Below are 57,503 nucleotides of genomic sequence, written 5' to 3'. Positions count from 1 at the left end.
CCCGACCCCGCGCCACCCGCCCGGGACCTCGACCAGGTCGAACGCCGGGTGATCGCCGACTGCACCGACCTGCGTACCGGCGAACCGCTGCCCGGCGCCTGCGCGATCTGGCGGGACGGGCAGTGGTGGTACAGCAGCCTGCGGCTCGCCGGCCAGACCGAACGGCTTGTCGAACGGGACACCGGCCAACTGCTGCGACGCCGCACCGACGTGTTGCGGCGCGGCTGGGAACCACCGGACCCGGCCTGGCTCGGCGACCCGATCGGCCACACCCCGTGCCCGGCCTGCGACCCGGCGAGCGGACTGCGGCCCTGCCTCTGCACCGTCGGCGCCCCCGCGGCCGACCCCGACTGTGCCAGATGCGGCGGTACCGGACTGCGCGCCGGCGTCTCGACCTGCCACACCTGCCTGGAGAGCCACCGCATCTACCAGGGTCTGGTCGTCACCATCACCGACCTCGACCACCGCGTCGTACACCTCAACTGGCGGGCCGGCGACGCCGCGCCCGCGCCGCTGGTCGCGACCCAGCCCGGCGGCAAACCGGTGGTCCAGCTACCCGAGCGCTTCCGGCTCGGCGCCCACGCCACAACCCTCGGCGTACGCCCGGACGACCTCACCGAGGCCGACGGCGGCTGGTCGGTCGGCCAGGGCCTGCGCGACGGGTACGTGACCCTGCACGTCACCGACGTCGACCCGCTGACCCAGCACCTCGCCCACGTCGGCCGGGGGCGACCCGGCGGCCGGCTGATCGTGCTGGCCGCCCCACCCGAGGTGCCGCCGCTGGCCCAGGTGATCCGGCTCGTCCTCGGCCTCGGCCTGACGGTCGACGTCTCGGTCTGCGACAACCGGCACCACGCCGGCGACCCCCTGCGAGTCCGGGGTGTCTCCTGGTACGTCGACATCAACACCGGAACTCCGGTGTGGACGGCTGACGAGGTGACGCCGACGGATCGGCCCACCCTGACCGGGGCGATCGCCTACGCCCTCGACTACCTGGAGAGCGTGCTGGCCGAGGCGGTGCCGGACGATCCCACCCAACCGATCGGGGTGCCGCAGGCGCCGCCCTCGGCACCGGCCGCCGACCCGGAACCGATGCTGCGTCGGCTCGGCGCCGAGCACCCCGGACAGTGGGTGACCACCCGCTTCTGGGCCACCGGCTGCCGGGTCGACCTTCGTGAGCGGGGAAACCTCCGCCATCTGGTCACCGCCACCGACCTGCCCGGTGCGCTCGACGTACTCGGACTGGCACCGCACTGACCGTGGGCCCGGCATCCCGCGCGCCAGGTCGGTGCCGAAACCCCCCCGCTGCCGGCCGTGCGGCGGGCCGCGACCCTGGCGCGGTCGGCGGCCCTGGAAGGCCGAGCCGGTGGAAGAGTCGACATGGACCGAAATCCTGGCGATGGTGGCGGCGGCGCCGTACCCGGTCAAGGTGCTGGCGGCCGACCCCGAGCGGTCCGTGGCCTGCCTGGGCGCGCTGGGGATCACCACCAGGTCGTGGCTCGGCGCGGTGGTCGCCAACCGTGGCGGGCTGCTGGTCGACCACGGCTGGCTCCGGGTGCTCGGCGGCGGGCACGACGGGTTGCCGGACGTGGCCGCCGCCCTGGACCAGGGAGGGCAAGGACCTCTCGGCGGTGTCCCGTAAGCCGATCCCGCTCGCCGAGCTGGTCTCGGTGCACCAGGACACGGCACGGCAGCTCGGCTTCCACTGAGGACCAACGCCACCGGTCGGCCCGGGAAACTGCCGGTGAACCTGCCTCGACAACCAAGATCGAAGTGGCTTAGCGTCGCCGTGGGCATCCCCGGCCCGGCCGGGGGCGGATCGCCGCCGGGTCGGCGGCACCCCGGCGTACGCGCTGCCCGGCCACTTGGCACATCGTGGAAGAGGCTCGATGAACTTTTCTGGTTGGCGTCGCGTACGGCGGGCGGTGACCCTGCTCGCCGCGGGCGTCCTCGTCACCGGTTCCGCGGCGACCGCGGCGCCGCACGCCGCCGCCCTCGCCGCCCTCGTCCTCTCCGGCAACCCGGGACTGACCAACGCCGAGCTGCGGACGGCGATGACCCGTACCGCCCTCGACCTCGGACCGGCCGGGCCCGACGCCCGCTCCGGACACGGTGTCATCCGGGCCGACCTGCTGCTGAAGCAGACCGGGGCGACGCCGCAGCCGCTGGTGCGGACCGGCGAGCCGACCGTCACCCCGACCCGGGGCGACGGTGACCAGTACCTGGAGGCGGGGGAGCGGGCCACGGTGTCGCTGCCGGCGGTCAACGTCGGCGACGCCAGGGCCACCGGCGTCAGCGTCACGCTGAGCAGCGACGACCCCCGGGTGACGGTGACCGCGTCCCGCCCGTACGGCGCGATCGCGGCCGGCGCCGGCAAGTCGAAGGACTTCACCGTGACCCTGGCGAAGGACTACCCGGTGGGTCGACCGGTGATGCTCAACGCCAAGGTCACCTTCGCCGGTGCGCTGTCGCCGACGACCGGGCGGCCGTCGGTGGCGACCGGCCAGCCGTCGGACTCGGCCCGGACCTTCAGCTACGACGGCCCGGCGTTGCCGATTCCGGACGGCAGCCAGGAGGGGGTCTCGGCCACGGTCGACGTCTCCGATGTCGGGTTCGCCGCCGGCATGACCTTCTCGGTCGACGGTACGGAGTGCTCCGCCGACCCGGAGTCGACGACCGCCGGGATCAGCCACGGCTACGTCTACGACCTGTTCGGCAGCCTCACCGCGCCGGACGGTGCGACCGCCCTGCTCTTCCTGGGCATCGGCGGCTCCGGGAAGAACCTGTGCCAGGTGGTCTTCGACGACAATGCGGGCACCCGAATCACCTCGGCCACCTTCAGCCAGGCGCCGTTCACCGGCAGCTGGCGGCCGATCGAGCCGCTCGCCCCGCTGCTGGCGTCCCCGGCCGACGGCAGGTGGACGTTCTTCGTGTCGGGCGCGATCCCCGGCGGCTCGGGGACCCTGCGGTCGTTCTCGCTGCACTTCACCCGGTACGTGTCCTGACCTGGTGATCCGTGTCGCCCCGGGCTCGGGCACCCGCCCCGGGGCGACACGGGCGCCGCGACCGTGCCGAAAGCACCCGTTCGGTTCCCGGTCACGTTTTGTTGATCATGGCGTCCCGGGCCTGCTCTACCGTCCGGCGCATGACTGTCACACCTGCACCAGCAACCCGCGGTCGCCTGGCCGGCCGGTTCGGCACCCGGACCCGGGTCGCCGCCGCGCTGGCCGCGCTCGCGGTGCCGGCCACCGCGCTGGTCGTCGGCAGCGCGCCGCCGGCGGACGCGGAGCCCAGCGACGTGGTGGTCGCCGAGGACTTCTCGGCCGGACGGCTGCCCACCGGCTGGCGGGTCGTCGACGGCACCTGGAAGGTCGAGAACGGACGGCTGTACGGCACGTCGGCCAGCTCCAGCGCCAACAACAAGCTGACCTTCGGCGGGCACCTCGACGACTTCCGGTTCGAGGCCACCGTCCGCTTCGAGTCCGTCCAGGCGGCGACCCGCTGGGCAGCGCTCGGCCTCGACGTCCCGGCCGACGGCGCGACACCGTGGTGGATCGCCACCATGCGCAGCGGCAGCACCGCCAGCAACGGCCTGGAGTTCGCCCAGCGCACCACCGCCAACGCCTGGAACGTGACCAACACCGGCTCGGCCCCGTACGCGGCGGACACCGGGCGGGACATCAGGGTCGCCGTCGAGGTGCACGGCAACCAGGCCCGGTGGTTCTTCGACGGGACCGAACGGCTGCGCACCAGCAGCCTGCAGCGGTCGACCGACGGCGGCCTCGGCCTCTTCGTCAACGGCGCGACCGTCTCCTTCGACGACGTCACCGTCACCGAACTGCCGCCGAACGGCTACCTGCGTCCGCAGGGCAGCCCGTTCACCGTCATCGCCCACCGGGGCGCCTCGTCGGCCGCCCCCGAGAACACCCTGGTCTCCCAGGAGATCGCCCGCCGGGCCGGCGCCGACTGGATCGAGAACGACGTCCAGCCCAGTAAGGACGGCGTGCCGTTCATCCTGCACGACGGCACCGTCGACCGGACCACCGACGGGACCGGCAACATCCGGGACCTGACCTCGGCGCAGCTCATGGCCCTCGACGCCGGGTCGTGGTTCGCCCCGCAGTACACCGGCGCGCGGATCCCCACCCTCGCCGAGCAGTTGGCCGACCTGCGTACCCGGGGCGGCAACCTGCTGCTGGAGATCAAGGGCCGGCACACCCGCGACGAGGTGGCGAGGATCGTCCAGGTGATCCGGGACGAGCGGATGACCGACCGGGTCTTCGTGCAGAGCTTCGAGGTGGACGCCCTGCGGTTCACCCGCGAACTGGCTCCGGAGCTGCCGCTCGGTCTGCTGCGCAGCAGCCTCGACGCCGACCCGGTGGCGCTGGCGAAGGAGTTGGGGCTGACCGCGTACAACCCGAACGGCGACGCCCTGCTCGCCCGCCCGTCGGTGATCGACGACCTGCACCGGGCCGGCGTCGCGGTGATGGCCTGGACCATGGACTCGGCCGGCCAGTGGCAGCGGCTCGAGGAGGCCGGCGCGGACGCCATCATCACCAACCGCCCGGCCGAACTGGCCGGCTGGAACGCCGCCCTGCTGCAGCGCCCGCAGCCCGCCGCGGCCACCGTCACCATCACCTCGCCAGCCCCGGACGCCCGCCTCGACCGGGCCCAGTCGCCGGTGCTCGCGGTCGCCAGCACCGGGGCGGAGAGTGTCACCCTCACCCTGGACGGCGCTCCGGTCACCGTGGGACAGCGGCTTCACCTGGCCACCCTCGGCGCCGGCCCGCACACCCTGGTCGCCACCGCGACCGGCCCGACCGGCACCGTCTCGACGACCGGCACCTTCACCGTCACCGCGAGCCAGGCCGGGCTCGGCTACCTCGTGCTCACCTCGGGCGCCGACCCGAAGGCGGTCGCCTGGATGACGAAGAAGCTCGGCGACGGCAGGTACGCCGAGCTGGCGACGTACGCCGACCGGGAGGCCGGGAAGCAGATCCCGGCCGAGGTGGCCCGGGTCATCGCGGCCGACGCCCGTACCCTCGCCCGGAAGTAGCCGCCACCGGCATTCGGCGCGGCAACCCGGGTGACCCCGTCGACCGTACGGCCGGCGGGGTCACCCGGCGTAGGCGACCTGGACCAGCGTGGGTGGCTGGGTCCGCCGGACCAGCCGCCCCCGACCGGGCGGTTGCCGGGAGAAGCGGGCCCCGGGCCAGATCGCGCCCTCCTCCCGGTCACCGGAGAGGAGCAGGCCGGCGCAGCCGAGTTCCCGCATCCGGTTCGGCACCGGTTCGTAGACCGCCCGGCCGGCGCCGCCGCTGTGCCGGGCCACCACCAGGTGCAGGCCGAGGTCGTGGGAGTGCGGCAGGAGTTCCCGCAGCGGGCTGAGCGGCGACGACACGATGCTGCCGAGCGCGTCGTAGTCGTCGCAGAGCACGACGAGTTCCGGTCCCTGCCACCAGGAGCGGTCGCGCAACTGTTCGGCGGTGACGTCCTTGGACGGTAGCCGGTTCTCCATCGCGCCGGCGATGCTCCGCATCAGGCTCTCGGCACTGCCGGCGGTACCGGCGTAGTCCAGGAGGTAGGGCTCCGGCACCACGTCGCGCAGCGAGCGGCGCGGGTCGACCACCGCGAAGCGCACCTGCTTGTGGTGGTACTGCGCGGTCAGGTCCCGGACCAGGAGCCGCAGCAGCGACGTCTTGCCGCTGCCCTGCTCGCCGAAGGCCAGCAGGTGCTGGTCGGCGCCGAACAGGTCGAGCAGCACCGGGTCGAGGTCGGTCTCCTCCAACCCGAGCCGGATCCGGCCACCGGTGGGGGCGGAAGTCGCCAGTTCCGCGTAGTCGACCATCGTGGGCAGCATCCGGACGACCGGTACCCGTGGACCGGGCCAGGCCGTGGCCACCTGGTCGACCAGCTGCGCCAGGCCGCGTTCCGAGGTGTGGATGTCGCCGCTGTCGTGGAGCTGGGGAAGCGCGACCTGCGCGGTCAAGCCCTCGTCGACCAGAGCACGGCCTGGGATGTCGTACGGCAGGTTCGCGTTCGCCCGCCGGTCGATCGTCGACTCGGCCGGATCACCGAGCCGGAACTCAATTGCCGAGTTGACCACCGCCCGCAGCCTCGACCGCAGCTCCGCCCAGCGTCCGGCGGTCACCACCACGTGTACGCCGTAGCCCGACCCCTCGGCGGCGACCTCCTGCACCACGTCGGTGAGGTCCTCGTAGTCCCTGCTCAGGGTCGGATAGTCGTAGACGACCAGGACGATGTCGGCGGCCGGCAGGTCGGGCAGCATGCCCTCCCGGTGCAGCCGGCGCAGCTCGTCGACCGAGGTGACGCCCTTGTCCGCGAGGAGACGTCGCCGTCGCTCCAGCAGCGTGCTGACGTACCGCACCACCCGGCGTACCCGGTCCGGCTCGGAGCGTCCGGCCACCGCACCGACGTGCGGCAGCCCGGCCAGGACCTGCAGCGCGTTGCGGCTGCCGAGGTCGACGCAGTAGAAGGCGAGCTCCCCTGGGGTGTGGGTCAGCGCCGCCCCGATGAGCAACGTTCGCAGCAACCGGACCTTGCCGGTACCGGGACCGCCAAGCACGGCGAGGTGCCCGTCGTCCGCCGCGAGATCCACGACAAACGGTGCCTGGCGGTGCCCCTCGGGGTCGTCCAGCAGTCCGACCGGCACCCGCAGCAGGCCGCGCCGTTCGGGCTCGGCGACGGTGAGGCCACGCCCGGGCTCGACCCCCAGCGGCCCGACCACCACGCCCAACGGCAGCGCCCGGGGCAGCGGCGGCAGCCAGATCTGGTACGCCGTACCGAGCCCGCGCATCCGGGCGACCAGCATGTCGAGCAGCGACATCCGGCTCTGCTCCGGTGCCGGCTGTTCCGCCAGGGCACCGTCCCAGCCGGGCCGGGACAACCACCCCGGCCGGTACGGGCCGGAAACGTAGGCTGCGCGGAAGCGCTGGAAGACCGTGGTGTCGACCTTCAGATACCCGAAGCCGGGCAACCGCGGCAGGTGGTAGGCGTCCGGCACCCCGAGCACGGCCCGGCTCTCCTCCTCGCTGAAGGTGCGCAGCCCCAGCCGGTACGACAGGTACGCCTCTAGGCCGTGCAGCCGGCCCTCCTGGAGCCGCTGGGAGGCGAGCAGCAGGTGGACGCCGAGCGCCCGGCCGAGCCGGCCGATCCGGACGAGCAGCTCCAGGAAGGACGGCTCGGCGGTGACCAGTTCGGTGAACTCGTCGATCACCACCACCAGGTGCGGAAGCGGCGACTGGTCGGAGTACCGGACGGCGTTGTACTCGGAGATGCTCGCCCACTGGCCGGCATCCCGGAGCAGGTCCTGACGCCGTCGCAGCTCGCCCTGGAGTGCGTGCTGAAGCCGGTCGACCAGGCCGTTCTCGTCGTCGAGGTTCGAGATCACCGCAGCGGTGTGCGGCAGGCCGTCCAGTCCGGCGAAGGTGGCGCCGCCCCGGTAATCGACCAGCAGAAAGGTCAGCAGTTCGGGCGGGTGGGCCATCGCGAGACTGAGCACCACGGTGCGCAGCAGCTCGGACTTGCCGGAGCCGGTGGCACCGACACAGAGCCCGTGCGGCCCCATCCCGAGCTGCGCGGCCTCCTTCAGGTCGAGGTCCACGGGGCGGCCGTCGTCACCGACGCCGATCGGCACCTTGAGCAGTTGGTTGCGGTAAGAGCTGGATGCCCAGTATTCGCGTGGGTCGAAGTCGTCGGGGTGGCGCAGACCGAACAGGGCGGTCAGCGAGACGACGGCCCGGGCCTCGTCGACGGTGGCGGGATCGTCGTCCGGGGCCGGCGGCTCGACCAGGTGGACCAGGGAGTCGAGGACCGCCCGCGCCGTGTCGGCGGCGGGGCCCGTGCTCCGCGCCGACCGGACCAGGGCCTTCGCGATCGCCGCCAGATCGCTGCCCGGCAGCAGGGCGAGTTCGCCGAGCCGGCGGACCACGGCGACGTCGTCGGGGCGGTCGGCCAGTTCGGCGAGCGCGGTCCGTTGCCAGCTGCCGAGGCTGTCCTCCGCCGTCGACTGGTCGCGCAACCGGGCCTGCATCGCCACGAACCACTCCCGGGTCAGCGGGTTCGGCCCGCCGCCGACGACCGCCCGGGCCCGGTCGAGCCAGTCGGCCGCCGCGCCCGGGGCGAGGTGGCTGAGCGCGGTCAGCCGCTGGGCGTGGTCCAGTTCGGGCAGTGCCTGCCAGGCCGGGGTCTGCTCGGAGTACCGCTCCAGCAGCAACGCGACCCGGGCCACCCGGTCGGGGCCGAACCGGGCCACCAGGCTGGCCAGCAGCGCGGGACGCAGCAGCGGATCGACCTCGTAGAGACCCTCGCCCAGTTCCCGACACAGCGGCGAGAGCAGGAGCGCGGCCTCGGCCTCGTACGGCAGCACGATCGGCGGGTCGAGGAAGAAGTTGACCCGTAGCAGGTTGAGGAATCCGGCGTCCACGGCGACCGGTACCGCCGCGTGACAGGCGAGTTCCAGGGAGCCGGGCGGCAGGTGCCGCCGGGCCGCTGCCAGCCGGTCGGCCACCGGTGAGCCACGGGTCCAGTCGGTCACAACGCCCGTTCCAGGGTCGCGGGGCGGCCGCGCAGCACGTCGACCGCCCGGTACATGCCGTCGCGGGTCAGTGGGAACATCGGCACGTGCCGGGCGACCTGTTCCGCCGTGGTCCGTCGCCAGCGCGCCGGCGGCACCGGGTTGAGCCAGACGACGGTACGGACCGTGGTCAGCAGCGCCTTGACAAACGCCACCGTGTCCAGCAGTCGACCACTGCTGAACCCGCCCCGGGCCGCCCCGGCGTCGCCGACCACCACCGCGTCGGCGTTGCGCCCCGCCGCGTCGCGCAGCTCGGTCAGCTGCCGGGGGCGGGTCAGGTCCGGATCGTCGTACACCCGGCCCTCGGGCAGTGGCGGGACGAGCCGCAGCACCGGGTCGATGGCCGGGGCGAACGGGTCCGGCAGTTCGGTGAGCAGGTGCTGGTCCGGGCTGCGGCCGGCGGTGTTGTGGAAGTAGCCGACGAGCAGCGAATCGAGCCGTCCGGCGTCCGCGATCGACCGCCGTACGTGGTCGACGTAGTCGTGGAACGGGGTCATCGACCCCTGCCGGTCGATCAGCAGCAGCAGGCGGGTGGAGTTACGCCGTCGAGGGATCAGTACCGGCGGGGTGGGCAGGCCGGTGCGGGCGAAGCGGTCCAGGGTCGCCGGTACGTCGAGTTCGACCGCCGGGCCGTACCGGGTGGGGCGGCGCAGCCCACGCCAGACCTGGGCTACCTGGCGCCCGGTGACCGGGTAGTGCGGGGCGAGTACCAGCGACCGGTCGTACCGGCCGGTGTGCAGCGGAGGCAGCGAGAGGCCCGGCGGCTGCGGGGTGAGCCGGGGCGGCGGGGCCGGAGATTCCGGCGACCGTTCCGGCGTCGGATCCGCCGGATCGGCCAGGGTGGTCGGCGGCTCCGCCGGATCCGGGACGACGGGGGCGACCGTGCGGTCCGGAGCGGAATCGACGGTCCACTCCGGAAGGTCGAGCCGGGCGAACGCCGCCCGGATCTGGGTCTCCTCCGCGGCCGACTTCGCCCAGAGCGCGACGCAGAGCCGCAGCAGCGCGGACGTCGACGACCAGCCGAATCCGGCGGCGAGCGCCTGCCGCAGCGCGAGCGCGTCGTCGACCCCGAGTGGAAGTCCACGCCGACGGAGCTGGCCGAGCAGCTCGGGCACCCAACGCGGCGCCGCCGGGCCGTCATCGCGGCCCGGCCCGCCGCCGTCCGGCGCCGTCACCGTGGGTTCAACCAGTCCGCCACCCGGGCCCGGTCGCCGTGGTGCTTGACCAGGGCGCCCGGGTACGGCAGCCGTCCGACGGACTCGGCGGGGGCGCCGACCGCCTGCAGGTAGCCGACCCAGTCCAGCAGCTCGCTCAGGCCGGGCTTTTTTGTCAGGTCGAGTTCCCGCAGCCGGAGCAGCGTCCGCAGGGCCTCGGTACGCAGCGCGCCCTGGGCGATCCCGTGCGCCGCCAGGATGCGGTCGAGTTCCTCGACGGAGCTGGGGAACTCCAGGTAGTGGAAGACACACCGGCGCAGGAACGCGGCGGGCAGCGCCTTCTCCTCGTTGTTGGTGACGAAGACGATCGGCCGCAGGTCGGGCCGGTCCGGCGGTACCGCGTACCGCAGCCCCGGCACCTCGGCCACGTCGAACCGCAACTGGTCGAGTTCGCGGAGCAGGTCGTTCGGGAAGTCGATGTCCGCCTTGTCGATCTCGTCGAGGAGCAGTACGGAACGTCGCCCGTGTGCGGCCCGGGCGATGGCCCGACCGAGCGGACCCAGCCGGACGTACCGGTTGACGTCGTCGGCGGGGTTGCCGCGCAGCCGTCGACCGGTCTGCGCGTCGTACAGCCGCCGGACCGCGTCGTAGCTGTAGAGCAGGTCCTGGGCCCGGCTGGTCGACTTGACGTACGCCTGCTCCAACGGCAGCCCGAGGGCGTACGCGACCGCGTACGCCAGCCGGGTCTTGCCGACGCCCGGGTCACCCTGCAGCAGCAGTGGCCGGCCCAGCGCGATCGCGAGGTTGACCGCCTCCTCGACGTCGGCGCCGGCCAGGTAGGGCTCCCGCGGCACCAGCACGGTCGGCGGATCGCCCGCCGGCAGCGGCTCGACGTCGACGGCCTCGACGGCACGCCGCTGCGGCAGCTCGGCCAGCCGGTCGAACCGCACCGACGTGTCGACGGTGTGTCGGGTCAGCATCCTTCCGCCTCCAGCTCCTCGAGGTAGTCGCGCAGCTGCGCCGGTTCCCGTCGGACCCGTTCGATGAAGTGCTCCAGGACCTCGTACGTGATCCGGGTGTCGAGGGCGTCGTCCACGGTGGCCTGGGCGCAGATCGTCCGGCTCCACGCCTCGGCCAGCGACGACGGCCAGCGACGGAACGCGGTGACGTGGGACGCCCAGGTGGCCACGTCCCGGGCTCCGAAGGCGGGCCGGGGCAGCACGGTGACGGTGTCCGGGTAGCCGCCGGCCGGGGTGCCGACGAGGAACAGCACCAGCCAGTGCGGCGTCCGGCGGTACGCGTCCCGGACCCGCGCCCAGAACTCGGCGACCAGGTGGCCGGGCACCCCGTCCACCAGCACCGGGCAGACCACGTTCACCCGGTCCAGGTCGGACCGGTAGCGGGTGACGTAGTTGACGGTGGTGTCGAGGGAGAACGTCTCCGGCCGCAGGGTCAGTACCCCCTTCTGGGCGATCTCCCCGACGTACGGCGGCAGCCAGGCGCAGAGGTTCGCCACGACCAGCATCTCGTCGCAGTCGACGCCGAAGGCGAGCAGCCGACCGTCGGCGGCCGACTTCGCCTCCAGGATCGCCGTCTTCAACCGGTCCAGGTCGAAGTAGGCGGTGTCGAGCAGCTGCTGGACGGGCGAGACCGGGGCCGGCCGGGCGATGCGCAGTCCGAGCCGGAACCGGGCCACCATCCGGTCCACCGGTACGGCGTACAGCACGTTCGCGGCCAGCCGGCGCATCCCGGAGTAGCTGGCCCGCTCCGGCACCTGCTCCACGAGCAGCCCGACGACCGCGTTGTCGACGGTGACCGCGCTTCCGGAGTAGCCGCCGTAGTCCCGTAGTTCCTCGACGACCCGCAGCTGCAGCACCGTCATCTCGTGGCCGCCGGCGTTGACCACCAGGTGGTCCGTTGCCGAGACCGCGCCGGTGAGCTGGACCGCGGCCCCCTGTGGTCGGGCGGTGACCCGCCACTGCGCGCTCAGGGTGGCGTGGGCGAGCGGCGGCACCACGGCCAGCGACTCGGCGACCCGCAGCAGCGCACAGTCGATTGTCGGGTCGGAGTCGACCGCCTCGACCGGCACCCGGATCCCGGAGGAGGTGACGAACGCCAGGTCCGTGGCGGCCCGGTCCCGGACGACGTGCGCCGCGGTGGCGACGATCCGGTCAGTCAGACAGAATCCGCTGCCCAGGTCCTTGCCGCCGGTGGTGACGATCCGTCCGTCGATCATTTCCGGCGCAGCGTGACGGTGACCTCGAAGGTGGCCTCGGTGCCGGCCCGGGACAGGATCACGCCGGCCTCGGTGGTGAGCGTGACGCCGAACGTCGCGGAGATCTCGTCGACTTGCCAGTTCTGCCGGGACGGCAGCCGGTCGGGGTTCAGGTCGATCGCCCGGGCGGCGGCGACGATCGCGTTCTGGATGTCGCCGACCCGGTCGCGCAGTTTCTCCACGACACCGCTGCCCCAGGAGATCTCCCGGCCCTGTTCGACGTCGACGACCTGAACCACCACGGACTCGGGCACGTCCGGCTCCGACATCGAACGGCTCCCTCCGCGGATCACGACAGCAGCGGTAACCGTACCCAAGACACGATTGGGACGGTAGGTGCCGGCGACGACGGAACGTCGACAAACGGTTCCGGCGTCGGTGGGCCGATCGGCCGGGTGCGACCGCCGGACGTACCGCGTTTGCGGTGGTCGTCGCGGGGTGTCGCGGTGAGATGGGTCATCCCGGATAGGTCCGGCGACCCGGAGATCGTAAGGTTAGCCGAACCTAATTCGAGGGGTACGAGGAAACGTCGTGACGATCGTTGCGGACCGGGCCACCGAGCCCGGGACCCGGTCCGGCCGCAGGGGTGGCCGCCGTGTCGCGGTCACCGCCGCCGCGGCCGTGCTGCTGCTGGTGGTGGTGCTGGCGAGCCTCGCGCTCGGCAGCCGACCGCTCAGCCCCGGTCAGGTGTGGCACGCCCTGGTCGCGCCGGACGGCGGCGAGGCCAGCATCATCGTCCGGGAACTGCGGGTGCCGCGTACGCTGCTCGGCCTCACCGTCGGACCCGCGCTCGCCCTCGCCGGGGTGCTGCTGCAGGCGTTGACCCGCAACCCGCTCGCCGAGCCGCGGATCCTCGGGGTCAGCGCCGGCGCCTCGCTGGGCGTGGTCGTCGCGATCTCGGTCTTCGGCGTCGGCACCCTCGCCGGGTACGTCTGGTTCGGGGTCGTCGGAGCCCTCCTCGCCGGCCTGCTCGTCTTCGGCATCGCGAACCGGGCCCGGGAGGGCGCCAGCCCGGTGACCCTGGCCCTGGTCGGGGTCGCGCTCGACGCCAGCCTCGGCGCGATGGTGATCGCCCTGCTCACCGTCGACGCCCGGACCTTCGAGGACTACCGGTTCTGGGTGGTCGGCGGGCTGACCGGACGCGACGCTGCGGTCGCCGCCCAGGTCGCACCGTTTGTCCTGGTCGGCGTGCTGCTCGCCGCGTTCGCCGCCCGGGGCCTCGACGCGCTCGCCCTCGGCGACGACGTGGCCAGGGGACTCGGTCACCGCGTGGGGCTGGTCCGGCTCGCCGGCGGGGTCGGTGCGGTCCTGCTGATCGGCGCGGCCGTCGCGGCCGCCGGGCCGATCGCGTTCATCGGCCTCGCCGTACCGCACCTGGCCCGGGCCCTGGTCGGCGCCGACCACCGGTGGACCCTCGCGGTCGCCGCGCTGCTCGGGCCGATCCTGCTGCTCGCCGCCGACATCGTCGGCCGGCTGGTGGTGCCGCCGGGGGAGGTGCCGGCCGGGATCGTCACCGCGCTGCTCGGCGCGCCGCTGCTGGTCGTCCTGGTCCGCCGCGCCAAGGTCGTGACAGCATGACCGTGCTACCCGTGGGGCGGACGCTGGTCCGGCTGGGCCCGGTCCGGCTGGTCGTCCGGCACCGGCCGATCGTGGTCGGCGGGATCCTGGCCCTGCTGCTCGCCGCCGTCGGGGTGCTCAGTCTCTCGCTCGGCACCCCGTACGTCGCCCCGGGCGACGTACTCCGCTCGCTCACCGGCGCCGGCACCCCGTACGACCTGGTCGTCCTCGATCTGCGGTTGCCCCGGCTGGTGCTGGCGGCGGCGGTCGGCGCGGTCTTCGGCATCGCCGGCACCCTGATCCAGACCGTCGCCCGCAACCCGCTGGCCAGCCCGGACGTCGTCGGGATCACCCAGGGCGCCGGTCTGGCCGCCACCGTCGCGCTGACCGGTGGGGCCGCCGCGTCGCTGATCGCCCCGGCCGCGCTCGCCGGCGGGCTGGCGGCCGCGGTCGTGGTGCTGCTGCTGGGGCTGCGGCACGGGCTGGCCGCGCACCGGTTCGTGCTCGCCGGGGTGGCGGTCGCGGTGGCGCTGCGGGCGCTGACCGAGGTGGTGATGCTCTCCGCGGACCCGGTCGACGGCATCCGGGCCCAGCTCTGGCTGGTCGGCACCCTGGCCGGCAAGGGCTGGCGGGAGGCGGGGTACCTCGGGCTGACCCTGCTGGTGCTGCTCCCGGTGCTGCTCTGGGCCGGCTGGGCACTGAACGGCAGCGCGCTCGACGACGACACCGCCCGGGGCGTCGGACTGCGTCCGGTGGCCCGCCGGGTGGGACTGGCCACCACCGGCGTCCTCGCCGCCGCGATGGTCACCGCCCAGGTCGGCGCGGTGGACTTCGTCGCCCTGGTCGCCCCGCAGGTGGCCCGCCGGCTGGTCCGGGCCGAACGGCCGCCGCTGCTCTGCGCCGCGCTGGTCGGCGCGGTCCTGGTGGTCCTCGCCGACCTGGCCGGCCGGCGGCTCTTCGCCCCCACCCAGCTGCCCGCCGGGGTGCTGACCGCCGCGTTCGGCGGGCCCTACCTGATCTACCTGCTGCTCCGCGGTCGACGGAAGGTCTCCTGATGCTCTCCACCCGCGATCTCGCCGTCGGCTACGACGACCGGACCGTCATCGACGGGCTCGACGTGGACCTGCCCGCCGACGCGTTCACCGTCATCGTCGGGCCGAACGCCTGCGGCAAGTCGACCCTGCTGCGGACCATGGCCCGGCTGCTCACCCCACGTCGGGGAACGGTGCTGCTGGACGGTGCGGCGATCCGGGACCTGCCGACCCGGGCGGTGGCCCGCCGGCTCGGCGTACTGCCGCAGAGTCCGCTGGTTCCCGAGGGGGTCACCGTCGCCGACCTGGTCGGCCGGGGCCGGCAGCCGTACCAGCGGTGGTGGCGGCAGTGGTCGCCGGAGGACGAGGCGGCGGTCCGCGAGGCGATGGTGCTCGCCGACGTCGACTCGTTGGCCGACCGGGCGGTGGACACCCTCTCCGGCGGGCAGCGGCAGCGGGTCTGGATCGCGATGACCCTGGCCCAGGACACCGAGGCGTTGCTGCTCGACGAGCCGACCACCTTCCTCGACCTGGCCCACCAGGTGGAGGTCCTCGACCTGCTGCACCGGTTGCGGGTCGAGCGCAACCGCACCGTGGTCGCCGTCCTGCACGACCTCAACCAGGCGGCCCGGTACGCCGACCACCTGATCGCGATGCGGGCCGGCGCGGTGGTCGCCGCCGGGCCGCCCCGCGAGATCCTCACCGTGGACCTGGTCCGCGACGTCTTCGGGCTCGACTGTGTTGTCGTGCCCTGCCCGGTGACCGGGGCGCCACTGGTCGTCCCGTCACTCACCTCTCCCTCCCTCACGAAAGGTTCCCCATGCGCCGCAGAGTCGTCACCCTTCTCGCCGTCGCCGCCCTCGGTGCCGGCGGCCTGACCGGATGCAGCAGCGATCCGGTCGGCGGGGAGACCGCCGGGGGTGAGACCCGGCCCGTCACCCACGCGATGGGCACCACGCAGGTGCCGGCCCACCCGCAGCGGGTGGTGGTGCTGGACACCGACAAGATCGACACGGCGTTGTCGCTCGGCGTGATCCCGGTCGGCGCGGCGAAGGCCAGCGACAGCGAGGGCTTCCCCACCTACTTCGGCGCCGACAAGGTCGCCTCGATCAAGCCGGTCGGCCTGCTCACCGAGCCCGACCTGGAGGCGATCACCGCACTGAAGCCGGACCTGATCCTGGGCAGCAAGTTCCGCCAGGAGAAGTTCTATGACGAGCTGTCGGCGATCGCGCCGACCGTCTTCACCGAGCGCGTCGGCATCACCTGGAAGGAGAACTTCCTGCTCGACGGGGACGCGCTCGGCAGGGCGCAGGAGGCCAAGGACCTGCTCGCCGGCTACGAGAAGCGGGCCAAGGACCTCGGGGCGACAATCGGCAACCCGGGGCAGCGGAAGATCTCCGTGGTCCGGTTCCGGCCGACCGAGATCCGGGTGTACGGCCCGGAGTCGTTCTGCGGCATCGTGCTCGGTGACGTCGGGCTGGGCCGCCCCGAGCGGCAGCTGCTGGCGAGCAAGGAGGACAAGCGGTTCGACGCGGTCAGCCCGGAGCGGATCTCCGAGGTCGACGGCGACGTCATCTTCGTGACCGCGTTCGGCGCCAAGGCCGAGGCGGAGCAGAGCAAGGTGACCGGCGGCAGCCTCTGGAAGAACCTGTCGGCGGTCAAGGCCGGCAAGTCGTACGTGGTCGCCGACGAGACCTGGATGCTCGGCATCGGGGTCACCGCCGCCGGCAAGATCCTCGACGACATCGAGAAGTACGTCCCCGCCGCCTGACCCGGGGCGATCCGACGAACGTGCCGGCCCCCGGCCACCGAACTCCGGTGACCGGGGGCCGTTTCCGTCAGTTCGGTCAGTCGACGACCGGCGGGGCGGTCCGGGCCGCCTCCTTCAACGCCGCCGCCTCGCTGGCGTACGGGTTGTAGGTGTACGACCGGGACAGGTTGCCCGGCACCGTGAAGTACTCGACCGAGAGCTTCGCCGGGTCGGTGGCGATCTCACCCCGGCCGGGCAGGTCGTCGCGGTCGTCCCAACCCCACGGCGCGTTCGCCGAGTTGGTCGAGCAGGAGTAGGTCCCGACGCCGCAGTCGCCGGAGGTGTCGCCGGCGAACGTGCCGAGGCCGGCGAAGAGGCTCGGGTTGTTCCGCTCGGCCCAGAGGCCGCCGGCGGCGAAGATGTCGATCAGCTCGTAGCGCACATCCCGGTCGTTGCCGTCGCTCGGTGTCTCGGCGACCGTCGAGGGGTAGTAGACGATGCCGTCGCCGTCGATGCTGTACTGCGGGTACGCCTTCAGCCCGTGCCCGCCGCGCTCCTGCGCGGTGACCGGGTGCAGGAGGTCGTCGTGCGGCGAGCGCTGCAGTTGCAGCGTGCCGTCGATGTTCTCCCGCCCGTTCGACCAGGTGCTGCCGGCCGGGGCGTACGAATAGAAGTCGCTGTGCGCCACGGTGACCGCGCCGCGCAGCGTGCCGTAGTCGGAGCCGTCCCGTTCGATCGCGAGCAGCACGCCCTCGCCGTCGTTCTCGTGTTCGGTCTCGAAGAACGGGTGGTCGATCCAGTCCCGGGGATGGAAGAACAGGTACGTGATGTACCAGTGGGTGCTGGTCTCCAGCACCGAGTAGTACACGGCCGCCGCGAACGAGGCGTCGCTGCGGGCCGCGTTGTCCCAGTTGTTGCGCCCGTTGAGGTCGCCGTCGAAGTCGACCCGGGTGAGGTAGTCGGACCTGCCGCCGAGGGCGTGCGCCCCGGTTGCGTCGACGTCCTGGTAGTGGATCGGCGCCCAGCGCAGCGCCAGTTGGGACCGGCTGACCGCCGCGCCCGCCGGTGCCGGTGCCGCGAGTCCCACCGCCACCAGCGCCGCCGTCAGGACCGCCGCCAGGGTTCGCCCGGCTTTCCTTCCTCCGTCGAGCATGTGTGCTCCCACGTCCGAAATGGATAGATCGGAGGGAATCTACGTGATCGACGGCGGATGGCGCGTGTCCGCCGGACGACGGGTGGGTTGCCGCCGGCCGACGGATCAGGTGGTGCCGAGCAGCGCGTAGAGCAGCGGGATCCGGGGTGCGTCCGCCGGCAGCCGCCACCAGCCCCGATCCGTGCGGACCATGTGCGGCCAGCGCGGCCACGGGATCTCGTCACTCTCCCGCAGCCGCCGCACGGTGATCCCGGCCCCGGTCAGCGCGGTGACCACCTCGCCGATTCCGTGCGCCCACTCGTAGCTGACGGTGGCCTCCCGCAGCGCCGGCCCGTCGGTGTAGGTGTGCGTCGCGTCGAGTTCGATCGCGCCCCGGCCGCCGAGGTAGTCGTTGCGCAGCAGCAGGCCACGGTCGTCGGGTCCGGCGGGGACCAGGCCGAGCGAGGTCAGCACCGGGTGGAACTCCACGACGTACACCCGGCCGCCGGGGCGGAGCAGTCCGGCGACCACCCGGGCCCAGCGCTCCAGGTCGGGCAGGTAGCAGAGGGCACCCTTGCCGGTGTAGACCACGTCGAACCGTCGGCCGGCCAGCGCTGCCGCCGCGTCGTAGACGTTCGCCTCGACGTACTCGATCTCCAGACCGGCGTCGGCGGCGATCCGTCGGGCCTCGGCCACGGCGGCGCCGGAGATGTCGAGACCGACGGTACGGGCGCCGCGCCGGGCGAACGCCACGGTCTCGGTCCCGAGGTGGCACTGCAGGTGGAGTACGTCGCGTCCGGTGAGTTCGCCGAGGTCGTCCCACTCGTGGTCGGCGAACCAGTCGTCGGGGTCGCGCCCGCCGACGTCGTAGAAGCGGCTGGCGGCGTGGATCGGGGTCCGCTCGTCCCAGTTCGCCGCGATCCGGGCCATCCGCTCCCGGGTGGTGCTGTCGAAATCGTGGCTCATCGTTCCATCCAGCCACACCGTCGCCGGTCGGTCCAGCACGCGGCGCGGTGCACCCGACCCGGCTGGCGGGGTGGGTGGTGTCCTGCCGATGGCGGGAACCGTCCCGTCGTGTCGGCACCGCATGACATCCCGACGGTCGCGAGCGGAGGGGCACGGGCATTCGCGGCACCACGGGGGAGGGCGCCGAGGGTTGGCTGCTGGCGGTGGGGGACTGGCTGAGCCTGTGGCTGCTGGCGGTGGTGGCGCTGCTGATCGGGGTCGGGAACGGTTTCACCTACCCGGCGTGTTCGGCCCTGTTGCCGTCGATCCTGGGGCCTGAGGAGTTGATGGCGGCCGTCCCTGACGGCGATCTCGTCGTCCGACCGTCGACCGATGAGCATGCCGTCGCTGACCGGTCGTGCCGTACCGGCCGGGGCGGTGGCCGGAGCGGTCACACCTGGTCGTGGAACGGGTCGTGGCCGATCAGGTTCAGGAACGCCTCGCGGATGTCGATCCGGATCGGCTCGTCCCGGTCAAGATGTGCCCGGATGTGTACGAACAACGGCATCAGCAGCCGGATCTCGTCGCCGGAGACGACCGTGACCAGCGGGACCGAGCCGCCCCGGTCGATTTCGATGCCGACGATGGTGGTGCCCGGGATGGCGGAGAACCGGAACGGTCCCAGCCGCTCCACCGTCACCGTCGGCGCTCCGTCCACAGTAGCTGCGGGTCCCTCGGCCCGGAGCGCCGCGATACGTTCGAGTTGGTACTGCGCCAACGCACGCAGGGTCGTCGACTTCTCGGGATTGTCGCGGATGGCGCGCAGGCGGCGTTCCACGTCGTCGAGGCCGGTCGGGTCGTGGGTGTCGGATGAGCCGGACATGACCGAAGGTTATCGATGCTGACCAGCGCCGGATCGCACAACCGGTGCGAGCCGGAAGCGGTGCCAGCCCCCGGATTCCGCCCGGATCCGGCCCCCACCGCCGGTCAACCCGTTGTCGTCCCCTCCTGGCCCGGCTCCGGGCCCGACCGGTCCTCGGTGGCGGCGCGGTGGAACCGGTCGGCCCACTCCCCGATCTGGGCGGTGAGTTCGGGCGGCGAGACGACCTCGAACTCCGCACCGAGCGCGCCGAGCGTCATGATCGGCCAGCCCAGGCTCTCCACGGACATCCGCAGCCGGCTCCGTCCCGGGGCGACCTCCTCGACGGTGCCCCACCGGTCGACCTCGGCCCGGACCCGGTCCGCCGGCGCGTGTACCAGCACCTCGACCTGGTACGGACCGGGAATCTTCCCGATGCTGGCCCGGACGAACGCGGCGGCGTCCTCAGCCGGCAGTTCCCGGGGCCGGAACCGGGCACCGGTGCCGCGTGGGTCGGCGAGCCGGTCCAGCCGGAAGCTGCGCCAGCCCTGCCGGTCGAGGTCGAAACCGACCAGGTACCACCGCCGGCCGAGGGCGACCAGCCGGTGCGGCTCGACCTGCCGGTCGGTCCGCTCACCTGCCCGGGCGGTGTAGCCGAACCGGAGTCGTTCGCTGTCCCGGCAGGCCTGGGCGACGGCGGTGAGGGTGGTCGCCTCGACGGTCGGCCCGCCGCCGCCCCAGACCGCCGGTACGGTCACCGTGCGCAGCGCGTCGACCCGGTGCCGCAGCCGCGTCGGCATCACCTGTACGACCTTGGCGAAGGCCCGGATCGACGCCTCCGCGATGCCGGCCACCGCACCCTGGGCGGCGGTCTGTAACCCGACCGCGAGGGCGACCGCCTCCTCGTCGTCGACCACGAGCGGCGGCAGCGCGGCCCCCGGGGCCAGTTGGTAGCCGCCGTCCACGCCCCGGTGCGCCCGCACCGGGTAGCCGAGTTCGCGGAGCCGGTCCACGTCACGCCGCAGGGTGCGTACCGAGACACCGAGCCGGTCCGCCAGTTCGCCGCCCGGCCAGTAGCGGTGGGTCTGCAGCAGGGAGAGCAGTTGAAGGGTGCGCGAGCTGGTGTTCGCCATGCCGCCATCCTGCCAGGAATTCCGGTCAGGAACTGACCGCAGTCATGCCTAGCGTGCTGCCATGACCTCACGGAGACACCTCCGGCGCGAGGTGGACGGATGATCCACACTCACGCCCTGACCAGGGATTTTGCGCTGGGACGCGGCCAGACCGTGCACGCCGTACGGGGGATCGCGCTGCACGTCGACCCCGGTGAGCTGGTCGCCGTACTCGGTCCGAACGGCGCCGGCAAGACGACCACCATGCGGATGCTGACCACCCTGATCGCCCCGACCTCGGGCACCGCCACCGTCGCCGGACACGACGTGGTACGCGAACCCGGCCAGGTCCGGCGCCGGATCGGGTACGTCGGCCAGGGCAACGGCGCCGGACACGCACAGCGGGTCCGGGACGAGCTGGCCACCCAGGGCCGCATCTACGGCCTGGACCGCCGGGACGCGCGGCGGCGGGCCGACGAGCTGCTCGACGCCCTCGACCTCACCGACCTGGCCACCCGCAAGGTCGCCGACCTCTCCGGCGGGCAGCGGCGACGGTTGGACGTGGCGATGGGCCTGGTGCACCGCCCTCCGCTGCTCTTCCTCGACGAACCCTCGACCGGGCTCGACCCGCAGAACCGGGCGAACCTGTGGGACCACGTGCTGCGGATGCGCTCGGCGGCCGACATGACGATCGTGCTGACCACGCACTACCTGGACGAGGCCGACTCGATGGCGGAGCGGGTGGTGATCGTCGACCACGGCGAGATCATCGCCGACGACTCGGCCGCGGCGCTGAAGGCGAAACTCGCGGGGGACCGGATCGTCCTGACCATCGCCGGTCCGGGGTCGGCCGTTCGACCGGACTCCGACTGCGGGACGGGACCTGCCGATCGGGCGGACGCCGCCGCCCGGCTCGCCGGGCTCGTCGAACGGTTGCCGGGTGCCCGGGACGTGGTGGTCGACGGGGACCGGGTCGAGGCGCACGTGGGCAACGGGCCCGCCGCGCTCCCCGAGCTGCTGCGCGCCGCGGTCGCCGCCGACGTACCGGTCGGCACCGCGCTGCTGCACCAGCCGACTCTCGACGACGTGTTCCTCGCCCTGACCGGCCGCAGCCTCCGCGAGGGGGAGCCCGGCGGCGGTGCCACGGACCCGCAGACCCGGAAGGCGGCTGCCGCATGACCACGATCCCCGTCACCGACCGGCCGGCGGTCGTGCTGTCGAGGCGGCCGGGACCGCGCGACCTGGTCCGGGACGTCGGCATCGTGCTGGCCCGGGAGCTGCGCCCGCTGCTGCACGACCCGTTCTCGGTGGTCTTCGGCATGGTGCAACCGATCGTCTTCCTCGCCCTCTTCGGGCCGCTGCTGGTCGGCTCGCTCGGCGGCCAGGCCGGCGCGGCGTTCGGGTCGGGTGGGGTCTGGCAGTGGTTCGTTCCGGCGATCCTGGTCATGACGGCGCTGTTCGGCACCTCGGCCACCGGGTCCAACCTGCTGTTCGAGTTCCAGACCGGCGCGCACGAACGGATGCTGGTCACGCCGCTGTCCCGGTCGTCGTTGCTGGTCGGGCGGGCGCTCAAGGAGATGGTGCCGCTGGCCGGGCAGGCGGTGATCATCGTACTGGTGATGCTGCCGTTCGGCTTCCGGCTGTATCCGGTGGGCGCGCTGGTCGGGCTGGCCCTGCTCGCGCTTTTCGGGGTCGGGCTCGGCGCCTTCAGCTACGCGCTGGCGATCGCGGTACGCAGGCAGGAGTGGATGTTCTGGGTGGTCCAGCAGACCCTGATCTTCCCGCTGATGCTGCTCTCCGGCATGCTGCTGCCGCTGGAGACCGGGCCCGGCTGGATGCGGGTGGCGGCCCGGTTCAATCCGCTCGCCTACCTGGTCGACGCGGAGCGGGCGCTCTTCGCCGGCCAGCTCGGTTCCGGCACCGTCCTGTGGGGATGGGTGGCGGCCCTGATCACCGCCGTGCTCGGCCTGACCGTCGGGGTACGGGCGATGGCCCGCAGCGCCGGCTGAGTCCACCCGGTCGTCCGGACCGACCGGATGCGATACAACCTATTGTCCTAGGATGCTATAGAGCGAGTGGGCCGACCCACCATGGGTCGGCCCACTCGGCGCGGATGGTCAAACCCGGTCCACTGAGCACGGATACTCAGCGGGATCCCGCGCCGCGACTCAGGCCCGACGGCCGGACGCTGGCGAGGATCACTGACATGACCGAGACGCTGCCGCGCCGGACCGCTCCGTCCACAGTCGAACGGTCGACAGCCGACGACCGCCGGGACCGGCGCCGGTTCCGGCCGATGGTTGCCGGGCGACTGTCGACCATGGTGTTCCGCCTGCTGCGTAGCCACCCGGTGCTCTGGCGGTGGAGCGCCGCCGGACACCGCCCGGTGCTCGACGGCTTCGCGAAGGCCAACGCCCGGCGGGTCTGCGCCCTGGCCGTGCGACACGTCCCGGCGTACCGCGACCTCCTCCGCGACCACCCGACCGGGGCGGGGAAACGCCGACGCCTGGCCGACTATCCGGAGACCGGCAAGGAGAGCTACGTGCTCGGCCGCGACGCCGCCAGCCGGTGCTGGGGCGGCCGGCTACCGGCCCGGGGTGTGGTGGTGGACGAGTCCGCCGGTTCGTCCGGCCGGCCGTTCAACTGGCCGCGCGGCGAACGCGAACTGCGGGCGGTGCACCGGGACATCGCCGGCTACACCAGCCTGGTCTTCCCGAGCCGTCGGCGGTTTGTCATCAACGCCTACTCGATGGGCGCCTGGGCGACCGGTACGACCACCGGCAACGCGATGTCCCGGATCGCGGTCGTGAAGAACACCGGCCCCGACCTGGGCAAGATCGTCGACACCCTGCGCGAGTTCGGCCCCGACTTCGACTACCTGGTGACGGCGTACCCGCCGTTCCTCAAGCACCTGCGGGACCGGCTGGACGCCGACGGCTTCCCCTGGGCGCGGTACCGCATCTTCGCCAGCTGCGGGGGAGAGGGGATGACCGAGGCGCTGCGGGCGTACCTGGAGGAGCGCTTCCACAAGGTCCGGTCGGCGTACGGCGCCTCGGACCTGACCATCGGCCTCGGGGCGGAGACCGCGTTCACCGTCTGGCTGCGTCGGCGGCTGCGTACCGACCCGGCGCTGCGGGCGGCACTGCTCGGCGCGGACGAGCAGCGGCTGCCGATGATCTTCCAGTACAACCCGCTGGTCACCTACCTCGAGACGAACGAGCGACGGGAACTGCTCTGCACCGTCGCCGACCTGGACGTACTCCAGCCCCGGCTGCGGTACAACGTCGGTGACGAGGCGGTGTTGTGGTCGTACCGGAAGGTGGTGGACCTGGTCCGGAGCGAACCGGCGCGGTGGGGCGAGGGGCGGCGGGCGCTGGCCGCCGAACGGATGACCCTGCCGCTGCTGTTCCTGTTCGGACGACGCGACTCGACCGTCTCCTACCTCGGCGCCAACCTCTACCCGCAGGACGTCGAGTACGGCCTCTACACCGGGAACCCGTACGCCGGGCAGATCAGCCGGTTCTGCCTGGACCTGGCCGAGGACGCGGCGCTGGAGATTCGGCCGGTGATCCACCTGGAGCTGCGTCGGGAGCTGCCGGAGGCGGTCCGGACGGCGCTGGTCGAGGCCTGCCGCGACGGGGTGGTCCGACACCTCGCCACGGTCTCCCGCGACTTCGCCCAGTCGCTGGCCGAGGATCCGGCCGCCGCCGACCTGCGGATCGCGCTGCACGCGGCGGGAACCGGCCCGTTCGCCGGAGAGCAGAAGATCAAGAACGTCTACCTGGTGGGGTGAGCGATGCGTACCCGCGACTTCTCCCGCGCGCCGGCGCCGGCCCGGGCCGGCGCGATGTTCGTCGGCGCGACCCGGTACCGGGGGCCGCTGGCGATCCTGCGGCTCTGGCCGGTCTGGATCCGGATGGTCCGGGACCTGAAACGGATGTCCGGATACCGCTGGCACACCGTGTACTGGGAGTTCCCGTTCACCCTCGGCACGATCGCCTTCTTCGCCGACCGCGACGCGATGCTGCGGTTCGCCCGGTCCCGCCACCACCGTCGGCTGATGGTGTGGGTGACCGACGGGACCCGGCACGCGACCGGTGGCTACATCAGGCTCTACACCGCCGACCCGGACGGCTACACCAACGGGGTGTGGCGGGCCGAGTCGACCGAGATGGCGCACATCCCGACCTTCACCCCGGTCGGCGGCGAAGCCACCGGCCCGGCGGTGCGGCGGTGAGCCGGACCGGGCTGGAACGCGTCGTCGACCGGCGCGGCCTGCGGGAGTTCCTCGGCCTCACCGACCGGGTGTACGCCGACGAGCCGCGCTTCGTACCGACCCCGCGACAGCAGATTTGGCGCTGGTGGCGGGCCGGCGTGCCGATGTACGTGCTCCGCGATCGCGCCACCGGGCAGGTGGTGGCGCGTACCACGCTGCACACCGACGCCGACTTCGACGTGAAACTCGGCCGGCGGTGCCAGTTGTTCGGGCTGACCGAGTTCACCGGGTCGGCGGCGGAGCCGCTCTTCGCGGCGATGACCGCGACCGCCCGGGCGGCCGGTGACCGGGAGTGCCTCTTCGGGCCGGTGGCGCTGCTGCCGAACCAGGCCGGCGGGGTGATCACCTCCGGGTACGCCGACCGGGGCTTCCTGGACAGCGCCTACAATCCGCCGAGGTACGTGGCCGCGTACGAGGCGTACGGCTTCGGCCGGCGGTTCGAGTCGGACACCTGGATCTGCCCGGTCGGTCCGTCGCCCCCGCCGGAACCGCTGCCCGACGGCCTGCGGGTGCACCGGGGCGACGTCCGCCGGCTGGACAGCCAACTCGACCTGCTCCGGGAGCTGCTCAACGCGTCGTTCGCGCAGCTCGGCTACTACACCCGGATCTCGGCCGCCCAATTGCGCCGGCAGACCGACGGGCTGGCGTACCTGCTCGACGAGTCGCTGCTGCTCTATCTGACCCGGGCGGGCCGGCCGGTGGCGTTCGTGTTGTGTCTGCCGGACATCAGCGAGTTCGTGGTCCGGGTCCGGGGTGATCTCGGCCGGGTGAACCAGCTCCGGCTGTTGGCGACCCGTCGACGGTACCGGCGGGAGGCGGTGCTGATCGTCAAGGGTGTGCTGCCGGAGTACCAGGGGTGCGGCTACCAGCGGCTGCTCTCCGCGCAGCTGCACCGCAACCTTGCCGCCGGCGGCTACACGACGCTGCGCAGCACGTACGTCGGCCGGGACAATCCGGCGTCGGCGGCGCAGTTCCGGGCGATGGGCGGCCGTCCGCTGCACGGGTACACCTTCTACGAGCGGATGGTGTAGGTGGAGGCGTTCCGCGATCTGGAGGCGCTCTGCTGGCGGGCGCCGAGCGCACACAACACCCAGCCCTGGCGGCTGCGGTACCAGGACGGGGCGGTCCGGGTCGGCTGGGATCCGGCCGATGCCCTGCCGGCGGGCGACCCGACGGGTCGGGATCTGTGGCTGTCGCTGGGGGCGTTTGTCGAGACCTGTCTGGTCGTCGCCGCCGACGCCGGGCTGGGGGCGGTGTTCGTACCGGACCACGACCTCGGCGAGCGGCGGGTGGGGTGGCTGCGGCCGGCTCGGGACCGCTACGACACTCCGTTCCGGGCCGGGCACGTGCGGGACCGCCGTACGCATCGGGGCCGCTACCGGTCCGGCCTGTCGGCGGAGGTGGTCGCGGCGGTCGACGCGGTCGCCCGGCGGGCCGGCGGCGAGGTCCGGGTGGTGCCGGGCGTGGACCGGCTGGCGCGGCTGTACCGGGTCGCGGACCGGCACCTGTACGCCGATCCGGCGGTGGTCGCCGAACTGCGGTCGTGGCTGCGGCTCACCCCGACCCATCCGGGTTACCACGCCGACGGGCTCACCGACCGCTGTCTGGGGCTGTCCCGGGTGGAGGCGTCCGGGCTGCGGGCGGCGTTGGCGGGTTATTTGGTGCTGCGACCGGTCGGGCTGCCCCGGCTGTTGGCGACGGCCGGCAGTCCGGCCGGTCTCGGCGGTGACCTGCTGGTCCTGGTCGGGCCGGCGGAGGCGGAGCCGGCGGCCGTCGTGACGTTCGGTCGGGTGCTGCTGCGGGTCTGGCTCACCCTGCAGGTGGCCGGGGCGGCGTTGCATCCGTCGAGTCAGCTGGTCGACGCCCCGGCGGCCCGGGCCGGGCTCGCCGGACTGCTGGGGGTCGCGCCGGACCGGCTGCTGCACGTCGCCCGGGTCGGCCACCCGGACGGTCCGGCGGCCCGGTCGGCCCGCCGTGTCCCGGCTGTCCACTCCGGACCAACCGACTCCTGACGCCGGTTCCCGCACGGTCTGCGCCGCGCCGGGCGGGGTCCGGAAAATGTCGTCCGCGCGGTCTATGTTCTCCGGGCATCGGACGGGAGGACGGATCGTGGACGCGGTCGGAGACGGGTGGGAACGGCGGAGCGTGGTGCGGGTGCTGCCGCCGGTTCGCCCCCGGAAGCTGGCGAAGGTGCCGTTTGTCGAGTTGGCGGAGGGGCGGCTGCAGGGGGTGGTGTCGAGCGGGTCGGACATCGAGCGGGTGTACGTCTCGTCGTTCTCCGCCGGCTCCCACACCTACCACTGCAGCACCAACAACAACCGGCCCTGCGGTGGGCTGCGCGGTACGCCCTGCAAGCACCTGCACGCGTTGGCCGACGAGGCCGTGCTGCAGTACGGCGTCGACCGGGTCGCCCGCTACCTGCGGGTCGACGTCGGCGGCGGGGTGTCGTCGGGGTCGGAGCTGGTGGCCCGGCTGCGCGGCGGCCAGGAGTCGGTGCCGGCGGCGGTGGTGTTCAGCCGTTTTCTGCGGCATCTGACCTATCTGGAGGTGCCGGAGAGTACCGAGCCGGTCGTCGAGCTGCACTGGTTCCCGGCGACGGGAGCGGCCCGCTGATGCGCCCGACACAGCTCGCCGGGCTGCTCGACGGGGTCGAGCCCGGTGTTCCGGAGACCCTCGACCTGGTCACCGGTTTCGACAACACACTCGTTCCCGGGCTGGCCCGGCTGACCGGGGAGCAGCGGGCCGGGTTGTCCGCGCTGACGGCCGCGGTGGCCGTGACCCCGCTCGCGGACCGGGTACGGGAGGCGGTGGAGAAGGTCAACGCCGGTTCGATCGCCGACGAGCACCTGACCGCGTTCGCGGGCGCCCGGACGGCCCTGCTCGGCGCGGTGCACGATGCGCTGTCGGCCCGGTTGGACGGCGCGCTCGGCCGGTCGCGGGCCGACTGGGTGCCGGGCGTCGGCGGCACCGGGGATCCGGTGCCGGACACGGTGCTCGCCGGTTCCCGGGCCTGGCTGCGGGAGCTGGCGATCGCCGGGTGGCAGGGGGTCGACCACGAGGTGGTGGCGTCGGCGGCCCGGACCGTCGAAACCCTGCTGGGCGTGCCGGAGCTGCGGCGGCTGGCGGTGCTGCTCGACGGGTTGGCGGCCGAGCTCGGGGCGACGTGTCCGGTGGGCGCGGCGGGTCGGGTGCCGGTCCGGCGCTGGGCTGACCTGTGGTCGCGGGCCCTGCTGCTCAGTCATGCCGCCGGCAGCCCGGACGGCGCGGCCGCGGTGACGGTCTCGGGTCGGCTCCTGGTGCTCGGCGTGGACGTGCACGAGCACGGTACGGCGGTGCAGGTGCAGGTCCACGGGGTGCTGGAGGCGGCCGGGGCGCAGCCACGACTGGTCCGGACGAGTGTGTCGGCGGCGAAGGTGGAGACGATCGTCGGGCCGGCGGTGTGGCGGCTGTTGCGGAGCTGCCCGGTGTTGCTCGGCGCGTTGGCCGAGCGTCGTGCCCTGGAGGTGACGGACCTGCCGCTGCTGCCCGGCGGTGATCTGCTGTGGCGGGACGGGCAGGCCCGGCCGGGCGAGGTCGTCGACCCGTTCGCCACCGCCCGGTTGCGGCTCGCCGAGGCGGCGGCCCCGCCGGTGCCGCCGCTGGACCGGCATCCGGTCCGGATCGCCGAACCGGTGCTGCTGGAGGGCTACCGGGCCGGCCGGCGCGACGACGGCGAGCTGGTCCTCGAGTTGGACGGCTCCGCGCTGCCGGTGGACGTGGCCCGGCTGCCGAGCTGCGGTCCGCTCACCCCGGAGTTGGTGCTCGGGTCGTCGGCCTGCCTCGGACTCGTCCGCTGGGAGGACGGCCGCTGGTCGCTGCAACCGTTCGCGGTGCAGACCGGTGGTAAGCGGGGGGCCGCGGCGGTGCACACCGGGGACTGGGCGCTCGGTCCCACCGACCCGAAGGTGGCGAAGGCCGAGGCGCGGGCCGGTGACGCGGTCGCCGTGCTGCGGGAGCGGGCCGGACGGTTGCTGCGCCGATGAACGAGCGGAAGGATCAGACCAGCGGCCCGGCCCCCGACCAGTTTTCTGGCGACGGTGCGTGGGGGCACGACAGTGACGCCAACCGGCGGCAGGTGCTCTACTGGCGGCTGCTGGCTCGCCTCTTCGAGCCGCAGGAGCAGCCGTCGCTGGAGTCGGCGAGCGTGGCGATCGTCGACGACCTGGGTCTGCCGGCGGCGTTGTTGGATCCGACGGTGTCGGTGGACACGGTCGTGCAGCGGTTCCCCGAACTCGCCGCCGAGTTCCGGGGCCTGATGGCGACACAGCCCGCTGACGGGAGTGCCGTGCCGGCTGACGGCAGTGCCGCGCCGCCGGCTGGTGACGGCAGTGCCGCGCCGCCGGTCGCTTCGGAGACGGGGGAGCGGGACGGTGCCGTCGAGGTCCGGCGGGCCGCCCTGGTGTCGAAACTGCTGCTGAACGTCTTCGCGACCGGCTCGGGCAACGTCACCGCCGGCCAGTTGGCCCGCTGGCAGGCTGACGCGGGCTGGTTCGAGCGGGCGCTCGGGTGTGAGCCGGGACAGCTGCGGGGCCGGCCCACCGCCAGTGAGCTGGGTGGGGTGCTGGCCGGGCTGGAGGGTGACCTCGTCTCGCGGATGCGGCTGCGGGAGGTGCTCGCCGACCCGGCGCTGGCCCGGCAGCTGACGCCGAGCATGTCGCTGATCGAGCAGTTGCTGCGGGACAAGGCGAACCTGTCGGGGGTGGCGCTGGCCAACGCCAAGGCGCTGATCCGGCGGTTCGTCGACGAGGTCGCGGAGGTGCTGCGTACCCAGGTGGAGAAGACGAGTGTCGGTGTGCTCGACCGCTCGGTGCCGCCGAAGCGGGTGTTCCGCAACCTCGACCTCGACCGGACCATCTGGAAGAACCTGACCAACTGGAGCCCGGAGGACCAGCGACTCTACGTGGACCGGCTCTACTACCGGCACACCGCCCGGCGGACCACCCCGGCCCGGCTGATCGTGGTGGTGGACCAGTCGGGGTCGATGGTCGACGCGATGGTGAACTGCACCATCCTCGCCTCGATCTTCGCCGGTCTGCCGAAGGTGGACGTGCACCTGGTCGCGTACGACACCCGGGCGCTGGACCTGACCCCGTGGGTGCACGACCCGTTCGAGGTGCTGCTGCGTACCCAATTGGGTGGCGGTACGGACGGGACGGCGGCCCTGAACCTGGTCCGGCCGAAGATCGCCGAACCGAAGAACACCGTGCTGGTCTGGATCTCCGACTACTACGAGTCGAATCCGCAGGGGGTCTTCGACGGTCTGGAGGCCGCGCACCGGTCCGGGGTCCGGGTCATCCCGGTCGGCTCGGTGAGCAGCGGCGGCCAGCAGAGCGTCAACCCGTGGTTCCGCCAGCGGTTCAAGGATCTCGGCACTCCGGTGCTCTCCGGACACATCCGCAAGCTCGTCTTCGAACTCAAGAGTTTCCTCAGCTAGGAGAAAGATCCCGATGACCAACGACATGCTGCGTGCTCCCGCCGAGGTGAAGTACGCCGAGGAACTCGACTGGCTGGAGTCGGTCGACGACGGTCCGAAGCCGTTCTCCTGGCGGCTCAGCCCGCGGATGGTGCGGTTGTTCGTCCTCGGTTCGGAGCGGGCCGACGGGCTCGACCGGCCGATCGCCCAGAAGTGGTTCGGGGACCGGAGCTTCGTCGAGCGCAGCATCGTGACCCTCGCCTCGGACCGGGGTCTGCTGCTGATCGGCGACCCGGGCACCGGCAAGAGCTGGCTCGCCGAGCTGCTCGCCGCGGCGATCTGCCGCAACTCGACGCTGGTGGTCCAGGGGACCGCCGGCACCACCGAGGACCACATCAAGTACTCCTGGAACGTCTCGATGGTGATCGCCCGGGGCCAGTCCCGGGAGTCGATGATCCCGTCGCCGATCATGACCGCGATGGAACGTGGGGTGGTCGGCCGGTTCGAGGAGCTGACCCGGGCGACCAGCGACGTCCAGGACGCGCTGATCTCGATCCTGTCCGAGAAGTACGTCTCCATTCCGGAGCTCGACGACGACAACATCGTCTTCGCCCAGCCCGGCTTCTCGATCATCGCGACCGCCAACAGCCGGGACCGGGGGGTGAACGACCTCTCCTCGGCGTTGAAGCGGCGGTTCAACTTCGTCCGGATCCCGGTGGTGACGAACAAGCGCAGCGAGGCGGAGATCGTCCGGTTCCGGACCACCGAGCTGCTGCGTCGGCACCGGATCGAGCTGGACGTGCCGCCGACGCTGCTGGACATCCTGCTGCAGAGCTTTGCCGACCTGCGGGCGGCGGCGGCCTCGGCGGGCAGCGACGACGAGAAGCTGGAGTCGGCGCTCTCCACCGCCGAACAGATCGGTGTGCTGGAGGACGCGATCCTGCACAGTCAGTTCTTCGGCGACCGGACCCTGCGGGCCGCGACACTGGCCGGTTCGCTCGTCGGTTCGCTGGCCCGGCGCAGCCCGGAGGATCTGGCGATCCTCAACAAGTACTGGCACGGTGTGGTCGAGCCGCGTAGCAAGGCCGAGGGTGGTCCGTGGCCGGAGTTCCTCGAGGGCGGTCGGCAGGCGATCGAGACCCTGTCGTGAGCGACGCGGTGACGACCGAGGCGGCCACGACCGGGACCCCGTTCACGCCGCTGCGGGAGCAGTTGCGGGACGCCGCCGCGACCTTCGCGGACGGGCCGGGGGCGTACGCCGAGATCCTGACCGGGATGGTGGACGACGTCGACCGGGCGTTCGCCGAGGAGCTGGAGATCTTCCCGGTGTGCCACCACTCGCCGGCGTCGGCGCTGGCGATGGCCCGCCGGCTGCGGGAGAAACAGCCCGAGGTGATCTACCTCGAGATGTGCGAGGACCTGCGGCCGATGCTGGAGGAACTGCGCAACTGCCGGCTCCCGGTGGCGCTGCAGGCGTTCGCGTCCGAGTTGGACGGGTTCCCGTCCGCGTGGGGGCCGCTCAGTGTCGTGGCACCGATCACCGAGGCGTCCGCCGAGTACCAGGCGATCGCGTACGCCCTGGAGACCCCGGGGGTCGAGTTGGTGCTGGTGGACCGGTCGGCGGACCACGTCTTCCAGTGGCTGCCCGCCGAACCGGGCACGCCTGCCGACAACGGGGGCGCGCCGGACGGCGACGGTGGCGGGTCCGGGGCGTCCGAGGCCGCCCCGGCGGACGAGAGCGCGGCACTGCACGGCGAGGCGGTCGGGCTCGGCATCGGTGACCTGCGGCCCCGGTTCGCCGAACTGCGGTCGTACCTGCTGCACCACGGCAAGGTGCGGCACTGGTCCGAGTGGTGGGACCAGTACGTCGAGCAGCCGCTGACCGGCGCCGACTACGACACGTACCGGCAGGTCATGGTGATGATCGGCAGCCTGTTCCGGCGGTTGCGGCCGGACGGTGCCGACACCGACCGGGACGCCGACCGGGAGCGGTACATGTGGACCCGGATGCGGGAGCATCTCGCCGCCTCCGGGATCGACCGGTCGCGCTGCCTCTACGTCTGCGGGGCGTTCCACGCCGCCAGCCCGGTCGCCGAGTTCGGGTCGGTGCCCGGCACCCCGGACTGGCCGATCAGCCCGCGGACGCGGACCCGGTGGCGGTACGGGCTGATCCCGTCCAGCCACTCGGCGATCGAGGCGCAGTTCGGGCTGGCGGCCGGCTCGGTGTCGATCGCCCAGGCGACCTGGGCCAAGGCGGTGACCCGGGGTGGCGTGACCCCGTACCGGTTGGCGGGGCAGCAGACGGGCCGGAAGCGGGCGAAACCGAAACCGCCGCGGACCGCGTCCGGCCCGTCGGCGGAGGTGGCGCCGACGGGGGACCGGTTGACCGGGTTCCTGTCCCGGCCACCGGTGCTGGACGACCTCGACGAGGCGGAACTGCTCGGCTGGTGTGTGGAGATCGTCCGGCTGGCCCGCCGTAACGGCTACCTGGCGAGCACCGCGGACGCGATCGCCGTCTTCGAGACGTCGATCCTGCTGGCCGGGATGCGCGGCCGGGCCCGACCCACCCCGTACGACTTCGCCGACGCCGCGGTCACCTGCATCGAGAAGGACGTGGTGCCGGGGCGGCGGGACGTCCGGCGGCTCTGCGAGATCCTGCTCGGCGGTGACCGGATCGGCCAGGTCGGCTACGACGCCCTGCCGCCGCTGGCCCGGGACGTCTTCGACCGGCTCGCGCCGCTCGGCGTCGCCCCGGACCGGCGTACCGTGCAGCGCACGCTGCTCGACCTGACCAGGCAGCCGGAGCTGGTGCCCTGCTCGGACCTGTTGTGGGTGCTGCGTCGGCTGCTGCCGGCGGGTGTCGTCCGACCGATCATGGGGGAGCGGCGGCTCGGCGAGCGGTCGATCCAGGAGAGCTGGGATCTGGCGCTCGGCCGGGACCAGCGGGCCATCATCGAGCTGGGGTACGAGGGTGTCACCGTCGAGCAGGTGCTGGAGCAGCGGCTGCGGCGGGCGGCCTGGGCGCCGGACGCGACGGCGGCGGCTGCCCTCGCGGCGGTCGAGGACGCGATCCTGTTCCTGAACGCCCGCCGGCTGGTCGACGAGCTCGGCAACCGGGCGGTGGAACTGCTCGCCGCCGAACGGACCGTCGACGACGCTCCCGAGGTGCTGCGCCGGATCCGGCGCCTGCTCGCCTACTACCGGGCCGCCGGGCCGGAGCTGCCGGCCTGGTGCGAGACGTTCGTGACCGCCGGCTACGCCCACTACTGCACGCTGCTGCCGACCGCGTTCGTGGCGGAGGAGAGCGGGGTGCGGCAGGTCGCCGCGATGCTCGGCTTCCTCTTCTCGATGGAGAGCCTGGCGCTGGCGCTCGGCTGCGACCGTGCCCAGCTGGAGTTGGCGGTCCGGCAGTCCCATCCCGAGACGCCGGCGAAGGTGGCGCTGCTCTGGGCCGCCCGGTTCCAGCTCGGCCTGCTGTCCCGGGACGAGCTGCGGTCCCGGTCTGCCGACCTGTTGGCGAATCCGCTGGTGGTGCCGGCGTTCCCGCAGTACCTGAGCGGGTTCGTGCAGGCGTTGGAGCCGGTGCCGGCCCTGACCGGGTTTGTGGTCGAGGTGCTGTCCGAGGCCTTCGCCCGGCTGCCCGACCCGGTCCTGCTGCCCTGGCTACCGACCCTGATCACGACGCTGCGCAAGGAGTCGCCGGAGTTTGTCCCGATGCTGGTCCGCGAGGCGGGCCGGACGTTTCCGGCGACGCTGGCCGCGGTGGACAGCTGGGTGCCACCGTGGGCGGCCGGGCCGGTGCCCGACCCGGCGTCGGACGGGTCGGGGGTCGGCGCGGCGGCCGTCGACAGCGGGATCGTGGCCCTGCTGTCCGGCCAGCCGGTGACCACCGACGCGGTCGCGGAGCTGCTCGGCTGCGGAGACGTCGGCTGGCGGCCGGTGACGTCGCAGGTGGTGGACGGCCGGAGCGGGGCGGTGGGCACGCTCGTGCGGCGGTACGACAGCACCGGTGTCGCGGTGGCGGCGCTGCTCGACCGGTAGCCGGGCCGCCGTCCGACGACGTCGAAGTAGGGTGCCTGATCTCACGGATATGGGGGGTTACATCCTGATATTTTGAGGCCGGCCGCGCCGCCAGCCGTCGGAGGAGTCGGGTTCATGTCTCGGACCGAGAACGTCGACATCCTCGTCGTCGGCAGTGGTGAGGCCGGCAAGTACCTCGCCTGGACGATGGCCGGCGAGGGCCATCGCACCGCCGTGGTCGAACGTGACCTGATCGGGGGAGCCTGCCCGAACATCGCGTGTCTGCCGAGCAAGAACATCATCCACTCGGCGAAGGTCCGTTCGTTCACCCGGAGGGCCGCCGAGTTCGGCGTGGAACTCGGGTCGGCCGGGACGGACATGAGAGGCGTACAGGCGAGGAAGCAGGCGATGGTCGACGGCCTGCGGCAGCTGCACCTGGACCGCTACCGGGCCAGCGGCGCCGAGCTGATCATGGGTGGGGCACGTTTCGTCGGGGCGAGGACCGTCGAGGTCGAGTTGGTCGGCGGCGGTACGCGCCGGCTCGGCGGCGAACGGGTGTTCCTCAACCTGGGGACCCGGGCCACCGTGCCGGACGTACCCGGGCTGGCCGCCGCCGGGCCGATGACCCACGTCGAACTGCTCGACCTCGACCGCCTGCCGGAGCACCTGGTCGTCCTCGGTGGCGGCTACGTCGGGCTGGAGCTGGCGCAGGCCATGCGCCGCCTCGGCGCCGAGGTGACCGTGATCGAGCGCGGACCGCGGTTGGCCAGCAACGAGGATCCGGACGTCGGAGCGGCGCTCCTCGAACTCTTCCGCGACGAGGGGATCACCGTCGAACTCGCGACCCAGGTACGGCGCGTCGAGGGGACCTCTGGTGAGCGGGTGCGGGTCGTCACCGCGTCGCGGGACCGTGCGGGTGTCGTCGAGGGCACGGACCTGCTGGTGGCCACCGGTCGTACGCCGAACACGAGCGGTGTCGGGCTGGAGGTGGCCGGGGTGGAGCTGACCGAGCGGGGCTACATCGCCGTCGACGAGCATCTGGCGACCACGGCGGAGAACGTCTGGGCCATCGGCGAGTGCGCCGGAAGCCCGCAGTTCACCCACGCGGCCTTCGACGACTTCCAGGTGGTGCACGACAACCTGTCGGGCGGCGTCAGGAGCACCAGGGACCGCCTGCTCGCGTACTGCATGTACACCGATCCGGAGCTGGCCCGCGTCGGGTTGACCGAGTCCGAGGCCCGGCGCCGTGGCATCGGGTACCGCCTGCTCACCATGCCGATGGCCGCGGTACTGCGGACCAGGACCCTGTCGGAGCCGCGCGGGTTCATGAAGATGCTGGTCGCGGTGGACAGCGACCGGATCCTCGGGTTCACCGTCTTCGGGGTCGAGGCCAGCGAACCGATGGCCGTCGTACAGACGGCGATGGTGGCCGGGCTGCCGTACACGGGCCTGCGTCAGGCGATCTTCGCCCATCCGACGACGTCCGAGGGGCTCACCTTCCTGCTGCGCAACACTCCGGTCCCGTCGAGCCCGTAGCCGGGGCGGGACCGTACGCTGATCCACGCCCGGTTCGACGTGGCCGCGGCGCCGGCGGCGGGCCGACCCGGTTGGAGCTGGAGTGGTGCGTGCCGTCGCTGAACGTGCCGTTCACCGACCACGAGGCCCCGCCGCCGCGGCGGAGGTTGCCCAGGCGCGGCACGGCGGCCGGGGCCGGACGGCCGGAGGTCACGGCTCGACGACGAGCGGCGCGAGTCGGCGGATGGCGTCGTCAACGTCCGACGCCGACGGCGCCGCGACATAGCTGACCCGGACGTGCATCGGGTCGCTGTTCGTGGCGTGGTAGTTGGTGCCGGGCGTGACGGCGACACCTGTGGCGAGGGCGGCGGCGACGAGTTGATGGTCGTCGAGGTGGGCCGGAACCGAGACCCACAGGTGGTAGCCGCCACGCGGTCGCAGGGGCAGAGCGTGGGCGCCGAACGTCGCCGAGACGGCGCCGGTGGCCACCTCACGGCGGTGCGCAAGTGCGGTGCCGAGCGTCTTCAGGGTGCGTTTCCATCCGGCGGCGGTCACCACCTCCAGCGCCGTGAGCTGCAGTGGAGCGGGCACGAACAGGGTGTCGATGACGTGCGCCGACCGCAGTCGGGCCAGGACCGGCCCTCGGGCGGCGATCGCACCGACGCGCAGGTTCGGCGACGTCACCTTCGTCAACGACCTGATGTGGACCACGGTGCCGTCCGGGTCGTCGACGATCATCGGGGGCGGCGTGGGCCCGGCGTCGGCATGCGCCATGTGCCGGGCGAAGTCGTCCTCTACGACGAAGGCCGCGTGGCGGCGGGCGATGGCGCGGATCTCGTCGCGCCGGGCCACCGGGAGGCTTGCCCCGGTGGGGTTCTGGAACAGCGGCTGGACGATGATGACGCGGGCCCGCGTACGGGTGAGGGCCTGCTCGAGGTCGTCCGGGCGTATCCCGTCGTGGTCGAGGGGAACCGGAACGGTTCGCAGGCCGGCCGCGTGGGCGGCCGCGATGGTTCCCGGGTAGGTCGGCGACTCGATGAGGACCGGATCTCCCGGTTGGGCGAGCGCGCGTAACGCCGTGGCCAGTGCGCTCTGCCCTCCTCCGCAGACGAGGATGTCATGGCGGCCGAGACCGCCGCCGATGTCGGTGGCAAACCAGTCGCGCAGCTCGGGCACCCCACCGACGGGCGGACGGTTCCATGCCTCCGCGCGTTTCGTCGCGCGGGACAACGCCGTGGCCAGGAGTCCCAACGGCTGCAGTGCAGGATGGAGGTAACCGCCGTTGAGGTCGACGATGTCCGGCCCTGACGTCAACAGGGTCCCCATCAGGGCGGACGGCCTGAAGTCGCGCAGGGTGCCGAGGTTGGGCGATTCCTGGCTCGCGGTGTCGAGGGCGGACTCCTGCCAGGACGTGTCCCCGGTGCGGGACACCGGGCGCGTCGCCGTGCGGTACGTCCCCGCGCCGGGGCGGGACGCGATGAGTCCGCGCTGGGTGAGGAAGGCCAGCGCGGCAGAGACGGTGGTGCCGCTGACGGCGAAGCGGCGTACGAGCTCCCGATGGGTTGCGACACGTGCCCCCTCGGGCAGTAGCGCCACTTCCTGCGCGAGGATATTTGCCAGAGAGTGCCAACTGCTATCCTCTTTCATGAGAGCTCAGGATAGCGCTATCGCGCCGGGCCGGATATCGCCACCGTCGAGCGGAACCGTGTACGCCGCGCTCGGCGTGCTGGGTTTTTCGTTCAGCTTCCCGGCCACGCACTGGACACTCGACGGGTTCGGGCCGTGGAGTGCCACCGGGATCCGCGGCCTCCTCGCCGCCGTCATCGCCCTCGTCGCCCTCGTCGCGACACGCGCACCACTACCCAGCCGCGGCGACTGGCGCGCCCTCGCCGTCGTGGCGGCCGGATGCGTGATCGGCTTCCCGTTGCTCACCACGTTCGCCCTGCAGGCATCGTCCACCGCACACTCCGCTGTGGTCATCGGGGCGCTGCCGATGGCCACCGCGACGATCTCCGCCCTGCGTACGGGACGCCGCCCGTCCAGGGCGTTCTGGGCAGCGGCATCCGCCGGCGCGGCCGCCGTCATCGCGTTCACCATCTCGCAGAACCACGGCCGGCCGACGAGCGCTGACCTCTATCTGCTCGGCGCGCTGCTGGTCTGCGCCGCGGGGTACGCCGAAGGCGGGCAACTCTCGGCGCGTATGCCTGGCTGGCAGGTGATCGCGTGGGGCGCGGTCCTCGCCGCGCCCGTCAACGTCGCCGTGTGCGCGGTCGCGCTTGCGCACGAGCCGGTGCGTCTGACGGCCGTGGCCATCACGGGCATGGCGTACATCGCCGGCATCTCCCAACTCGGCGGGTTCGTGGTCTGGTATCGCGGCATGGGCCTCATCGGGGTGGCGCGGGCGAGCCAGCTCCAACTCGTCCAGCCCCTGCTGACGCTGGTGTGGGCCGTACTCCTGCTGGGCGAGCACCTCAGCGCTGCGGTGCCGCTGACCGCGGCCGTCGTCCTCGGCTGCATCGTCGTCACGCAACGGGCGAGGACGGCATGACGACTCCGGGCAGCCCGGACCGGAACTCGGCCACCATCTCGTACCGGATGGGCTGTGGGAATGGTTCCGGCAGCTCGTGCCGCGAGAGTGCGTACGCCGGCCCGCAGGGTGGCGGCCGACCACCACACACCCCGACGGCCCCGCGACATCGATGTCGATCTCGACAAGTCGACGGTCCACGTGGCATCGTCGGGATCCCCACCACCCCCGGGAGGCACCCGATGGCCGCTGACCGACCCGTCGCCGCCCGTCGGCGCGGCACCGACGCCACCGGGCCCTCCCGAGCCACCGGCGCCGGGTCCCGACGATGGTTCGCGCCCCGGGGCCTACCGGGTCGACGCCTCGGCCTGGTCGGCCTCACTCTGGCCACCGCACTCACCGTCTCCACCGTGCCGGCCGCCGCCCACGACCGGGGTACACCGGGCCGGCTCGGGATCGAGGTGCTCTCCAGCCGCCCCGACCAGGTCAGCGGCGGGGACGCCCTGCTGCGCATCCCGGTCGGCGGCCGGGTCGACCCGGACTCGGTCCGGGTCACCCGTAACGGAGTCGACGTCACCCGGTCCCTGGGGGTCGACGGTCGGGAACTGCGCGGGGTCGTCGACGGGCTGCGCCCCGGGTCGAACGTACTGCGGGCCACGGCGCGGGGTGCCGGGCCAACCACGCTCGTCGTCCGTAACCACCCGGATGACGGGCCGATCTTCTCCGGCCCACGGCAGTACCCGTTCCTGTGCCGGACCGAGCAGAACGGCCTCGGGCAGCCGATCGTGGACAACCACGACGGTCAGGGCATGCGGGTGACCGGCCCGGACGGGGCCGTGGTGGGCTGGAGTCGGGACTGCGCCGCCCGGACCGTGCTCGACCGGCTCTACCGGGCCGCCGACGGGACCTTCAAGCCGATGCCCGCCGACGGGTCCCGACCTGCCGACCTCACCACCACGACGACGCTGGACGGTCGGACCGTCGACTACGTCGTACGCCGGGAGCGGGGCACCATCAACCGGTTCGTCTACTCGATCGCCGTGCTGGACGAGGGCTGGAACCGGCGGGTGATCTACCACTTCGACGGTGGGGTGGCGATCGGGCACGACCAGGGCCGGCTGCCGGGGGCCCACCTCTACCACGAGGGCCTGTCCCGGGGCTACGCCGTCCTCTACTCGACCGGCACCCGGACCGCGACCCACTACAACCTGGTGCTCGGCGGCGAGACGGCGTTGATGCTCAAGGAGCACTTCGTCGAGAACTACGGGGTGCCGCTCTACACCGTCGGCGTGGGTGGCTCCGGCGGCGGCATCCAGCAGTACGTCTACGGGCAGAACCACGGCACCCGGGTCATCGACGCGGCGGTCCCGCAGTACTCGTACCCGGACATGGCGACCCAGACCATCCACGTCGGAGACTGTGAGCTGCTCGAGTACTACATGGACGTGACCGACGCGGCCAACCCGAAGTGGCGGGACTGGGCGAACCGGAGCTGGCTGATCGGCATGAACGCCAGCGCGACGGTGCCGAACCCGTACCGGGGTGGTGCGCCGGGCTCCACCGAGTGTGTCGAGGGTTGGCGTGGTCTGACCCCACTGGCGCTGAACCCGCGCTGGTTCCCCGGTGACCCGCTGTGGGAGCGGATGGATCCGCCCGGGGTCAGCGCGTCGGTGCAGTGGACACACTGGGCCGACCTGGTCAACGTCTACGGCACCGACGCCTCCGGGTACGCCCGCTCGACCTGGGACAACGTCGGCGTCCAGTACGGCCTCTCGGCGCTGACCTCGGGGAAGATCACCCCGGCCGAGTTCCTCGACCTCAACGCCCGGGTCGGGTCGTGGCGCCCGCAGGCGGAGATGGTGTCGGAGGGCTGCCCGTTCGTGACCACGGCGTGCGCCGATCCGGCCCAGTTCGACCCGTGGTCGTCCCGGAACATGCGGCTGTCGCCGGACGGCGGGCTCACCCCGGCGCCGCGTACGACCGGGGACCGGCGGGCGATCCGGGCCGCGTACGAGTCGGGGATCGTCTTCACCGGTGACATCGACATCCCGATCGTCGACTGGCGGCACTACCTCGAGGGACAGCTCGACATGCACAACGCCCACCAGTCGTTCGTCTCCCGGCAGCGGATGCGCGACCACGACGGGCGGGCCGGCAACCAGGTCATCTGGTTCACCGACGCCCGCCCGACCGAGGCGTACGACCAGACGCCGGAGGCGTTGGCGGTGATCGACGAGTGGATGTCGAACCTGCGTACCCGGCCGTGGCTCGGGGTGGTCGGCAACAAGCCGGCGCTCGCGGTGGACCGGTGTTTCCGTACCGACGGCACCGAGATCGCCCGGGGCGACCACGTCTGGGACGGTGTGCTCGACCGGCGTGCCGCCGGTCCCTGCACCCGGTACTTCCCGCTGCACGGCACGTCCCGGACGGTTGCCGGCGGGCCGATCGCCGGCGGGGTCTACGCCTGTGACCGGCAGCCGGTGCGGACGGCGGTCGCCCGTGGTCTCTACGGCTCGTGGCGGCCGTCGGACGCGGAGCGGCGGCGTCTCGAGCGGATCTTCCCGACCGGGGTCTGCGACTACCGCTGACCCCTGCCGGCCCGTGCTGAGCAGCGCCGTCGGCTGACGGCCACCGCCGTGGTGGCGGTCGCGGCTCGCTGACGGTCGCCGCGCGGTGGCCGTCAGCGCGTTCGTGTCCGCCCGAAGAGTGCGTTGACAGTCGATACCTAACGGTTAAACTCTAACCGTTAGGTATCGACGGCCGTCCTGACCGGACACCGATCCGACGAGGCCGTAGTCCGGGAGCAGTCGCGTCCACCGCCGGTCGGATCCGCCAGGCCCGGCGCATCGCCCCGGGAAGGGAGTTCCGCGATGCTGACCCGACAGACCATCCCGGACGGCCCACCGTCCACAGCGGAAGCCACTCGTTCCGGAGCACCAGCCGGCGACAACCCCGCAACGGAGTTGCCGCCGGTCGCCTGGCGGCCGGTCGGTGTCGTAGCCGTTGCCGTCGCCGCGCTGCTGCTCGCCACCAACGGCGGCTACGGCTACCACCGCGACGAGCTCTACTTCCTGATGCTCCGCCCGGCCTGGGGCTACACCGACCAACCGCCGCTGACCCCGGCCCTGGCCCGGCTCGCCGACACCGTGTTCGGCGGGACGCTCTGGGGGCTGCGGCTGCCGGCGACCCTCTGCGTGGTGGCGGCGGTGCTGCTCGTCGCACTCCTGGCCCGGGAACTCGGCGGCCGGGCCGCCGCGCAGACCCTGGCCGCGTTCGGTGCCGGCACCGGCGCCGCCACCCTCATCTTCGGGCACGTCCTGCTCACCGCCACCCTCGACCTGGTGGTGTGGCTCGCCCTGCTGCTCTGCGTCACCCGGGCACTGCTACGCGACCAGCCACGCTGGTGGCTGGCCGCCGGCGCGGTACTCGGCGTCAGCCTCTACAACAAACTTCTGGTGGTGCTGCTGCTCGCCGGCCTCGGGCTCGGGCTGCTCACCGTCGGACCGCGCCGGGTGCTGCGTGACCGCCGACTCTGGGCCGGGGTGGGGATCGCCCTGCTCATCGGCCTGCCCAACCTGGTCTACCAGCTCGGTCACGACCTGCCCCAGGCGGAGATGGCCGGGGCGATCGCCGACGACCGGGGCGCCGAGTCGCGTAGCAGCTTCGTGCCGTTCCAGCTTCTCCTCGTCGGCCCGCCGCTGGCCGCGATCTGGATCGCCGGACTGGTCGGCCTGTTCCGTCGCCCACAGTGGCGTCGGGTCCGGGCGGTCGGCGTCGCCTACCTGACGGTCTGCGGCATCGTGCTGCTCGCCGGTGGCCAGCCGTACTACACCTACGGGCTGCTGGTGGCGCTGCTCGCGGCCGGATCCGTGGTCACCGTCGACTGGTGTGCCCAGGGGCGGCGTCGAGCGCGCACCGGGCTGGTCGCCACGGCGGCCGTCCTCAACGCGGTGGCGAGTGCGGTGATCGCCCTGCCGCTGCTGCCGGTCGGCACGCTGGGCGAGACCCCGATCCCCGGCATGAACATCACCGCCGCCGACTCCGTCGGCTGGCCCCGCTACGTCGACCAGGTCGTCCGGGCGTACGACGGACTCGCCCCCGCCGAGCGGGACCGGGCGGTGGTGCTGACCGCCAACTACGGTGAGGCGGGTGCGCTCACCCGGCTCGGTGCCGACCGGCTGCCGCCGATCTTCAGCGGCCACAACGAACTCGGGCGTTACGGGCCGCCGCCGGAGTCCGCGACGGTGCTGATCGGCGTCGGAGTGGGGGAGGCGGCCGCGCTCGGCCGATTCTTCGGCGACTGCGCGTTGGCCGGACGGCTCGACAACGGCGTCGGCGTCGACAACGAGGAGCAGGGTGTGCCGATCGTCGTCTGCCGGGACCGGACCATGTCGTGGGCCGAACTCTGGCCCCGGATCCGACACTTCGACTGAGCGGCTGGTGCCGGGGCGGGGTGGTGAGAGCACGCCGACCGGCCGGGACCGGGTACGCCTCCTGTTCAGGGAGACGTACCCGGTCCCGGTTGGTCAACGCCGAAGGGCGCTGCTCTTGACGGTGGTCACGAAGGCGGCCCAGGCGCCCGGGGCGAAACGCAGGACGGGACCGGTCGGGTCCTTGCTGTCGCGGAGCCCGACGACGCCGGACAGGTTGTCGGCGACCTCCACGCAGTCACCGCCGTTGCCGCCACTGCGTGTGCTCGTGCGCCAGCGTGCGCCGGTCAGGTCAGTCATCTCGGGCCTCACTGATGATAGTGCTGATCAAGTTCGTCGATTGTCCCTCATCGAGCGCGAGCGCGGTCAGTCTCTTCCACACGTTCACGTAGGCCGCCAGTTCCTCCGGCCGGTCGAGGTAGAGGGCCCCGGTGAGTGATTCGGTGTAGGCGACGGACGGCTCCGGGAGGCTGCGGCCGCCGTTGCCGGGCGGGAAGTCGAGGATGACAAACGACCCCGCCACCGCCCCGGGATGCGGGCCGGCGGCCAGCGGCAACACCCGCAGCGACACGTCCGGCAGTTCGGCCACCTCCCGCAGGTGCTGGAGCTGGGCGGTCATGACATCCGATCCACCGAGGGTTCGGCGGAGGACCGCCTCGGAGATGACGGCGTCCAGCCTCGGCGGCTTGGGCAGCCGGCGGGTCAGCAGGGACTGGCGCTGCATCCGGACCTCGACCAGGCGTTCGAGTTCCTCCTCGCTGGCGAACGGTCGGTCGAGCCGGTAGATCGCGTGCGCGTAATCCCAGGTCTGGAAGAGGCCCGGAATCAGCGACTCGTCATATCGGCGCAGGTGGGAGGCGGTGGTCTCCAGGCCGACGTACATCTCGAACCAGCTCGGGATGGCGTCGCCGTACGCGTGCCACCAGCCCTTCGACCTGGTCTCGGTGGCGAGGCCACGGATCGCCTCGGTCATCTCGGGGGTGACCCCGTACAGCTCGCACATCGCCTTCACGTCGAGCAGCCGGACCACGCCCACTCCACTCTCGATCCGCCACACCTTCTGGCGGCTGTACTCGAGCGCGTTGGCGGCGGCGTCGAGCGTGACGCCGGCCTCGGTGCGGTACTGCCGCAGCAGCCGGCCGAGCTGCCGCCGGGGCACCGTCGAGCCGATCTCTTCTGCCATTTTTGATCTCCCCAGTTCCATCAGGTAACACTCCGGGACCTGCCCCTGCAACACGCGACCGTTGCGAGAAAGAAAGTCAACTGCTCTCTCCGTCGTGGCATTGCGGGTTTGCTCGGGGCTCCCTCAGGATGTCGTGAAGGAAGTCGGTTGTCGATCCCTGAACGGGCGTGTTTGGCGAATTGACGCGTTGTCTTTCAGTGGCCGGAGCGCGCTGCTCTGGTCCGTTGTGTCGTGTCCGATGCATACCCCATTCGCGCCGTGGGGTCGCCTCGGCCATTACCAATCCCGAAGAGAGGTGGGCTCGTCGTGCGGGTCGGGTTATCGGGTTTCCGTCGGTCGAAGCGGCCGGCGAGAGAGCAGCGGGACAGTGGCCGTTACCGGTCGGCGGCGTACCTGCCGCTGCGGCCGTGGCAGGTGCGGGACCGACGGTTCCGGATCGCCCGGGTCGGGCAGCGCGGCTTCGACCAGGCCGAGGTCCGGGCCTTCCTCGCCCAGGTCGCCGACGACCTGGCCGCCGCGTACGAGGCGGTGGCGCGTAGTCGGGAGGAGACGGCGCGGATCAAGGACGCGTTGCGGCGGTGGCAGTCGGAGCAGGCCGGCACGGTCGGCGAGCGGGGCTGGCCCTGATGCGGTACGTCATCCAGCTTCCGGTCACCGCCGTCGACCTGCACACCGCGATCCGGTTGGCCCGAGTGGTCGCCCGGACGACGAGTTTTCTGCCGCATGTTGACCCCCGTGCCACCACCGTCGCCGAGGACGGTGGTCCCGGCGTACGACACCGGGTCTTCTGCGACCTGACGCTGCCGGACGGTCGGGACTGTCTGCTGCGAGTTGGCCACGACGGCCCCTGTTCCCGCCGGCTCCGACGTTGACCCGACACCCCTGTTGGCCTGTGAAACCAGAGGAGTGAGCCCGTGCGTCTGGTGCTGACGCTGGTGGTGGTCGGGGTGTTCGGCTTCGCTGCCGGTCTGTTCCTGTTCAAGGTGAAGTCGCGGTGGTGTCCGCAGTGCGGCGCCCGGTTCCGATGCCCGGACTGTCGCGGTCGTGTTCCGCACCCGTATCTGCGGAACAGCCGTAACCGATGGTCGTGATCTTTTCCACCTCCCCTTCTGGTCCATGGTGGCGGAGGTGGAAGTGGGGGCGGGTGCGCCGCGCGGTTGAGGTTCAAAATTGGTCAATGATCCGGACCACGCAGCCGCCGGATTGGTTCGCGTTACTCAGGACGTGATGAGGGAGTTCGAGATGACTCCACGTCGCCTCTTCGATGCGCTCGACACCAGGTGCCTCAAAGGGTCACGTCCCTGAACCACCGCGGAGCACCCCGGCGAACTCCTTGCGCAGCGTCGGCAGGTCGACCGGGTGGCCGGCCAACTCGGCGCACAGGTCGGCAAGTGGCCACGACGTGTACGCCCCGAACCGGGCGGCGTAGATCGCCACCGTGTCCAACGCGAACGAATCGGAGTAGTCGAGCAGGACGTACCCGAGCAACTGGTCCAGCTCCGGCCGCTCCAGGGCCGCGAACCGGGTGCCGTCCGCACGCCGCTTCCCCTGCGTGGCCTTGAAGTCCACAAGCGTGCCACCGACGATCAGGTCGGCGTCGGCGTGGAGGTCGGCACTGCCGTCGAACGTCGATCCGGTCACCACCTGTCCGACCGGCAACGACGGCAACAGCCGCTCCACCGCGAGGTCCCGCATCGCGATCAGGTCGGCGACCTCGTCGTTGGTGGCCAGTGCGAGCAGATCCACAGACCGGCTCTCCGGGTCGAGCGACATCAATCGGGAGCCGTCGATCCGGGCCGCCCGGTACAGCTCGACCAGCAGCGCCAGCGCGTACGACACCCGGGCCCACCACTCGTCGGACCGGTCGCCGAGCGAGGCCGGCTGGACCGGGCCAGGATTGCCCGCCGCGTCGAGCGCACCCAACTCCCGCAGCAGCTCGACACCGGCGCGGCGGCCGGGTGCCCGGCGGAGCCGCAAGCCTTTCGCGGCCAGGCTCACCGACGGCGCCGGGTCGACCAGAAACCGCAGCCACCAGTCGATGGCCGCGCCCTGCGTGCCCAGCGCGACCGTCGAGGCCGGCAGCACCCGGGCTGGTCCGATCCCCTCCCGGTAGTCCGCCTGCACGTCCTGGTGGTGCGGGAACGTCGCCCGTAGCCACCGGGTCACCGGACTCCGGGCGTTCTTCACCTCGCTGGTCAGGACGGACACGGGTCGAACCTCCGAGGCGGGCCGATTCTGGTCGTTTCCCGACGCGGGGTGCGCCGGCCGGCGAAGCGTAGGTGGGACCTGCGCGACGTGTTGTCGTGAAACCGACTCATGACGTTTGGTCGTACGGCCCCCTGTCCGTCCGGCCGATCCTCGCCGCGCCGCCGGGGCATGGCCGGCGGATAGCGGGGAAACGGATACCGGCACGGACGGTTCACGGACGACGTCCGACGACCCGGGCGGCCGGTGACGGGTGGCCCGGACGACTCGGCGCGGAGGTGGGGGCGATGGGGGCGAGCGGACGTCGGATGGACGGCGAGGGAAACCCGGTCGGTCAGGAGCGTGGTCCGGAGTCGGTCCGCCCGTGGGGGACCACCGGCGGAACCGTCGACCGGGATCCGCCCTGGGGCGCCGGTGAGGATTCGCCGCTGGACGAGGGAAGCGAACAGGCCGGCCTGCCGCCCGCCCGACGCGGCGAACGCCGGGCCGGACCGGAGGGGGCCGGGATGCCGGGGGTCGACGGCGAGCCACCGGAGGGTCCGCTGCCGTGGTCACCGGAGTCCGGTCGGCACGGCTTCGGATCGGTCGAACCGAGCAGGGTGCCGGAGGCCGGACCTGGCGGCGCCCCGCCCGACCCGGCGCCGGCCCGTAACCCGTTCCCGGACGACAGCGGGCTCGACGACCTGCGGGGCAGCCCGCTGGAGGAGCAGACCGGGATGCGGTCCGAAGGCGTCTCCCGACGCGAGTAGTCGGCACCACGACGGGTGACAGGGTGGGACCCGGCAGCGGGGATCTTGCGCTCGTCTGCCATCCTCGGGGCGGTGACGACCGGCCACCCGACCAGCCACCGCCCCCGCCGTCGTGTCCGTAGCCGTACGGTGCGCGTCGTACTCGTCGTGGTCGCGGCCGTGGCCGTGCTCGCGGTTGTCGCCGCCACCGTGGTGCTGGTGCAGCTGCTGCGCCCGGCCGGACCACGTCCGCTCTTCCAACTCCCCGTCGCCTGCGGTGAGACCTGGCAGCTCGGCACCTATCCGGGCCACGACGACTACGACGTCGACCTGTTCCCGACCAGGGGCGAGGCGTGGGGCCGGCCGGTGCTCGCGTCGTACGCCGGCGAGGTCACCGTGGCGGGGATCAACGGCTCGCTGGGTGGCCGTACGCCCGACAACCCGGAGGGCCCGCGCGGTCGTGGCGGTGGCTACTGGGTGAAGATCGACCACGGGGGTCGGTGGGAGACGCAGTACCTGCACCTGCTCGAACCGCCGCTGGTCCGGGTCGGCCAGCGGGTCGAGCAGGGCGAACAGATCGGCAAGGTCGGCAGCACCGGCAACTCCGGGGCTCCGCACCTGCACTACGAGCAGCGTCGGCGCTGGGAGAAGGTGGAGGCCCACTTCGACGGCGAACCGTCCGGTATCACCCACGACGACCGTGAGTACACGGTCACCCGCAAGAGCAACAACTGCCCGGCCGGCTGACCGGGGCCGGCGCCAGCGCCGACCAGCTCGGCTCGTCCGCCCAGATCGAGGCCGGGTCGACGTACGGACGCAGCAGTCCGACCAGCTCCGGATCGCCGCGACGATTGAGCGTGTCCGAGGCGATCCGCCGGGCCGTCCCGGCGAGGAAGTCGGCGACCTGCACCCGGGGATCCAGGTGTGACTCGACAAACGTCAGCCCGGCCAGCCGACCTGCCGGCGCCAGGCCGGGCACGGTGGACAGCCGCGCCCGACCCGGCCCGCCGGTCAGCGGCCCGGAACCCGGCCCGCCGAACAGCTGTCGGAGCTGCCCGACGTGCTCTGCGGTCAACGCCGTCTGGATGTCGTGGACGATCGAAACCGGCACACCGTCGGCACCCCAGTAGGCGACGGCCGACACGATCGCCGGGATGATCGGGTTCAGCGCCGGCGCGCTACCCGGTCGGTCGAGCAGACCCTCCAGCACCGACTCCAACCGGGCCCGGGCCTTGGGCAGCAGCCCGAGGATCTCCTCGGCCGGCCCCGCCGACCGGCCCCGCAGGTCGTTCACCACCTGGTAGAAGTCGTCGACCGAGAGCCAGACGCCCCGACGGTTCCTCGGCCGCAGCAGATACTTGAACGCCTCCAGGAAGCCGTTCCACCGGTCGCGGGGGAACCCGCGCCGGCCCTCCCGGTAGAGCGTCACCGCCATGATCCACGCCTCCCGGCCCTGGCACAGCCCCAGGCTCGCGGCGTGGTCGGCGTCGTCGACCAGCAGGTCGACAATCCGGCGTACGACGAAGAACTCCTTGTCGGTCAGGTGGACCCGGGCCTGCCCGAGGATCGGACCCGACGGCCCGAACAGCCAGACCAGGGTTCGGCGGTTCTTCTCCCGGAGCAGGTGGTTCGCCTTGTACTCGGTCGCCGGGGAGCGGATCTGTCGCCGCAGTTCCTGAACACACTCCGCCGCCACCTCGGTCGGCAGCCGTACGCTGGCGTGCGCGAACACGTCCGTCACGCCACCGACGAGCCGCTCGCCCTCCGAACCGGACTCGTCGCAGGCAAGGTCCACCGGTCCAGCCTGGTACCCGCGCCACCTCCGGGGCAACCGGGAATCGGCCGTCCACCCCGGCGGAAGGTCGCGCGGGGTCGCCGTCACCGGTCCGGCAGCGGACGGTTGGTGTAGACGGTGATGCCGTACCCGGTGCCGTGCCGCAACCAGCCGACGGCGTCGTAGAACGCGGTGGTGCCGGCGATCCCGGGGACGGTGAGCAGCCAGGCCGGGTGGTCCGCCACCAACGCGTCGAGCAGTCGGCGACCGAGCCCGCCCCGCCGCGCCGACGGGAGTACGGCCAGTTCGGCGACCTCGAGTGCACCGGAGAGCGCCTCGGCGGCCGGGCCCAGGAGGCGGCGTACCTGACCGTAGGCGCGGTCGTCGGGGAACGGGTCCGGCGTGGTGAGCCCGAGCGCGAAACCGGTGAGCGCGCTGTCCTGCCCGGCCAGGACGGCGGTGAAGCCGGGCTGCTCCACCCAGAGGGCCAGCAGTTCGGCGAACCGGACGGCCCGGGCGGGCGGCTCGTTCCACGGCGGCGCGCAGAACACCGCCCGGTACGTCTCGACCAACTGGTCGCGTACCGCCCACGCCGACCCGCCGTCGATGGTCCGTACCCCGGTCCCGGCACCGGCCGGGGTGCCCGGACCGCCCGGTGCGGCACCGTGCGGGGCGGCGCCGTGCGGGGCCGCACCGGCGGTGGGTGCCGGGGGTGGCGTCGGTCCCGGATCCGAGGCGCCCATGGTCGGGCAGCTTACCGTCTACACACGACGGTCAGCTGTACCGGGCGACGGCGTCCCGGACACTCTCGGCGTTGCGGCGCAGCTCCTCGGCGACCGCCGTGAAGACCTGCTGGGCCGGCTGGTTGTCGGCGTAGATCTTCTGCAGCCCGCCGTAGATCGCCTTGTTCGCGTTCGGCACCAGCAGTCGTACCTGGTCCTGCGCCCGGGTCTTCGGCAACTGCTCCACCGCGACCCGGTAGCCGGGCCGTTCGGCGAAGAGTTGCCGTAGCTGTGGAGTCTGCTGGGCGGCCTTCGTCGACGGCAGGTAGCCGGTGTCGATCGACCACTGTGCGACGTTCTCCGGTCGGGCGGCGAACCGGACGAAGGCGAACGCGGCCTCCTTGCGCTCCTTCGGCGCGCCGGCCAGCATCGCCAGCCCGCCGCCACCGGTCGGGCAACCGAACGCCTTCTGCTCGGGCAGGAACGCGGCGCCGAAGGAGAACTTCGCCTCCCTGGTCAGCGCCGTCATCACCCCGGTGGACTCCTGCAGCGTCGCGATCAGCTGGTTGGTGAAGTCGACCCGGGGGCTCTCCGCCAGGTAGGCGAGCCTGTCCTGGTGGATCAGCCGCCGCTGCCACTCGCCGGCCTCGACCGCCCCGCCGGTGTCGATCGCGACCTCCATCCCCCGGGAGTAGTTGCCGCCCCACTGCCACACCGCGCCCTGGAACATCCAGTCACCGTCGACCCGGGGGTACGCGTGCAGCCGGGGCGCCCGGCCCCCGACGGTCAGCTTCCGCAGCTCCGGCGCCCACTCCCGCAGCTCGTCCCAGGTCTTCGGACCCCGGTCCGGCAGTCCGGCCTTCGCGAACATGTCCCGGTTGTAGTAGAACAGCGGCGTACTGCGGCCGAACGGCACCCACCACACCTCGCCCCGGACCGTGCCCTCGCTGATCAGCGAGTCGACGTACTCGGTGGGGGAGAAACCGTCGGTGAAGTAGCCGGTCAACGGCTCCAGGGTCTGGTTGAGGTGGAACCGGTGCCAGGAGACCTCGGAGAAGATGCACAGTTCCGGGATCTGTCGGGCCTGCAGACCGGCGGCGAGCTTCTGGGCCACCTCGTCGTACGTGCCCTGGAACTGTGCCTCCAGGTAGACGTCCTGCTGGGACTCGTTGAACCTGCCGACGAGTCGGTTGAACGCCTCGCCGGTGACACCGGTGTACGGGTACCAGATCACCACTCGTTGCCGTTTGCGGTACTGCGCCGGGACGTCGCCCTTCGGCTGGCTGTACTGGCCGCTGCCGCCACCGCCGCCACAGCCGAGCGGGGTCAGTGCGAGCGCGGTGCCGCCGGCGAGGCCGAGCAGACGACGGCGGGACAGGGGGACGGACATGGTTTCCTCCGGGGGCTCAAGACATGATCAGGACGTCAGCCCTTGACCGCGCCCTGGGTGAGGCCGGCGACGATGTGTCGTTGGGCGACGAAGAAGACGGCGAGTACGGGTAGGACGACGAACACCGTGGCGGCCATGACCGCGCCCCAGTTGACGTACCCGTCGGCCTGTTTGAGCATCAGCAGGCCGACCGGCAGGGTCCGCATCGTGTCGGTGTTGGTGACGATGAGCGGCCAGATGAAGTCGTTCCACTTGCCGACCAGCGACACGATGGTCACGGTGATCAGCATCGGTCGGGACAGCGGCAGGACGACCCGGTAGAGGATCCGCAGGTGGCCGGCGCCGTCGGCCCGGGCCGCCTCGACGATCTCGGTGGGGATGGTCAGCATGTGCTGGCGCAGCAGGAACGCACCGAACGCGCTGGCCGCGCCGGGGATGATGATGCCCTGGTAGGTGTTGATCCAGCCCAGGTCGGCGACGGTCAGGTAGTTGGCCAACAGGGTGACGTGTCCGGGCACCATCAGCGCGCTGAGCAGCACACCGAACAGCACCCGCTTGCCGGGGAACCGCAGGTAGACGAAGGCGTACGCGGTGAGGACCGCGTTGGTCACCTCGAGCAGGGTGCCGGCGGCGGTGGTGACCGCCGAGTTGACGAAGAAGTCCGCGAACGGTGCGGCCCGCCACGCCTCCGGATAGTTGTCCCACCGCAGGCTGCCGGGCCACCAGACCGGCGGGAACGTGTAGATGTCGGCGGACTGCTTCAACGAGGAGGTGAACAGCCAGTACAGCGGCCCGACCATGAGCACGCCGAGCAGGGCGAGCAGCAGGTGGAGGCCGAACCGGCGCAGCCGAGTGGTCACCGGTAGTGCACCTTCCGTTCGAGGTAGCGGGTCTGCAGCAGGGTGACCACCAGCAGGATCGCGAACATCACCATCGCCCCGGAGGCGGCCGGGCCGGCCTGGAAGTCGCTGAATCCCTTGTCGTAGACGTACCAGGAGAGGATGGTCGTCGCCCCGCCCGGGCCACCGTCGGTCATCACCGCGATCACGTCGAACGCCTGGAACGACGAGATGATCGTGGTCACCGTCAGGAAGAACGTCACCGGGGAGAGCAGCGGCAGGGTGATCCGGCGGAACACCCGCCACGGGCCGGCACCGTCCAGCGCCGCCGACTCGTACAGGTCCTTCGGCAGGTTCTGCAGACCGGCGAGGTAGACGATGGCGCAGAAGCCGATGTTCTTCCACAGGTAGACGAGGATGATCGCCGGCAGGGCCCGGTCCGAGTCGGTGAGCCAGGCGGGTGAGTCCGCCCCGACCAGTTCGAACAGGAACCGGGACAGTCCGTAGTTGGGGTCGAAGATGAACAGCCAGGCGAGTCCGACCGCCGCGCCGGAGAGCACGTGCGGGGCGAAGACCATCGTCCGGACCAGCCCCCGACCGCGGAGCCGCTGGTTGAGCAGGACCGCCACGGCCAGGCCGAGCAGCAGGCTGCCTCCGACCACCCCGACCATGAAGTACGCCGTGGTGCGCAGCACTCCGGGGAACTCGCCGCCGGTGAGGAGGTCGACGTAGTTGTCCAGCCCGACGAAGCGCTTGACCGGCGCGATCATGTCCCACTCGGTCAGGCTCAGGTAGGCGTTGTACACGACCGGCCAGTACGAGAAGACGCCGAGCAGCAGGAAGTTGGGTGCCACCAGGACCAGGAAGAGGGCGTACTCCCGCAGCCGGCGACGGTGTCGGGCGCGGCGTCCGGTGCGTGTGGTGCGGGGGTTGCCCGGCGCCGTCCCGGCGCGGCCCGTCTCGGTGCTGTCCGATCCGGCACTGTCCGATCCGGTGCGGGGCAGCGCGGTGTCGTCGGCCGGCAGCACCGCCTCGCTGGCTGGCACCTCCGTCACCTCCCCGGTCTCCGTCGGTTCACTCGCCGGCCGCGACGGGCGCGGCCAGCCGGAGCAGAGCGTCGATGTCGTCGCTGACGATGCCGTCCACGCCGTAGGCGTACGCGGCGGCCAGGTCCGCCTCGGCGGCGAGCGGGCCGACCCAGACCCGGTAGCCGCGCTCCCGCATCGCGGGCACCCCGCAGGCGTCGGCGACCCGCCACCGCGGACCGAAGTACTGCGGACGCATCGCGTCGAGCAGGTCCTCCGACGGCGGGACCGGCTCGGTCCAGTCCAGTCCGATCAGCGCGTCGGGCTCGGCGGTACGCAGCCGGACCAGGGCTTCCCGGCCGCCCTGCCGGGCCGCGACGAAGATGGCCCGGTCGAAGGCGTCGCCGTGTCGGCGTAGTTCGCGTACCGCGGGTTCGATCACGTCGTCGGTCTTCAGGTCGACCAGGAACGTCGTCTCCGGAAAGGCGACGAGTAGTTCGTCCAGGGTGGGCACCTGCTGGTCGTCGGCGCCGGCGGCCCGTACCTCGTCGAGGGTCAGGTCGGCGATCGCCGCCGGTACGCCCCAGAGCCGGTCCATCCGGGCGTCGTGCAGTAGGGCGATCCGTCCGTCCCGGGTGAGCCGCAGGTCGAACTCGAGGGTGTTCGCGCCCTTCGCCGCCGCCGACCGGAAGGCGGGCATGGTGTTCTCGCGGTGGGCGAGCGGGTCCCCGCGGTGCGCGATCGTCAGGAACAAAACGCCTCCTCGTGCGATCGGAGACGGTCGAGCCGTTTTAACGCCCGAAACCGTTGCTATCACGGATGGAGTTAACACAGACAGCCGGTAGTTAACACGATCGACACTGACGGGGCAAGTGCTACGGCCGGGCGGTAGAGCAGGAGAAAGTGGAGCGAGTACCGAGCGTGTGCCGGACACTGGGTGCGACGCGACGGCGGGCGGTCCACCGGTCATGGCACCGTGATGTTAAGAAACGGCCATCGGGCGTTAAGAATCTGCCGCGTCGGGCCCTGGTGGCCGGGCCACGGTCATCCGCCCGGACGGGCGTCCCTCGGCAACTGCCCGGCGTACCGACCGCTGGGCCGGAACCGGCTGGGGCGGTCGGTGTACTCCTCCAGGGCGTGCGCGAGCCAACCGGCCGTCCGGGCGACCGCGAAGACCGCCTCGCCCGCGTCCAGGTCCATCCGGTACCGCAGCGCGAGCGCGGCGACCGCGAAGTCCACGTTGGGCAGCTTGCCGGAACGACGGGTGACCGTCGTGGCCACCTCGGCGACGACCTCGCCGGTCGGGTCGCTGTCATCCCCGCCCGGGGGCCGCGTCGGCCCGCGATGCTTGTCGACGTCCGGGGTGGCCCGGAGAAGGTCGAGCAGGATGGCCGCTCGGGGGTCGCCCGCCGGATACAGCGGATGCCCGAAGCCGGGGACCCAGCCCTCGGCACGCAGCCGGTCGGAGACCGTGCCGACCGGATCGCCGGAGCGGACCGCCTCGGCCAGCATCCGGTAGGTCAGCCCGCTCGCCCCGCCGTGCAGCGGCCCGTCCATCGCGGCCAGTCCGGCGCCGACCACCGCGTACGGGTGTGCCCGGGTCGACGCGGCCACCCGCGCCGCGAGGGTCGAGGCGGCGATGTCGTGGTCGGCCAGCACGACAAGGGCGGCGTTGAGCGCGGCGACCCCCGCCGGGGTCGGCTCGACCGGGCTGAGCCGCCGCCACAGCGCGCAGGCGAGCGGAAACCGCGTCGCCGGGTCGGCCCCGGACACCCGTACCGGCAGGGCCGCGACCATGGTGTCCAGCATCGTCCGGCCGGTCGACACGACGGCCGCGTCGGTCGTGTCGAACCGCAGCCGGTCCGCCGCACCGGCGGCCGCGACGATGAGTCGGAGTCGGTCGGCCAGCCGCGCGGTCGGCGGCAGCGGCCCGGTCACCGCCGTGGCGAGCCGGCGCAGCCCGTCGTCCGGGGTCAGCGGAACGTGTCGCAGTTCGCCGCTCCACAACAGCGTGACGACGGACTCGAACGACTCGGTACGCGCCAGCACTCCGACGGCGTGCCCCCGGTAGAACAGGGCGTCGTCGGTGATCAGGGTGATCCCGGTGTGGATCGCCGGGGCGTCGGGAACGGACCGGGACCGGCGTCGCCCCGCCGCGAAGGCCAGTACATCCGACTCGGCGAAGAGGCTCGCCTTGCCGTCGCCGTTGCGTCGGCTGGCCAGCAGCCCACGGCTGACGTAGGCGTACACCGTCTCCTTTTTCACGCCCAGCCGGCGGGCGACCTCCTCGGTGGTCAGCAGCCGGTCCTCGGTCATGTGGCCATGATCCCATGTTGACTGAATCAACGTTGACAGGGTTGACGCCGGGACCGGACATTGAGCCGATGCTGAACGTGAACCCAGGACTTGCCGGCGTGGTGGCCTTCGACACCGAGATCGCCGAACCGGACCGCGACGGCGGCTTCCTGCGCTACCGCGGTGTCAACGTGGAGGACCTGATCGGCCGGGCCGGCTTCGCCGACGTGTGGGGCCTGCTGGTCGACGGCGACTTCCGCCACGGCCTGCCCGCCGCCGAGCCGTTCCCGGTGCCGGTGCACTCCGGTGACATCCGGGTGGACGTGCAGGCGGCGACGGCGATGATGTCGCCGTACTGGGGACTGCGACCCTTGATCGACATCAGTGACGGGCAGGCCCGCGAGGACCTGGCGCGGACCTCGGTGATGATGCTGTCGTTCGTCGCCCAGGCCGCCCGTGGGGCACGGCTGCCCGCCGTACCGCAGCGGCTGATCGACGAGGGCCGGAACATCACCGAACGCTTCATGATTCGTTGGCAGGGCGAACCGGACCCGCGTCAGGTCGAGGCGATCGACCGGTACTGGACCTGCGCGGCCGAGCACGGGATGAACGCCTCGACGTTCACCGGCCGGGTGGTGGCCAGCACCGGCGCGGACGTCGCGGCCTGCCTCTCCGCGGCCGTCGCGTCGATGTCCGGCCCGCTGCACGGCGGCGCCCCGGCCCGGGCGCTCGGCATGGTCGAGGCGGTGGAGAAGCGTGGCGACGCGCGCGGTTACGTCCGGGAGGTGCTGGACAGCGGGCGTCGGCTGATGGGTTTCGGGCATCCGATCTACCGCGCCGAGGATCCGCGGGCCCGCATCCTGCGTACGGCGGCCCGGGAGCTCGGCGCTCCCCGCTACCAGGCGGCCCTCGCCTTGGAGGAGGCGGCGCTGGCCGAGCTGCGGGAGCGCAAGCCGGACCGGGTGCTGGAGACCAACGTCGAGTTCTGGGCCGCGGTCGTGCTGGACTTCGCCGGGGTGCCGGCGGAACTCTTCACCCCGCTGTTCACCTGCGCCCGGACCGCCGGGTGGAGCGCGCACATCCTGGAACAGAAGCGGCTTGGCAAGATCATCCGCCCGTCGGCGGACTACGTCGGGGTGCCCGACCGGGAGCCCGGGCAGCTGCCCGGCTGGGACCGGGTCCTGGCCGCCCGCTGACCCGACACCGGTCCGCCGCCACGGCCGGCCCGGATGATCCCGGCCGGCCGTGGTGTCGCCGGGACCCGCGGTCGTCCCCGGTGCCTCAAGTCCGGGTGACCCGGACCGCGTCGGCGATGACGTAGCCGGTGCCGGTGGTCCACCGGCTCACCCCGACCCGGTCACCGTCCCCGGCGGGCAGGGTGAAGACGCCGAGCGACACCCAGCGTCCGCCACCGGTCCGCTGGTCCACCCGTACCGTCTGGTTGCCGGTGGTGGTGGCGACGACGTACGGCGTCGCGTCGTTGTAGCCGGCGTTCGCGGCGTACCAGACCGAGACCTCGTAGCGGGCGGTCTCCGGGATGTCCAGCCGGAACCAGGCGACGTCGCTGGCGGCGACGGGCTCGGCGAACCGGTAGTCGGCGCCGTGGCGCTGGTCGGAGTAGGTCGAGGTACCCCAGTTCGTACTGGCGGTGAACCGTCCGGCGGTGGTGTTGTCGACGGTGCTGCTCCAGGTCGGCGGTGGCTGGCCGGTGCCGGGGGCGACGTCGAGGTAGTTGCGGTCGATCCGCATCCGCACCCCGCCCCAGGTCTCGTAGACGTCGCCGGCGTACTGGTGCAGCCGCTGGTGGTCGTCGTAGTACTCCGCCGGGCAGTACGGGCCGGCGTCCAGGTCGGCCACGTCGTTCCACCAGGCGAACCAGAGGTGGTCGACCCGGGTGTACGTCGGGTCGTGGTACGCGGCGCACAGGTCCTGCACGCCGGACGAGCCACTGGAGTACATGCCCGAGAGGTAGCCGAGGGTGTGCAGCCGTTCCGTCCAGCCGGAGAGGTACGACAGCACGGCGGCCCGACACGACGCGTTCGACGGGTAGTGCTCGATGTCGTTGTAGATCGTGCTGCCGGCGGGAATGCCCAGCGCCTGGGCGGCACTCACCGCGGCGGTCGCCCGGCTCGTGCCCTGGGAGCGGGCCACCGCCGGGTCGCCGGACATCTTCGGTGTCCGGGTGCCGCACGGGGCCTGGTAGTCGAGCTCGATCGGGATCAGGCGCCAGCCGTTGCTGGTCTGGTTGCTGACCCAGGTCGCGGTCAGGTTCGGCTGGGCGCACGAGCGGCTGGCACCGCTGATGTAGATGCCGACCGCCCGGTACGGGGAACTCGCCCGCCAGGCGTTCATCGTGGCCTGGGCGGGCGCGGCGCAGGTGTCGAAGCCCCGGCCGACGAAGGTGCCGGGCTGGGGGCCGACCGCCGCGGCGGACGCCCCGGATGCGTCGGCTGCCACGCCGGTCGCGGCCACCGGCGTCGCGGGCGTGCCGTCGGTGATCGTCGGCGAGGCGGTCGCCACGGCCGAACCGGTGAGCAGGGTCGCCAGGCCGGCCAGAGCTGCCATCATCCCTTTCACCCGAGCCTCCCTCAGAAGGTAATTTTCATACGGACCGGATGATTGGAAGCTTTCTATCATGCATCGACGGTTGCCGCTAGCTGTCGTTGGCAACGGGGACGGAAACGGCCCGGCCGCCGCCCGCGTCAGCGGGC

49 protein-coding genes (1 of these 49 running past the window's edge) are annotated in these 57,503 nt (G+C 72.3%); 28 read left to right on the top strand and 21 right to left on the bottom strand.

Annotated features, from left to right (window positions below; genetic code table 11):
* The 4 genes from ABGB05_RS31485 to ABGB05_RS31470 form a co-directional block, all read left to right on the top strand.
* A protein-coding gene (locus ABGB05_RS31485) for a hypothetical protein (protein ID WP_347657580.1) crosses the window boundary here: on the top strand, positions 1–1,257 show its 3' portion. The gene continues 831 nt to the left of window position 1, outside the view; 1,257 of the gene's 2,088 nt are visible here — the last part of the coding sequence; the start codon falls outside the window, past its left edge; its stop codon occupies positions 1,255–1,257.
* Between the two features lie 109 nt (positions 1,258–1,366).
* A complete protein-coding gene (locus ABGB05_RS31480; RefSeq protein WP_347657579.1) occupies positions 1,367–1,642 on the top strand; it encodes a DUF2625 family protein in 276 nt (91 codons plus the stop codon).
* Between the two features lie 247 nt (positions 1,643–1,889).
* Positions 1,890–3,005: a S8 family serine peptidase gene (locus ABGB05_RS31475; RefSeq protein ID WP_347657578.1), complete on the top strand. Its 1,116-nt coding sequence runs from the start codon at positions 1,890–1,892 to the stop codon at positions 3,003–3,005.
* Positions 3,006–3,145: 140 nt separating this feature from the next.
* A complete protein-coding gene (locus ABGB05_RS31470) occupies positions 3,146–5,056 on the top strand; it encodes a glycerophosphodiester phosphodiesterase family protein (protein ID WP_347657577.1) in 1,911 nt (636 codons plus the stop codon).
* Positions 5,057–5,116: 60 nt separating this feature from the next.
* Here the strand turns inward: ABGB05_RS31470 and eccCb are convergent, their stop codons facing one another.
* The 5 genes from eccCb to ABGB05_RS31445 are packed head-to-tail and all read right to left on the bottom strand — an operon-like array spanning position 5,117 to position 12,294.
* The gene (gene eccCb, locus ABGB05_RS31465; RefSeq protein WP_347657576.1) at positions 5,117–8,557 is read right to left on the bottom strand and encodes a type VII secretion protein EccCb; all 3,441 of its coding nucleotides are present in this window, start codon (positions 8,555–8,557) and stop codon (positions 5,117–5,119) included.
* The gene (locus ABGB05_RS31460; RefSeq protein ID WP_347657575.1) at positions 8,554–9,771 is read right to left on the bottom strand and encodes a hypothetical protein; all 1,218 of its coding nucleotides are present in this window, start codon (positions 9,769–9,771) and stop codon (positions 8,554–8,556) included. The genes eccCb and ABGB05_RS31460 overlap by 4 nt, the downstream gene beginning before the upstream one ends.
* Positions 9,768–10,730, bottom strand: coding sequence for a MoxR family ATPase (locus ABGB05_RS31455; RefSeq protein ID WP_347657574.1), 963 nt, complete (start codon positions 10,728–10,730; stop codon positions 9,768–9,770). Before ABGB05_RS31455 ends, ABGB05_RS31460 begins: the two co-directional genes overlap by 4 nt.
* Positions 10,724–11,986, bottom strand: a complete 1,263-nt coding sequence (locus ABGB05_RS31450; protein ID WP_347657573.1) for a serine protease — start codon at positions 11,984–11,986, stop codon at positions 10,724–10,726. Before ABGB05_RS31450 ends, ABGB05_RS31455 begins: the two co-directional genes overlap by 7 nt.
* Positions 11,983–12,294, bottom strand: coding sequence for a CU044_2847 family protein (locus ABGB05_RS31445; protein ID WP_347657572.1), 312 nt, complete (start codon positions 12,292–12,294; stop codon positions 11,983–11,985). Before ABGB05_RS31445 ends, ABGB05_RS31450 begins: the two co-directional genes overlap by 4 nt.
* 262 nt (positions 12,295–12,556) lie before the next feature.
* On the opposite strand from ABGB05_RS31445, the gene ABGB05_RS31440 reads away from it, so the two are divergent.
* Genes ABGB05_RS31440 through ABGB05_RS31425 form a run of 4 tightly spaced genes read left to right on the top strand, consistent with a single transcriptional unit; the run spans position 12,557 to position 16,384 of the window.
* Positions 12,557–13,603: an iron ABC transporter permease gene (locus ABGB05_RS31440; RefSeq protein ID WP_347657571.1), complete on the top strand. Its 1,047-nt coding sequence runs from the start codon at positions 12,557–12,559 to the stop codon at positions 13,601–13,603.
* Positions 13,600–14,637: an iron ABC transporter permease gene (locus tag ABGB05_RS31435; protein ID WP_347657570.1), complete on the top strand. Its 1,038-nt coding sequence runs from the start codon at positions 13,600–13,602 to the stop codon at positions 14,635–14,637. The genes ABGB05_RS31440 and ABGB05_RS31435 overlap by 4 nt, the downstream gene beginning before the upstream one ends.
* Positions 14,637–15,491 carry an ABC transporter ATP-binding protein gene (locus tag ABGB05_RS31430; RefSeq protein ID WP_347657569.1) on the top strand — a complete coding sequence of 285 codons (855 nt, stop codon included), beginning with the start codon at positions 14,637–14,639 and terminating at the stop codon, positions 15,489–15,491. Before ABGB05_RS31435 ends, ABGB05_RS31430 begins: the two co-directional genes overlap by 1 nt.
* Positions 15,434–16,384, top strand: a complete 951-nt coding sequence (locus ABGB05_RS31425) for an iron-siderophore ABC transporter substrate-binding protein (protein ID WP_347657568.1) — start codon at positions 15,434–15,436, stop codon at positions 16,382–16,384. Before ABGB05_RS31430 ends, ABGB05_RS31425 begins: the two co-directional genes overlap by 58 nt.
* A gap of 76 nt (positions 16,385–16,460) precedes the next feature.
* On the opposite strand, the gene ABGB05_RS31420 is transcribed toward ABGB05_RS31425, so the two are convergent.
* The 4 genes from ABGB05_RS31420 to ABGB05_RS31405 all read right to left on the bottom strand — a co-directional run bounded on the left by ABGB05_RS31420 (position 16,461) and on the right by ABGB05_RS31405 (position 20,432).
* Entirely contained in the window at positions 16,461–17,516 is a 1,056-nt protein-coding gene (locus ABGB05_RS31420) for a hypothetical protein (protein WP_347657567.1), read from the bottom strand.
* A gap of 105 nt (positions 17,517–17,621) precedes the next feature.
* Positions 17,622–18,461 carry a class I SAM-dependent methyltransferase gene (locus ABGB05_RS31415; protein WP_347657566.1) on the bottom strand — a complete coding sequence of 280 codons (840 nt, stop codon included), beginning with the start codon at positions 18,459–18,461 and terminating at the stop codon, positions 17,622–17,624.
* A gap of 430 nt (positions 18,462–18,891) precedes the next feature.
* Positions 18,892–19,323, bottom strand: a complete 432-nt coding sequence (locus ABGB05_RS31410) for a hypothetical protein (RefSeq protein ID WP_347657565.1) — start codon at positions 19,321–19,323, stop codon at positions 18,892–18,894.
* 104 nt (positions 19,324–19,427) lie between these two features.
* Positions 19,428–20,432, bottom strand: coding sequence for a YafY family protein (locus tag ABGB05_RS31405; RefSeq protein ID WP_347657564.1), 1,005 nt, complete (start codon positions 20,430–20,432; stop codon positions 19,428–19,430).
* 99 nt (positions 20,433–20,531) lie between these two features.
* Between ABGB05_RS31405 and ABGB05_RS31400 the strand changes: the two genes are divergently transcribed.
* The 12 genes from ABGB05_RS31400 to ABGB05_RS31345 all read left to right on the top strand — a co-directional run bounded on the left by ABGB05_RS31400 (position 20,532) and on the right by ABGB05_RS31345 (position 35,695).
* Positions 20,532–21,590, top strand: a complete 1,059-nt coding sequence (locus tag ABGB05_RS31400) for an ATP-binding cassette domain-containing protein (RefSeq protein ID WP_347657563.1) — start codon at positions 20,532–20,534, stop codon at positions 21,588–21,590.
* Positions 21,587–22,420 (top strand): ABC transporter permease, encoded by an 834-nt coding sequence (locus tag ABGB05_RS31395; protein ID WP_347657562.1) that lies wholly within the window; start codon positions 21,587–21,589, stop codon positions 22,418–22,420. Before ABGB05_RS31400 ends, ABGB05_RS31395 begins: the two co-directional genes overlap by 4 nt.
* Positions 22,421–22,617: 197 nt before the next feature.
* A complete protein-coding gene (locus ABGB05_RS31390; protein ID WP_347657561.1) occupies positions 22,618–24,204 on the top strand; it encodes a phenylacetate--CoA ligase family protein in 1,587 nt (528 codons plus the stop codon).
* A gap of 3 nt (positions 24,205–24,207) precedes the next feature.
* Entirely contained in the window at positions 24,208–24,648 is a 441-nt protein-coding gene (locus tag ABGB05_RS31385) for a DUF4188 domain-containing protein (protein WP_347657560.1), read from the top strand.
* A complete protein-coding gene (locus ABGB05_RS31380; protein ID WP_347657559.1) occupies positions 24,645–25,718 on the top strand; it encodes a hypothetical protein in 1,074 nt (357 codons plus the stop codon). The genes ABGB05_RS31385 and ABGB05_RS31380 overlap by 4 nt, the downstream gene beginning before the upstream one ends.
* A complete protein-coding gene (locus ABGB05_RS31375) occupies positions 25,719–26,699 on the top strand; it encodes a nitroreductase (RefSeq protein ID WP_347657558.1) in 981 nt (326 codons plus the stop codon). It begins immediately after the preceding gene.
* 133 nt (positions 26,700–26,832) lie between these two features.
* Positions 26,833–27,300, top strand: a complete 468-nt coding sequence (locus tag ABGB05_RS31370) for a hypothetical protein (RefSeq protein ID WP_347657583.1) — start codon at positions 26,833–26,835, stop codon at positions 27,298–27,300.
* The gene (locus ABGB05_RS31365) at positions 27,300–28,709 is read left to right on the top strand and encodes a hypothetical protein (RefSeq protein ID WP_347657557.1); all 1,410 of its coding nucleotides are present in this window, start codon (positions 27,300–27,302) and stop codon (positions 28,707–28,709) included. Before ABGB05_RS31370 ends, ABGB05_RS31365 begins: the two co-directional genes overlap by 1 nt.
* Positions 28,706–30,160 carry a VWA domain-containing protein gene (locus ABGB05_RS31360; RefSeq protein WP_347657556.1) on the top strand — a complete coding sequence of 485 codons (1,455 nt, stop codon included), beginning with the start codon at positions 28,706–28,708 and terminating at the stop codon, positions 30,158–30,160. Before ABGB05_RS31365 ends, ABGB05_RS31360 begins: the two co-directional genes overlap by 4 nt.
* A 13-nt stretch (positions 30,161–30,173) precedes the next feature.
* Positions 30,174–31,289 (top strand): AAA family ATPase, encoded by a 1,116-nt coding sequence (locus ABGB05_RS31355; RefSeq protein ID WP_347657555.1) that lies wholly within the window; start codon positions 30,174–30,176, stop codon positions 31,287–31,289.
* Positions 31,286–34,180 (top strand): DUF5682 family protein, encoded by a 2,895-nt coding sequence (locus ABGB05_RS31350; protein WP_347657554.1) that lies wholly within the window; start codon positions 31,286–31,288, stop codon positions 34,178–34,180. Before ABGB05_RS31355 ends, ABGB05_RS31350 begins: the two co-directional genes overlap by 4 nt.
* 114 nt (positions 34,181–34,294) lie before the next feature.
* Positions 34,295–35,695: an FAD-dependent oxidoreductase gene (locus tag ABGB05_RS31345; RefSeq protein ID WP_347657553.1), complete on the top strand. Its 1,401-nt coding sequence runs from the start codon at positions 34,295–34,297 to the stop codon at positions 35,693–35,695.
* Between the two features lie 189 nt (positions 35,696–35,884).
* Here ABGB05_RS31345 and ABGB05_RS31340 read toward each other — a convergent pair whose 3' ends face one another.
* The gene (locus ABGB05_RS31340) at positions 35,885–37,270 is read right to left on the bottom strand and encodes a PLP-dependent aminotransferase family protein (protein WP_347657552.1); all 1,386 of its coding nucleotides are present in this window, start codon (positions 37,268–37,270) and stop codon (positions 35,885–35,887) included.
* Positions 37,271–37,379: 109 nt separating this feature from the next.
* On the opposite strand from ABGB05_RS31340, the gene ABGB05_RS31335 reads away from it, so the two are divergent.
* The 3 genes from ABGB05_RS31335 (at position 37,380) to ABGB05_RS31325 (ending at position 42,634) form a co-directional block, all read left to right on the top strand.
* A complete protein-coding gene (locus tag ABGB05_RS31335) occupies positions 37,380–38,222 on the top strand; it encodes a DMT family transporter (protein WP_347657551.1) in 843 nt (280 codons plus the stop codon).
* A gap of 221 nt (positions 38,223–38,443) precedes the next feature.
* Entirely contained in the window at positions 38,444–40,789 is a 2,346-nt protein-coding gene (locus ABGB05_RS31330; protein WP_347657550.1) for a DUF6351 family protein, read from the top strand.
* Positions 40,790–41,071: 282 nt separating this feature from the next.
* Positions 41,072–42,634: a glycosyltransferase family 39 protein gene (locus ABGB05_RS31325; protein WP_347657549.1), complete on the top strand. Its 1,563-nt coding sequence runs from the start codon at positions 41,072–41,074 to the stop codon at positions 42,632–42,634.
* Positions 42,635–42,727: 93 nt separating this feature from the next.
* On the opposite strand, the gene ABGB05_RS31320 is transcribed toward ABGB05_RS31325, so the two are convergent.
* Positions 42,728–42,931: a DUF397 domain-containing protein gene (locus tag ABGB05_RS31320; RefSeq protein WP_347657548.1), complete on the bottom strand. Its 204-nt coding sequence runs from the start codon at positions 42,929–42,931 to the stop codon at positions 42,728–42,730.
* Positions 42,924–43,814 carry a helix-turn-helix transcriptional regulator gene (locus ABGB05_RS31315; protein ID WP_347657547.1) on the bottom strand — a complete coding sequence of 297 codons (891 nt, stop codon included), beginning with the start codon at positions 43,812–43,814 and terminating at the stop codon, positions 42,924–42,926. The genes ABGB05_RS31320 and ABGB05_RS31315 overlap by 8 nt, the downstream gene beginning before the upstream one ends.
* Positions 43,815–44,120: 306 nt before the next feature.
* Between ABGB05_RS31315 and ABGB05_RS31310 the strand changes: the two genes are divergently transcribed.
* Positions 44,121–44,441 carry a DivIVA domain-containing protein gene (locus tag ABGB05_RS31310; protein WP_347657546.1) on the top strand — a complete coding sequence of 107 codons (321 nt, stop codon included), beginning with the start codon at positions 44,121–44,123 and terminating at the stop codon, positions 44,439–44,441.
* On the top strand, positions 44,441–44,686 hold the full coding sequence (locus ABGB05_RS31305) for a hypothetical protein (protein WP_347657545.1): 246 nt from the start codon (positions 44,441–44,443) through the stop codon (positions 44,684–44,686). The genes ABGB05_RS31310 and ABGB05_RS31305 overlap by 1 nt, the downstream gene beginning before the upstream one ends.
* 421 nt (positions 44,687–45,107) lie before the next feature.
* Here the strand turns inward: ABGB05_RS31305 and ABGB05_RS31300 are convergent, their stop codons facing one another.
* Positions 45,108–46,022: a hypothetical protein gene (locus ABGB05_RS31300; protein ID WP_347657544.1), complete on the bottom strand. Its 915-nt coding sequence runs from the start codon at positions 46,020–46,022 to the stop codon at positions 45,108–45,110.
* 284 nt (positions 46,023–46,306) lie between these two features.
* On the opposite strand from ABGB05_RS31300, the gene ABGB05_RS31295 reads away from it, so the two are divergent.
* Both ABGB05_RS31295 and ABGB05_RS31290 read left to right on the top strand, forming a co-directional pair.
* Complete coding sequence (locus ABGB05_RS31295) at positions 46,307–46,768, top strand: hypothetical protein (RefSeq protein ID WP_347657543.1); 462 nt, start codon at positions 46,307–46,309, stop codon at positions 46,766–46,768.
* Positions 46,769–46,840: 72 nt separating this feature from the next.
* Complete coding sequence (locus tag ABGB05_RS31290; protein ID WP_347657542.1) at positions 46,841–47,494, top strand: M23 family metallopeptidase; 654 nt, start codon at positions 46,841–46,843, stop codon at positions 47,492–47,494.
* Here ABGB05_RS31290 and ABGB05_RS31285 read toward each other — a convergent pair.
* From ABGB05_RS31285 to ABGB05_RS31255, 7 genes are all read right to left on the bottom strand, one after another.
* Positions 47,460–48,542: a hypothetical protein gene (locus ABGB05_RS31285; RefSeq protein ID WP_347657541.1), complete on the bottom strand. Its 1,083-nt coding sequence runs from the start codon at positions 48,540–48,542 to the stop codon at positions 47,460–47,462. The two genes, ABGB05_RS31290 and ABGB05_RS31285, sit on opposite strands and share 35 nt — an antisense overlap.
* Positions 48,543–48,625: 83 nt before the next feature.
* On the bottom strand, positions 48,626–49,264 hold the full coding sequence (locus ABGB05_RS31280) for a GNAT family N-acetyltransferase (protein WP_347657540.1): 639 nt from the start codon (positions 49,262–49,264) through the stop codon (positions 48,626–48,628).
* A gap of 31 nt (positions 49,265–49,295) precedes the next feature.
* A complete protein-coding gene (locus ABGB05_RS31275) occupies positions 49,296–50,633 on the bottom strand; it encodes an ABC transporter substrate-binding protein (protein ID WP_347657539.1) in 1,338 nt (445 codons plus the stop codon).
* Positions 50,634–50,668: 35 nt separating this feature from the next.
* Positions 50,669–51,493: a carbohydrate ABC transporter permease gene (locus ABGB05_RS31270; RefSeq protein ID WP_347657538.1), complete on the bottom strand. Its 825-nt coding sequence runs from the start codon at positions 51,491–51,493 to the stop codon at positions 50,669–50,671.
* Positions 51,490–52,527: a sugar ABC transporter permease gene (locus tag ABGB05_RS31265; protein WP_347657537.1), complete on the bottom strand. Its 1,038-nt coding sequence runs from the start codon at positions 52,525–52,527 to the stop codon at positions 51,490–51,492. Before ABGB05_RS31265 ends, ABGB05_RS31270 begins: the two co-directional genes overlap by 4 nt.
* 19 nt (positions 52,528–52,546) lie before the next feature.
* On the bottom strand, positions 52,547–53,251 hold the full coding sequence (locus ABGB05_RS31260; protein ID WP_347657536.1) for a glycerophosphodiester phosphodiesterase family protein: 705 nt from the start codon (positions 53,249–53,251) through the stop codon (positions 52,547–52,549).
* A 290-nt stretch (positions 53,252–53,541) separates the two neighbouring features.
* Complete coding sequence (locus ABGB05_RS31255) at positions 53,542–54,813, bottom strand: citrate synthase (RefSeq protein ID WP_347657535.1); 1,272 nt, start codon at positions 54,811–54,813, stop codon at positions 53,542–53,544.
* A 68-nt stretch (positions 54,814–54,881) separates the two neighbouring features.
* Between ABGB05_RS31255 and ABGB05_RS31250 the strand changes: the two genes are divergently transcribed.
* A complete protein-coding gene (locus tag ABGB05_RS31250) occupies positions 54,882–55,988 on the top strand; it encodes a citrate synthase 2 (RefSeq protein WP_347657534.1) in 1,107 nt (368 codons plus the stop codon).
* 85 nt (positions 55,989–56,073) lie between these two features.
* On the opposite strand, the gene ABGB05_RS31245 is transcribed toward ABGB05_RS31250, so the two are convergent.
* Complete coding sequence (locus ABGB05_RS31245) at positions 56,074–57,360, bottom strand: glycoside hydrolase domain-containing protein (protein ID WP_347657582.1); 1,287 nt, start codon at positions 57,358–57,360, stop codon at positions 56,074–56,076.
* Positions 57,361–57,503 lie beyond the last annotated feature (143 nt).

The organism is Plantactinospora sp. B5E13 (assembly GCF_039871775.1).
GTDB lineage: Bacteria > Actinomycetota > Actinomycetes > Mycobacteriales > Micromonosporaceae > Plantactinospora.
This window is presented reverse-complemented; position numbering and strand designations above follow the sequence as displayed.

Excerpts from the sequence above, each read along its gene's own strand:
- ABGB05_RS31395 (WP_347657562.1), top strand. The coding sequence starts at position 21,587 with ATGACCACGATCCCCGTCACCGACCGGCCGGCGGTCGTGCTGTCGAGG.
- ABGB05_RS31360 (WP_347657556.1), top strand. The coding sequence starts at position 28,706 with ATGAACGAGCGGAAGGATCAGACCAGCGGCCCGGCCCCCGACCAGTTT.
- ABGB05_RS31245 (WP_347657582.1), bottom strand. The coding sequence starts at position 57,360 with ATGATGGCAGCTCTGGCCGGCCTGGCGACCCTGCTCACCGGTTCGGCC.
- ABGB05_RS31430 (WP_347657569.1), top strand. The coding sequence starts at position 14,637 with ATGCTCTCCACCCGCGATCTCGCCGTCGGCTACGACGACCGGACCGTC.
- ABGB05_RS31365 (WP_347657557.1), top strand. The coding sequence starts at position 27,300 with ATGCGCCCGACACAGCTCGCCGGGCTGCTCGACGGGGTCGAGCCCGGT.
- ABGB05_RS31445 (WP_347657572.1), bottom strand. The coding sequence starts at position 12,294 with ATGTCGGAGCCGGACGTGCCCGAGTCCGTGGTGGTTCAGGTCGTCGAC.
- ABGB05_RS31400 (WP_347657563.1), top strand. The coding sequence starts at position 20,532 with ATGATCCACACTCACGCCCTGACCAGGGATTTTGCGCTGGGACGCGGC.
- ABGB05_RS31450 (WP_347657573.1), bottom strand. The coding sequence starts at position 11,986 with ATGATCGACGGACGGATCGTCACCACCGGCGGCAAGGACCTGGGCAGC.
- ABGB05_RS31405 (WP_347657564.1), bottom strand. The coding sequence starts at position 20,432 with ATGGCGAACACCAGCTCGCGCACCCTTCAACTGCTCTCCCTGCTGCAG.
- ABGB05_RS31470 (WP_347657577.1), top strand. The coding sequence starts at position 3,146 with ATGACTGTCACACCTGCACCAGCAACCCGCGGTCGCCTGGCCGGCCGG.
- ABGB05_RS31415 (WP_347657566.1), bottom strand. The coding sequence starts at position 18,461 with ATGAGCCACGATTTCGACAGCACCACCCGGGAGCGGATGGCCCGGATC.
- ABGB05_RS31475 (WP_347657578.1), top strand. The coding sequence starts at position 1,890 with ATGAACTTTTCTGGTTGGCGTCGCGTACGGCGGGCGGTGACCCTGCTC.
- ABGB05_RS31410 (WP_347657565.1), bottom strand. The coding sequence starts at position 19,323 with ATGTCCGGCTCATCCGACACCCACGACCCGACCGGCCTCGACGACGTG.
- ABGB05_RS31455 (WP_347657574.1), bottom strand. The coding sequence starts at position 10,730 with ATGCTGACCCGACACACCGTCGACACGTCGGTGCGGTTCGACCGGCTG.
- ABGB05_RS31385 (WP_347657560.1), top strand. The coding sequence starts at position 24,208 with ATGCGTACCCGCGACTTCTCCCGCGCGCCGGCGCCGGCCCGGGCCGGC.
- ABGB05_RS31305 (WP_347657545.1), top strand. The coding sequence starts at position 44,441 with ATGCGGTACGTCATCCAGCTTCCGGTCACCGCCGTCGACCTGCACACC.
- ABGB05_RS31295 (WP_347657543.1), top strand. The coding sequence starts at position 46,307 with ATGGGGGCGAGCGGACGTCGGATGGACGGCGAGGGAAACCCGGTCGGT.
- ABGB05_RS31420 (WP_347657567.1), bottom strand. The coding sequence starts at position 17,516 with ATGCTCGACGGAGGAAGGAAAGCCGGGCGAACCCTGGCGGCGGTCCTG.
- ABGB05_RS31345 (WP_347657553.1), top strand. The coding sequence starts at position 34,295 with ATGTCTCGGACCGAGAACGTCGACATCCTCGTCGTCGGCAGTGGTGAG.
- ABGB05_RS31355 (WP_347657555.1), top strand. The coding sequence starts at position 30,174 with ATGACCAACGACATGCTGCGTGCTCCCGCCGAGGTGAAGTACGCCGAG.
- ABGB05_RS31255 (WP_347657535.1), bottom strand. The coding sequence starts at position 54,813 with ATGACCGAGGACCGGCTGCTGACCACCGAGGAGGTCGCCCGCCGGCTG.
- ABGB05_RS31325 (WP_347657549.1), top strand. The coding sequence starts at position 41,072 with ATGCTGACCCGACAGACCATCCCGGACGGCCCACCGTCCACAGCGGAA.
- ABGB05_RS31280 (WP_347657540.1), bottom strand. The coding sequence starts at position 49,264 with ATGGGCGCCTCGGATCCGGGACCGACGCCACCCCCGGCACCCACCGCC.
- ABGB05_RS31425 (WP_347657568.1), top strand. The coding sequence starts at position 15,434 with ATGCGCCGCAGAGTCGTCACCCTTCTCGCCGTCGCCGCCCTCGGTGCC.
- ABGB05_RS31390 (WP_347657561.1), top strand. The coding sequence starts at position 22,618 with ATGACCGAGACGCTGCCGCGCCGGACCGCTCCGTCCACAGTCGAACGG.
- ABGB05_RS31315 (WP_347657547.1), bottom strand. The coding sequence starts at position 43,814 with ATGGCAGAAGAGATCGGCTCGACGGTGCCCCGGCGGCAGCTCGGCCGG.
- ABGB05_RS31275 (WP_347657539.1), bottom strand. The coding sequence starts at position 50,633 with ATGTCCGTCCCCCTGTCCCGCCGTCGTCTGCTCGGCCTCGCCGGCGGC.
- ABGB05_RS31330 (WP_347657550.1), top strand. The coding sequence starts at position 38,444 with ATGGCCGCTGACCGACCCGTCGCCGCCCGTCGGCGCGGCACCGACGCC.
- ABGB05_RS31435 (WP_347657570.1), top strand. The coding sequence starts at position 13,600 with ATGACCGTGCTACCCGTGGGGCGGACGCTGGTCCGGCTGGGCCCGGTC.
- ABGB05_RS31250 (WP_347657534.1), top strand. The coding sequence starts at position 54,882 with ATGCTGAACGTGAACCCAGGACTTGCCGGCGTGGTGGCCTTCGACACC.
- ABGB05_RS31320 (WP_347657548.1), bottom strand. The coding sequence starts at position 42,931 with ATGACTGACCTGACCGGCGCACGCTGGCGCACGAGCACACGCAGTGGC.